Annotated in this window: 30 protein-coding genes; 17 read left to right on the top strand and 13 right to left on the bottom strand. The window is 41.8% G+C overall.

What is annotated here, in order from left to right; genetic code table 11:
- Positions 1-104: 104 nt before the first annotated feature.
- A complete protein-coding gene (locus GNF10_RS11605; protein ID WP_185607156.1) occupies positions 105-2,567 on the bottom strand; it encodes a hypothetical protein in 2,463 nt (820 codons plus the stop codon).
- Positions 2,568-3,533: 966 nt separating this feature from the next.
- Here GNF10_RS11605 and GNF10_RS11600 point away from each other — a divergent pair.
- The 6 genes from GNF10_RS11600 (at position 3,534) to GNF10_RS11575 (ending at position 16,243) form a co-directional block, all read left to right on the top strand.
- Positions 3,534-4,796, top strand: a complete 1,263-nt coding sequence (locus tag GNF10_RS11600) for an efflux RND transporter periplasmic adaptor subunit (protein ID WP_185580942.1) — start codon at positions 3,534-3,536, stop codon at positions 4,794-4,796.
- A 14-nt stretch (positions 4,797-4,810) separates the two neighbouring features.
- Positions 4,811-8,104 (top strand): efflux RND transporter permease subunit, encoded by a 3,294-nt coding sequence (locus GNF10_RS11595; RefSeq protein ID WP_185580941.1) that lies wholly within the window; start codon positions 4,811-4,813, stop codon positions 8,102-8,104.
- Between the two features lie 655 nt (positions 8,105-8,759).
- Positions 8,760-11,432, top strand: coding sequence for a calcium-binding protein (locus tag GNF10_RS11590; protein WP_185583013.1), 2,673 nt, complete (start codon positions 8,760-8,762; stop codon positions 11,430-11,432).
- Between the two features lie 692 nt (positions 11,433-12,124).
- A complete protein-coding gene (locus GNF10_RS11585; protein ID WP_185583011.1) occupies positions 12,125-12,931 on the top strand; it encodes a hypothetical protein in 807 nt (268 codons plus the stop codon).
- An 878-nt stretch (positions 12,932-13,809) separates the two neighbouring features.
- On the top strand, positions 13,810-15,030 hold the full coding sequence (locus tag GNF10_RS11580; protein ID WP_185583009.1) for an MFS transporter: 1,221 nt from the start codon (positions 13,810-13,812) through the stop codon (positions 15,028-15,030).
- A 151-nt stretch (positions 15,031-15,181) separates the two neighbouring features.
- A complete protein-coding gene (locus tag GNF10_RS11575; RefSeq protein ID WP_260445844.1) occupies positions 15,182-16,243 on the top strand; it encodes a hypothetical protein in 1,062 nt (353 codons plus the stop codon).
- Positions 16,244-16,490: 247 nt separating this feature from the next.
- Here the strand turns inward: GNF10_RS11575 and GNF10_RS11570 are convergent, their stop codons facing one another.
- Together GNF10_RS11570 and GNF10_RS11565 are read right to left on the bottom strand one after the other, a co-directional pair.
- Positions 16,491-18,539, bottom strand: a complete 2,049-nt coding sequence (locus tag GNF10_RS11570; protein ID WP_185583007.1) for a bluetail domain-containing putative surface protein — start codon at positions 18,537-18,539, stop codon at positions 16,491-16,493.
- A 384-nt stretch (positions 18,540-18,923) separates the two neighbouring features.
- A complete protein-coding gene (locus GNF10_RS11565; RefSeq protein WP_185583005.1) occupies positions 18,924-20,369 on the bottom strand; it encodes a deoxyribodipyrimidine photo-lyase, 8-HDF type in 1,446 nt (481 codons plus the stop codon).
- A 212-nt stretch (positions 20,370-20,581) separates the two neighbouring features.
- On the opposite strand from GNF10_RS11565, the gene GNF10_RS11560 reads away from it, so the two are divergent.
- Both GNF10_RS11560 and GNF10_RS11555 read left to right on the top strand, forming a co-directional pair.
- Positions 20,582-21,136, top strand: a complete 555-nt coding sequence (locus GNF10_RS11560) for an acireductone dioxygenase (protein WP_185583003.1) — start codon at positions 20,582-20,584, stop codon at positions 21,134-21,136.
- 124 nt (positions 21,137-21,260) lie between these two features.
- Positions 21,261-22,031: a DUF4351 domain-containing protein gene (locus GNF10_RS11555; protein WP_221643365.1), complete on the top strand. Its 771-nt coding sequence runs from the start codon at positions 21,261-21,263 to the stop codon at positions 22,029-22,031.
- An 11-nt stretch (positions 22,032-22,042) separates the two neighbouring features.
- Here GNF10_RS11555 and GNF10_RS11550 read toward each other — a convergent pair whose 3' ends face one another.
- Positions 22,043-22,840 (bottom strand): hypothetical protein, encoded by a 798-nt coding sequence (locus GNF10_RS11550; RefSeq protein WP_179071401.1) that lies wholly within the window; start codon positions 22,838-22,840, stop codon positions 22,043-22,045.
- 370 nt (positions 22,841-23,210) lie between these two features.
- Here GNF10_RS11550 and GNF10_RS11545 point away from each other — a divergent pair, with 370 nt between their 5' ends.
- Positions 23,211-23,657 (top strand): molybdopterin-binding protein, encoded by a 447-nt coding sequence (locus GNF10_RS11545; protein ID WP_185583001.1) that lies wholly within the window; start codon positions 23,211-23,213, stop codon positions 23,655-23,657.
- 234 nt (positions 23,658-23,891) lie between these two features.
- Positions 23,892-24,914 (top strand): tRNA-dihydrouridine synthase family protein, encoded by a 1,023-nt coding sequence (locus GNF10_RS11540; RefSeq protein ID WP_185582999.1) that lies wholly within the window; start codon positions 23,892-23,894, stop codon positions 24,912-24,914.
- A 123-nt stretch (positions 24,915-25,037) separates the two neighbouring features.
- Here GNF10_RS11540 and GNF10_RS11535 read toward each other — a convergent pair whose 3' ends face one another.
- A complete protein-coding gene (locus GNF10_RS11535; RefSeq protein ID WP_185582997.1) occupies positions 25,038-27,182 on the bottom strand; it encodes a calcium-binding protein in 2,145 nt (714 codons plus the stop codon).
- Positions 27,183-28,358: 1,176 nt separating this feature from the next.
- Here GNF10_RS11535 and GNF10_RS11530 point away from each other — a divergent pair.
- From GNF10_RS11530 to GNF10_RS11510, 5 genes are all read left to right on the top strand, one after another.
- Positions 28,359-28,529: a hypothetical protein gene (locus tag GNF10_RS11530; protein WP_185582995.1), complete on the top strand. Its 171-nt coding sequence runs from the start codon at positions 28,359-28,361 to the stop codon at positions 28,527-28,529.
- 197 nt (positions 28,530-28,726) lie between these two features.
- Positions 28,727-30,895 (top strand): type I DNA topoisomerase, encoded by a 2,169-nt coding sequence (gene topA / locus GNF10_RS11525; RefSeq protein ID WP_185582993.1) that lies wholly within the window; start codon positions 28,727-28,729, stop codon positions 30,893-30,895.
- Positions 30,896-30,984: 89 nt separating this feature from the next.
- Positions 30,985-31,218, top strand: coding sequence for a hypothetical protein (locus tag GNF10_RS11520; RefSeq protein WP_185582991.1), 234 nt, complete (start codon positions 30,985-30,987; stop codon positions 31,216-31,218).
- Between the two features lie 449 nt (positions 31,219-31,667).
- Entirely contained in the window at positions 31,668-31,982 is a 315-nt protein-coding gene (locus tag GNF10_RS11515; RefSeq protein ID WP_260445843.1) for a type II toxin-antitoxin system HigB family toxin, read from the top strand.
- A 95-nt stretch (positions 31,983-32,077) separates the two neighbouring features.
- A complete protein-coding gene (locus GNF10_RS11510; protein ID WP_185582988.1) occupies positions 32,078-32,515 on the top strand; it encodes a type II toxin-antitoxin system HigA family antitoxin in 438 nt (145 codons plus the stop codon).
- Positions 32,516-32,611: 96 nt separating this feature from the next.
- Here the strand turns inward: GNF10_RS11510 and GNF10_RS11505 are convergent, their stop codons facing one another.
- From GNF10_RS11505 to GNF10_RS11485, 5 genes are all read right to left on the bottom strand, one after another.
- On the bottom strand, positions 32,612-33,019 hold the full coding sequence (locus GNF10_RS11505; protein WP_185582986.1) for a response regulator: 408 nt from the start codon (positions 33,017-33,019) through the stop codon (positions 32,612-32,614).
- 6 nt (positions 33,020-33,025) lie between these two features.
- Positions 33,026-33,418: a response regulator gene (locus tag GNF10_RS11500; RefSeq protein WP_260445842.1), complete on the bottom strand. Its 393-nt coding sequence runs from the start codon at positions 33,416-33,418 to the stop codon at positions 33,026-33,028.
- Between the two features lie 159 nt (positions 33,419-33,577).
- Positions 33,578-35,698: an ATP-binding protein gene (locus GNF10_RS11495; protein WP_185582983.1), complete on the bottom strand. Its 2,121-nt coding sequence runs from the start codon at positions 35,696-35,698 to the stop codon at positions 33,578-33,580.
- Between the two features lie 32 nt (positions 35,699-35,730).
- Positions 35,731-37,518: an ATP-binding protein gene (locus GNF10_RS11490; RefSeq protein WP_185582981.1), complete on the bottom strand. Its 1,788-nt coding sequence runs from the start codon at positions 37,516-37,518 to the stop codon at positions 35,731-35,733.
- Positions 37,519-38,192: 674 nt separating this feature from the next.
- Positions 38,193-38,711, bottom strand: a complete 519-nt coding sequence (locus tag GNF10_RS11485) for a phosphoribosyltransferase (protein WP_185585173.1) — start codon at positions 38,709-38,711, stop codon at positions 38,193-38,195.
- Between the two features lie 99 nt (positions 38,712-38,810).
- On the opposite strand from GNF10_RS11485, the gene GNF10_RS11480 reads away from it, so the two are divergent.
- Positions 38,811-40,262: an MFS transporter gene (locus tag GNF10_RS11480; RefSeq protein WP_185585174.1), complete on the top strand. Its 1,452-nt coding sequence runs from the start codon at positions 38,811-38,813 to the stop codon at positions 40,260-40,262.
- A 196-nt stretch (positions 40,263-40,458) separates the two neighbouring features.
- On the opposite strand, the gene surE is transcribed toward GNF10_RS11480, so the two are convergent.
- The gene (gene surE / locus GNF10_RS11475) at positions 40,459-41,139 is read right to left on the bottom strand and encodes a 5'/3'-nucleotidase SurE (RefSeq protein WP_185585175.1); all 681 of its coding nucleotides are present in this window, start codon (positions 41,137-41,139) and stop codon (positions 40,459-40,461) included.
- A gap of 382 nt (positions 41,140-41,521) precedes the next feature.
- On the opposite strand from surE, the gene GNF10_RS11470 reads away from it, so the two are divergent.
- A complete protein-coding gene (locus tag GNF10_RS11470) occupies positions 41,522-42,253 on the top strand; it encodes a photosystem II repair protein Psb32 (RefSeq protein WP_185585176.1) in 732 nt (243 codons plus the stop codon).
- 81 nt (positions 42,254-42,334) lie between these two features.
- On the opposite strand, the gene GNF10_RS11465 is transcribed toward GNF10_RS11470, so the two are convergent.
- Both GNF10_RS11465 and GNF10_RS11460 read right to left on the bottom strand, forming a co-directional pair.
- Complete coding sequence (locus GNF10_RS11465; RefSeq protein ID WP_185585177.1) at positions 42,335-42,718, bottom strand: DUF4346 domain-containing protein; 384 nt, start codon at positions 42,716-42,718, stop codon at positions 42,335-42,337.
- A gap of 90 nt (positions 42,719-42,808) precedes the next feature.
- Positions 42,809-43,990, bottom strand: coding sequence for a GNAT family N-acetyltransferase (locus tag GNF10_RS11460; RefSeq protein WP_163936751.1), 1,182 nt, complete (start codon positions 43,988-43,990; stop codon positions 42,809-42,811).
- Positions 43,991-44,032: the final 42 nt, after the last annotated feature.

The following is a 44,032-nucleotide window of genomic DNA, read 5'->3' as shown; positions in this document are numbered from 1 at the left end:
GAATAATATTAATCTTATGTATAGAGAGCTTACAAAATTTATTCTGCTCATCTAGTTTATTGCCACTAAGACTAACTAAAACTTCAATTTAACTTGTTTTTACCTTATTTATGTATTCCTTTTGAATGGTTGGGCTTTCTGATAATGTGCATACCTAAAATTTTTAAAGCACTATTATTATGGCGGATAGTGAGTGATGTTAATTCTTGACCTAACAGATAAAAGCTACCCATAATACTAACCCAATTGTGCAGTCCGTTTTTTGCTCTGTTAAGCGTTATTGTCGCATTCCTTCGATTATTTGCTCCTTTAAGTATTAAAATACCACCAAAATTAAAACTACCCGATGCAATTAATTTACTGCTATTAAGGCTAGCCGTGATATTGGCAAAGGTGTAGCCTAAAAACTTGAGACTTCCGGCAATACTGGCAGAATTATTGATATTACCATTAGTTCCTTTGCTGAGAGTTACTGTAGCGCCGTTGAAAGCTAAAATGCCAAAATTGAAATTACTTGTGGCTTGAAATCCGCTCTCATTCAGGCTAATACCTAACGCGGTGAATTGCTTGCCTAAGAGAGTAACATCGCCTAAACCAAAAACCTTTTTATTAGTTAAATCAAGTTTAAAAATAGGAACATTGAGCTTTATAACATTGCCTAAATTAAGAGCTACATTATTGATTGAAACGTTTTGAGTGTTAAATGATAAAGTGCCGCTACCCAAAGATTGATTAAAAGCAATAATATTTGCTGTTCCTGTTGCGCTTTGATTCTTCAAATTAACTGTGAGGTTCGGAATAGCCAAAATCAAGAAACCTACTAAACTCAGCCGAATATCCCTAAGATTGACACTATTTTGAGTAACATCAAACATAATGCCTGCTAAGGTATTCCCAAAAACTGAAATTGTTCCTAAACCACTACCGTTACCAGATTTTATATTGATACTCAAAGCATCAACATCAATATTCAACAGATTGCCTAAACTTAGATCAAAGTTTTTAAAAGTAGTATTGGTACGGTTAATTTGAAATTCAACATTTGCAATTTCGTTGTCAAAAATTTCTAGATAACCATCTCCCTGAAGATACTGCTCACTAGGCGTTACCTTTAAAGATAAATCTAAACTATCGTCATCTGTTCCCTTAATTTTCAGAAATCCTAAATCAATTTCTAGAACTTTTAATGAACCAGAGATATTATTAAAAGTTTTATCTCCTTGAATAATTAATATTGCTTCATGCCCCCAAGCGTTAAGTTTGCCATTAATTTCTAAACCTTCTAATATAGCTTGAGCCGCAATTATTGTTGGAAAAGGAACATACTTAATTAAAGCATTAATTTTTCCGTCTCCATCCCCATCGATGTTTAAGTTGACTAAGCCTTCTAAAAGCCCTAGTGCTTTCTTAACTAAATCCGTTGAATAACCTACTTGTTTCCTAAGAAAGGAAGCGACTGGCCCCCTCCACAAATCTATTAAGCTAACTGCTTGCTTGGGATTTAAAATTAAAGCTAATCTTTCAGGATCATTAGTGTCGATTAGAAAAGCTACCTCAAGGTCTGTTTTTTCCCATTTCAAATCACCAATGAAGCCGAAGTTATCAAAGTAAGGAGGTAAATATGTTCCGCCTCCTTGAAACCTGATATTGCGAAGTTCAGTTCCTACCAATCCATAGGGATTACACCAAGATTTTTCACCTTGTTGACAAAAGTATGCTGTTAAAGATTCGGGTTCGAGAGAGAGACTACCAGAGAGAAATAACTTAGGTTCTTTTTCTTGGGTGGGATCGTAGCCTTGCAAAATCAAATTTCCAGTTAATCCAAAGTTTGGCTCTAAATCAGCCCCAATATTTAACCCTATGAGCAAGTTATTAAAAATAGCCTTAAATTGTTGCTGGGAAAATAGCTGAATATCGCCTGCAATATTACCTGTTAAGCTAACCTGTCCTGCCGGATTAAAATTAATTATCGCTCCTAAGCACCCAATTCCTAAGCTTCGATGAATAAAACTGCTGAAATTTGTCTGGAGATTATTTAAATCAATGTTTCCAATAAAGTTGAATCCTCTGTTTAAGTTAATGCAACCTAATTTTGAATGTATAAAAGAATGTTCAGCATCAGTGATAATTAGCTCTGGGTTGCTTAATTTTAAATCGTTGACAATAGGAAGTTTACTAGTTATATTGCTAAAAATAAAATATTCATTCAATTTAAATTTTAATGTGGTTTGCTTGCCAAAAAATAATTCAATATCTTGGTTATTTAGTAATCCTTTAAAGCCGAGTTCAAATTTTCGAGAAGTTTTATTAATTTTATATTTTGGTGCAGATATTCTAATTTCATGTTTGCCAAATACTTCAATAATGATTCTATCAATCGCCACATTTATGTATGTAACTGCACTATGAATGCTAAAAATTTTGTCTAAATTTAACTGCAAATCATGGTCGAAATCTAAATAAATTCCTGAACTTGAGGAGAATAAATTTACATCATCAGAAAATCCAAGTTTTAATTTGATAGCATTAGGTAAATTAATTTCTGTTAAATCAATTCTATTAGTCATAAGTTAATTGACGTAAATGTCTTTAACAGATTGTTTAGAGGTTATTTATTTGTCTATAAGAATCATATTTGATTTCTGAAAAAATCTCGGTAGTCTTGTGATGGACTATCTAGGCTAAAATGTTGCAAAAAAATTGTAGGTTGGGGAGCCACTGCGTTGCGCGGGTTTCCCGCGTTGTAGCAAGTGGCGTTGGAGGCTTTGCGTAACCCAATATCCTGATATATGTTGGGTTGCGCTCCGCTCCACCCAACCTACGTCTAATGCACTCTTTTGCGTAGACAGTCCACTACGTGCATTGCAAAAGTCAAATACTAGTCCTATACAATCTAACTGTATTATATACGCCTCCAGAAATCACCATTTTATTACTGTTAGGAATGAAGGCAACTCTCCATACTACTACCAAGTGTCTAACCAGGGTTATCAGCAACTTAGGAGCATAGATTAAATAACGTGTAATTCTGGTTTAGCTGTCTAGAACCATCGCCTCAACTCCGGTAATTGTTTGGTCTGTGAGCCTAAAATTCGTGACTTCATGGTTGAGTAATATCTTTCATCCGTATAATAAATCACTTTACTTAGCTAATTAATACATTGTTAAAATGCTTGGTCAGGTAAAATGCATCGGCTGGATAGCCCTTGAACAAAGCGACCCAGGCATAAAACGAGATTGATGATTTTCAAAAATCTTTTATATCTACCCTACAAAATTAATTATCTCTATCTTTAGTATTTTTTTTAATCCGTCTAACTCACGTAGTATTAATCCAGAGATTTTTTAAAGATAAGTTTACTTGAGCTAAATCCGCTATTCAGACGAAAAATACATCTAAAGGATTAACAAAGTATCTAGACAGATAGAAAATTTACTGCGGCAAAGAAGGAGTTATTAGACTTTCTCAATCCCTTAGCTTGAGATGGAAAACTTATGCAGTCTATAAATTTAGCCGATCAGCATTTTGTTTCATGCTAAAACCTGATTATCTACTTAAATACTTAAGCCTATTGCTCGCAAATCCAGTATTAGTTATCGTACTAATGCTCACAGCATTGACGAGTGGTTGTCAAAAAAACGATCCGGCAGCAAATGCTCAAAGCCCGCCACCATTGCCGGTAAAACTTCAGAGAATTGATGCAGGCACAATCGAAGAAAGTTCCGAGTTTGTTGGATCGTTGGAGGCGCAGCAAAAAGTCACGCTACAGCCCCAAACCCAGGGACGAATCGAATCAATTCTCGTGTCGAGTGGACAGAGGGTGCAGCAGGGTACACCGATCGCGTCTTTGAGTTTAGATCAGGCTCAGGCCAATGTCGCCAGTTCGATCGCGGCTGCTAATTCGGTGCAAGCAGCATTGGGTACTGCTCAAGCAGAGCAACAACAAGCCGAAGCCCAACGCACCAAAGCAGCTGCAAATGTTCAATTGCAACGGACACAATTCAATCGTACTCAACAGTTAGTCACCGAAGGAGCCGTAGCTAGACAAGAATCAGACATTGCTAGAAATAATTTACAAACTGCTCAAGCAGACCTGCAAGCAGCTGAAAAACAAGTAGCAGCATCTAGAGCAGCCGTCCGCCAAGCACAGGCAAATATCCGCCAAGCTCAAGCAAGCACGGCTGCGGCACAAGTTAACCTCGGTTTCAAGCAAGTGGTAGCGCCCATTACTGGCGTAGTCGGTGAATTTCCAGTCAAGGTTGGAGATTATGTCAACATCGGACAAACAATCACCACACTCACACAAAACGATTCACTGGATCTCAATCTTTCTATACCCTCAAATCGATTGCGTCAATTACGAACGAACTTACCTGTTCAGTTAATCGATCCCACAACCCAGCAATTGCTTGGTACTGGCGCAATTAGCTACATTTCCCCAAATGTCAGTTCTAACCAACAGTCAATACTGAGCAAAGCCCGCTTTCGGAATTCACAAGGGCGATTGCGCGATGGACAATACGTTCAAGCTCGCGTGATTTGGAATCGACAACCAGGGATCTTGATTCCCACGGTTGCAATTTCTCGCGTTGGTGGACAAAGTTTTGTGTTTGTTACCGAAAACAGAACCGTAAATGGACAACAGCAGCAAGTTGTGCATCAGCGTTTAGTGCGATTAGGCGACCTTCAAGGCACAAATTATCAAGTTATCGATGGGCTTAAATCTGGCGAAACGATTGTGACTTCTGGCATTCTCAAACTTAGAGAAGGCGCACCAATCCAACCTATATCATAAATCCAGGATAATTTATGATTTTTTCGATCGCAAATACCTTCATCAAACGCCCGGTATTAACTACCGTTTGCACCCTACTGATTCTGATTGTCGGCGGCGTGTGTATTCCGTTGCTGCCGCTTAATTACTTGCCAGATATTGCACCGATTCGCGTTCAAGTCTCAGCTTCCTATACTGGGGCGGATGTGGAAACTGTCGAAACTGCTGTGACAACTACGCTGGAGCGACAAATTAACGGTGTTGAGGGAATGCAGTACATGACCTCGAATAGTTCAGCAGGTAGTAGCCAAATTTCAGTATATTTTGGGGCGCAGACAGATAAAAATATTGCCCAAGTTAACGTCCAAAATCGTCTCGCCCGTGCTACACCTCGCCTACCGACAACGGTGCAACAATTCGGTGTGACAGCACAAACATCTTCTACAAGTATTTTGTTAGTCTATGCTCTTTATCCCGAAAATAATGAGTATGACGCGCTGTTTATTAGTAACTATATCGATCTGAATTTGCGAGATCAACTGCTGAGAACGCCTGGGGTTGGGGATTTAACAATTTTTGGCGAAAAACAATATGCAATGCGGTTGTGGCTCGACCCAAATGCGCTGGCAAGTCGAGGCTTAACTGTGACAGATGTTGCTACGGCATTGCGATCGCAAAATATTCTCGCCGGAGCCGGAACATTAGGTCAATCCCCTATCCCTCCAGGCCAAAGTTATGAAATTCCATTACGAGTCAATGGGCAATTTAAAGATGCGTCAGAGTTTGACAATCTAGTCATTCAAGCTGGAAGTAATGGCAGTTTAGTTAGACTCCAAGATGTGGGTCGTGCAGAACTCGGCTCCGAGACTTACAGCAGCAATGCTAGAAATAATGGTAAGCCGTCGATTGGCATCGCAATTTATCAGTTACCTGGTAGTAACGCCCTGGATGTCTCGAAAAACGTTCAGGCTCAGATGAATGAGTTAATGAAAGACTTTCCACCAGGCTTAAAAGCTGAGATTGTCTATGATACCGTTGGATTTGTGCAAGCGTCACTCGAAGAAGTATTGAAAACACTAGTTGAAGCGATCGCTCTTGTCGTACTAGTGATTTTTCTGTTTCTGCAAAACTGGCGAGCCACAATTATTCCCCTGGTTGCCATTCCCGTTTCACTGATTGGGGCGTTAGCATTCGCTTACGTGTTTAGATTCTCGTTGAATAATTTAACGTTATTTGGCTTAATTTTGGCGACAGGATTAGTTGTAGATGATGCCATTATCGTTGTTGAAGCGATCGCCCGCAAAGTTGAACAGGGAATGCGACCACTGCAAGCATCAGTTGAGGCAATGGATGAACTTACCGGAGCGGTAGTTTCAACGTCGCTGGTATTGATGGCTGTTTTTATCCCGGTGGCATTTTTCCCAGGTTCGACAGGAAAAATGTATCAACAGTTTGCGTTGATTATTGCTTTTTCAATCGCCATATCAACGTTTAATGCCCTTTCCTTTAGTCCGAGTATATCCGCAATTTTGCTCCGCCCACCTCGCCCTGCACGCGGCCCGCTTGGTTGGTTTTTTGGTCGTTTCAATCAAATTTTACAATGGATCATTGAAAAGTATTTAGCGATCGTGAATTTTCTGATTCGCGTTCGTTATGCGGTCATGGGATTATTTGTGGTTGGTTTAGCTGCAACTTATTTCATGTTTACCCATGTTCCCACCGGGTTTGTTCCGAGTGAAGACCAGGGTATTGTCTTAGGTATTATTCAAGGCCCAGATGGAGTTGCCCTCAATTATACCGATCAAGTAATTGAAAAACTCGAACAAATTCTCGAAAAAGAACCAGAGATTAATAACGTTTTTGCCACTTCGGGATTTGGTTTTGCCGGTAGTGGCTCAAATCGCGGTGTGTTCTTTGCAAAACTCAAGCCGTGGGAGGATCGTACTCAACCCGATCAAACGGCCTCTGCAATCTTAGCCCGAATAAATAGGGAATTTGCAACGATTCCAGAAGCTATTATCACCGCAGTCAGTCCCCCACCTATTCAAGGCTTTAGTACGTTAGGAGGATTTGAATTACAGCTAGAAGACCGTACCAACGGAAGACTGACAATTAATGATTTTTTTGCTAACGCTCAAGCGGTGATCGCCCAAGCCAATCAAAAACCGGCGCTCAAAGGCGGCGTTTTTACCCAGTTTACTGCTAGTACACCACAGTTTCAGATTGACTTCGATCGCACTCGTTTAGAAGCACTTAACATCGATTTTCAACAAGCTGTGAACACGCTCGGAGCTGCAATTGGCTCCCAGTATGTTAACGATTTTACTTTGGGACAGCGTAGTTATCGCGTATATGTTCAGGCGGATGCTAACTATCGGCGATCGCCTGATGATATTCGGCGGCTTTATGTGCGATCGGCAAATAACCAAATGGTGCGATTGAGTGAGGTTGCAAAGATTATACCTACTACAGGCCCATCTGTAATTTCCCATTACAACGGCTTCCGCGCGATCGATTTACAAGGTAGAGAAGCATCGGGCTACAGTAGTGGACAGGCAATTCAAGCAATGCAAGAAGCGGTAACTGAAGCAGCAACGCCAGGGGTTGGCAGTGATTGGATTGGTACTGCCCGCGAAGAATTAAGTGCAGGTAACTTGGGGATTTTGATTTTTGGCTTCGGAATCATTATGGTGTTTCTGACGCTAGCTGCTCAGTATGAAAGTTATATTGATCCGACGATTATTTTGTTGACTGTACCATTAGCGTTGTTGGGCGCGTTGAGTGCCTTAGCTTTGCGCGGTTTGGTGAATGATGTCTATGCAAACGTGGCATTGGTAATGCTGATTGGACTAGCATCGAAGAACGCGATTTTGATCGTCGAGTTTGCCAATCAAACCCTTGAAGAAGGTGCGACAATTCGACAAGCAGCCATAACCGCAGCGCAAGAACGGTTTCGACCGATTGTGATGACTTCAAGCGCTTCCTTGCTGGGATTTTTCCCCCTCGTAGTCGCAAGTGGAGCCGGTTCTGCCTCGCGCTGGTCGTTAGGAACAGCCTTATTTGGCGGGCTACTCGTAGCAACGATCTTGAGTTTGCTGATTGTTCCAGTGTTGTATGTAATCATCAAGACTTTGGAAGAACGCTTCTTGAAGAATAAACCTGCTAAACCCTCGCAACCACCATCTCCAGATGGAAACAACGATGGACAATCAAGAACGGTGCCAACTCCAGGCGGAGATGCTGCGCGAACGACGAACGCTCATCAACATTCATCTGTAATTATCAAGCAAAACGCTGATGATAACAGATCCAATGATTCTAGCAATTGAAAAATAAAATAGGGAGTTGGGAGTTAGGAGTTATTATCTTGATCTCCCTCATACTCCTCGTCTCCCCCACTCTGCTTTCTATTACAAGAGGTAATATCAAGTTCAAATAATCACTATATTATTAAAATCTAGAAAATTTATTACAATAGTTTTTTGATAATAACTAATAGCTATAGCAATCCTAAATCAATTTTAAAAAATAGATTAAGCACAATGCGGAATATATCTTGATTAAAAAAACGTATTTTAAGAATTACCCATTGGCAAGATATACCAAATATAGAGAAGTTGAAAAACGACATTTTTCATAGGGGCACAGCATTGTTTGCCACTAAAGAAGGCTTATTCGCTTTTATGAGGACATCTGGAACAGCCTATTTTCGTTATATATCATGATAATGTTGTACAGATAATAAGTTTTGTATCTAATTGGGTTTCAAAAATTGCAACACTTTTGTGTCGGCATGTTTGAGAGCCTTAAAGAGGTTTTAATAATTTCAGAGTGAGCAGTATTTTTATTTCGCCAGAGATATAAAACAGGATTAATTATATTTAGGTTTATTTCATCAGAAATTTATAATTGCAATCATTGTATTATGCGAGTATTACAACGATCAAACAAATTTGATCTGCAAAACTATAAAGGTTATACATTATGTCCATTATTGTTGGTACTCCTAACAATGACTTTTTGGTGGGTACTAGTGGTGACGATCAGATTTCTGGTCGTGCAGGCAATGACAATATCTCCGGTGGCCTTGGAAATGACATCATTGATGGTGGAGAAGGCAATGATACTTTGGCTGGTAATGGCGGTGATGATACATTCAAGGGCAGTCGAGGTAACGACAGCATTGATGGTGGTGATGGCTTTGATACCGCAGACTATAGCAACTTAGGCAAACAAATTACCCTCTCAGGTGTAGGAACAATTACCAAAGCTGGCGGTTTTGGAACAGATACAGTCTTTAAAGTAGATAGGGTAATTGCAGATGCAACTGTTGCCAACAACACTATAGATGCCTCTCAATCTTTGTCTGGAGTCTCTGCCGTTGCTGACTTAGAAGCCCAAACCATCTCTGCTCTCAACGTTCCTGGACTAGGAACATTGACATTTAATGTAGTCAACTTTGACAACGTTATCGGCACGATTAATGATGACACCCTTAAAGGCGACAGCCAAAATAACCAATTAACTGGTCTAGCTGGCAACGACCTGATTGATGGTAGAGGTGGCAACGACCTGATTGATGGTGGAGATGGCAATGATACATTGTTCGGTGGAAATGGCGATGACACCTTTAAGGGTGGTCAGGGTAACGACAACATTGATGGTGGCGCTGGCTTTGATACAGCAGACTACAGCAAATTAGGTAAGACGATTACCCTCTCAGGAGTAGGGACAGTTACTAAAGCTGGTGGATTGGGCCAAGACCAACTCTTGAAAGTAGATAAGGTTATTGCTGATGGCAGCGTTGCCAACAACACTATAGATGCTTCCGCATCTTTAGCTGGGGTAGCTGCTGTTGCTGACTTAGAAGCCCAAACCATCTCTGCTCTTAACGTTCCTGGTTTAGGAACATTGACATTTAATGTAGTCAACTTTGACAACGTTATCGGCACGATTAACGATGACACCCTTAAGGGCGATGGTCAAAATAACCAGTTATCTGGTCTTGCTGGTAATGACCTGATTGATGGTAAAGGTGGCAACGACATCATTGATGGTGGTGAAGGCAGTGATACGTTGTTTGGCGGTAACGGTAATGACACCTTTAAGGGTAGTCAGGGCAATGACTTGATTGATGGTGGAGTTGGTACAGATACCGCAGATTACAGCAAACTAGGTCAAACTATTATCCTCTCAGAAGTAGGGACAGTTACTAAAGGTGGTGGATTAGGACAAGACCAACTATTGAAAGTAGAAAAGATTATTGCTGATTCTACTGTTGCCAATAACACTATAGATGCTTCCGCATCTTTAGCTGGTGTATCAATCACAGTTAACCTACAAAGCCAAACGTTGACAGCTAATAACGTTCCTGGTTTAGGGACATTGCCATTTACTGTAGTTAACTTTGACGATGTAATCGGCACAAATGGAGATGACTTCATTGCTGGCGATAGTCAAAATAATAAATTAACAGGCAATGGCGGCAATGACACATTCAGGGCCAGTCGAGGTAACGACACCATTAATGGTGGTGATGGCTTTGATACCGCAGATTACAGCAGCTTAGGCAAGAAAATTACCCTCTCAGGTGTAGGGACAATTACTAAAGCTGGCGGTTTCGGAACAGATACAGTCTTTAAAGTAGATAGGGTAATCGCTGATGCCAGCATTGCCAACAACACTATAGATGCATCTCAATCTTTGTCTGGGGTAGCTGCCGTTGCTGACTTAGAAGCCGAAACTATCTCTGCACTTAACGTTCCTGGTTTGGGAAATTTAACATTTAATGTAGTTAACTTTGCCAATGTCATCGGCACAATTAACAATGACTCCCTAAAGGGCGACGGCCAAAATAACCAGTTATCTGGTCTGGCTGGGAATGACCTAATTGATGGTAGAGATGGCAATGACCTGATTGATGGTGGAGATGGCAATGACACATTGATAGGTGGTGCAGGCGATGATACTTTCAAGGGCAGTCGGGGTAACGACAGCATTAATGGTGGAGATGGTTTTGATACAGCAGACTACAGCAAACTAGGCAAAGCCATCACCCTATCAGGTGTAGGACAAATCACCAAAGGTGGCGGCTTCGGAACAGACACAGTTTTTAAAGTAGAAACAGTTATTGCTGATGCTAGCGTTGCCAATAACACCATAGATTCCTCTCAATCTGTTGCTGGTGTATCTGTCATCGCTAACTTACAGGATCAAACTATCTCTGCTCTTAACGTTCCTAGTCTGGGGACAATAACATTTAATGTACTCAACTTTGATAATCTCATCGGTACAAATGCAAATGACAGCATTACTGGCGATAGCCAAAATAACCGATTAGAAGGTAAAGATGGTGATGATACTATCTCCGGTGGCTTCGGTAATGACACCATCATCGGTGGAAAAGGTAACGATATTCTCACCGGTGGTTTTGGTGCAGATAAGTTTATCTTCAATAGCTTAAGTGATGGTATTGACATTATCAAAGATTACACCTTTGGTCAGAGTGACGTAATTCAAGTTTCTAAAGCAGGGTTTGGTACTACTAACAGTGGCGACTTTGTGTATGACAACTCTAGTGGTAACTTGTCTTTCTTAGGAAATCAATTCGCCTTCATTGAAAATCTCTCATCCAATGTGAGTATTCAGTTGGTATAAAGTTCTACGGGTTACATCTCCATAACAAGTTAAAGCTTTTTGCTCTTTGTTGTGGATTTGTTGTGGAAGCACTGACTATTAGTTTACACATAACAAATTGAGAGTGGTACAGACACGAGTAATTGTCTTTGTACCCCAGGATAAAAGTTATGTTGCAAAAATATAATGAGGTTGGGCTGGTAAAAGTATGAATTGTATCAACTCTCACCAGCTAGCCCTCAAAAAGTTTGGTTATTCAGTACTTTATATGCTAAATCAATCTGCTAGAAACCTGAAAATATTGCTGTACGCCAAAAGCAAGCGTTATCTTTTAAAATTTACGCTTTTCTAGTATTTAGGTATTCGAAGCTCGATTTTAAAGCCAAATTTTGATGCTTAACTAATAATTTGGTGCAAAAAATACTGGATAAACAAAAGTTTTTGCAGCATAACCATTGAATACGATTGAATACGGCAGTTGCTTTAACTCTCTTGACCCAATACACTAGGGCAAACGCATCTAAGGTATAATAATCCTTTAAGATTAAGGAGTTTAGCCTTTGATAATTTAGGCTATTCTCTCGTTAATAGCCTTACATACCAGGGTATTCATAAATGTGATACGTTTGCTATGAACAATATACTGTTTAATTTTTGGTGTTGAATTATTCTGTTTTAATGATATTATTCTACAAAATTAAGGAGTGAGCTTGGTGCAATTTACAATCAATCCATTATTCAACAAGTTGTCTGTAAAATATTTAACCGTAATTACAGCTATAGTCACAATTCTCCCATTACCAGTTAATGCAGCTACATTTTTAGTAACGGAACGCGCTAGTTTAGAAGGCAACGATCAAGTAAATTGGGGAAGTTTGGGTAAAGTATTCAATCCCTCTGCCCCTGACTTTTCTGCTTTTTTACCTAATTTTTTCTCAACAGCATCCCAAGGTGGTTTAGGGTTAGATATAAATATAGCTCCAACTAATAATCCTCAGGTTACTCCACCGTTTGTTTTTCAAACTTTACCTTCCCCTGGAATTCGGAGTAACTTCGCTTCAGGTGATTTTATTCTCTTTGGAGGTATAGATCCAACAGGTTTTATCCCTCTTCCTCCTGGTACTCCTGATCCTGGTACTAAGGGTAACGGTGAACCTTTAACAATTAGTTTTGCCCAGCCTGTTTTTGGCGCTGGGGCTCAGATAGCTATAGACAGTAGTAAATTGGAAATTGAAACTTTTCTCAACGCTTTTGATAGTACCAATAACCTATTGGCTAGTTTCTCAGTTCCAAATATTTCGTCCTTAGCATTAGATAATTCGGCAGTGTTCTTGGGAGTTCGTAGTGACACTCCAAACATCTCACGACTAGTTTTTAGTAGTTCTGCTCCCCAATTCGGCTTGGCTATCAATCAGGTAAGCATTCTTGCAGTTCCCGAATCGACTTATACCTTGGCGATATTAGCTTTTGGTGTTTCTGGTGCTGTTTTGAAGCTACGCCAACGTAACTTAGCCAAATAATTAATTCTAATTCGTAGTTTGGAAGAGGGTACAGTAGCCCACACCAAAATCTCTGATTAGGTGGCCTGCAACATCCTCTTTCCGAGGCACTTTGAGTAGTAAAATCCCCGTAGCAATGGGTACGTGGACTGGCTTTCTCGTGTCGCTATCAGTGATTAGTCTAGAGCTAAGAATATTTCTGAATCAGAAATTACCAGATCAGTTAAAACAGTCATTTTCCCATTAGGGAATCACAACTAACTTAATAGATCAGGGCGATCGCACGGGATTTCTGAAATTCCTGCTGTATAAGGATATTGATGAAAAATAGGCTAACTCAAAAAAAGCCAAAACTCTTGCTATTAAAGGATTCTTATACTTTAGATGCCTTTACCCTGCTTAGTAGGTCGATCGGGTAATTTATTTTACAGAAATCATCTAGCACTGATTGTAATTACGAATGATGTTAGCAATACTCGTTAACGTCACGATCAATATGACTTATTTTGATGCTCACACAGCATCGAAATAGCTCGTGATTAAAGAAGTTTGAAGTTCTAGACATACTCCAACTTCTATCAGACGTAAGTTCCGCAACATTTTGATCTTCAGCCAAATTAAAGTCAATGTCATACAAAGAAGTAGAACACATCATAGAAGCCAAGATACAAAAAGCTATACGGAAGCACGAGATCGTAGTTGCTTTTATTAGTAGTATTACTGGCTTAATTTTCATAATGGGTTTATTCCACGCTATTTCGCTCAACCACGCTCAAATACACGCATTTTGCTTGAACTGATTACTGATTGCATTCAATGGGTCTTTACGATTGAGCATTCCTTGTTGTGCATAAAACCAATCCAAGTTACATATATTTTTTAAAAAAGGGAATTGCACTATGGAGAGCAAAAATAATAGCAAGCCTATATTGGTTTTATTTTTGACTGTATTTATAGACCTGCTGGGCTTCGGAATTATTCTGCCGATACTGCCTTTGTATGCTGAACAATTCGGCGCAAAACCTAACGAAGCCACTCTACTTGTAGCTATTTATTCTTTAATGCAGTTCTTGTTTGCACCATTATGGGGCAGATTTAGCGATCGCTACGGTCGTCGTCCGGTTTTATTACTGACCTTATTCGGTTCTGTAATAGCATACACAGGCTTAGGCTTTGCTAACTCATTATGGATGTTGTTTCTTGCTCGTAGTCTTGCGGGGATTATGGCAGGGAATATTAGTACTGCTCAGGCATACATCGCAGATATTACCACGCCAGCTAATCGAGCCCGTGGTATGGGCATAATCGGAGCAGCTTTTGGTCTTGGCTTCATTCTCGGCCCAGCTATTGGAGGTCTTCTCATCGGGTCAGATCCAGATAACGCTAACTTTCATTTACCGTCGTTGTTCTCAGGTGGATTATCTTTATTTGCATTGCTTTGTGCTTTGACGTTACTTCCTGAATCTCTAAATTCTGAAACTAAAGCCAAAATGCAAGCTAATCGCCACCGCCGGCGACGGCTGAACTTATTACAACTGTCACAGCGTCCACAGTTTTGTGTGCTTGTAGGTATCTACTTTTTTGTTACCTTTGCAGTTGCAGCTATGGACTCTACATTAGCTTTATGGTCTAAGCAGCAATTAAACTGGGGCCCTCAACAAACTAGTTATCTTTTTGCTTTCATGGGGATTGTTAGCACAATCGTTCAAGGAGGACTAATCGGATTCCTCAAGAAAAACTTTGGTGAAATCAAATTACTTACCTTGGGGATATTAGGTTTAGGTTTAGGATTACTGCTAATTGGATTCTCACAAAGCTTAAGTTTATTGTTGGTCGCTACTACACTTGTGGCATGGGGAATTAGTGTTAGTCAACCAATATTGAATAGCCTAATTTCCCAAATGACAGCCCCAGAAGAGCAAGGACAAATATTAGGAATTGCCAGTTCTTGTTCTGCCTTAGCACGCATTGGTGGGCCAATTTGGGCAGGGATTAGTTTTATGAAATTTGGGAGTGATTCTCCTTTTTTGAGCGGATTTTTAGTAATGATTGTAGCTTTATTTCTTAGTTTACGAGTTACTAAAAGTGCATCTGAATCAAACAAAGAACGTATAGCCTGACAATCCAAGTCTTAAAGGATCTAAAGTTATTGCTGATGTATCTAAAACTTTAGATACTCCTAAATCCTCCTTAAAAAGGAGGACTTTGAGAAGGTTATTCTCCCCTTGTTATTAAACATTACGAATTACGTTAGCGCAGCGTTAGCGAGTCTTGCCTACGGCACGCCAAGGGCGAACGAGCGTCATTACGAATTACGAACTACGAATTACGAACTACGAACTACGAATTAATAATATGACAGGTCGCCGAGTATTATTTTTAGGCATCTTTGTAAGCATCCTCCTAACTTACGCAATTTGGATCGGTGGGAGCATTCCTGCAAGCATCATCAAACTTCCTGACCAAGGATTAAACTGGTACTACTGGAAGCTTCCCCAACCAACCTTTTGGAGTCGAGCAACGGCTTGGGGTATGTACATTGGGCATCAGTTTAGCATCTGGGCGTGTATCTTGTGGGCGCAGCGATCGCAGTTGAAATACAAATCAGCCCTGCACCCGATAAATTACCTCATGCTTGCCATCAATGGTATATTTATCGCTTTACACTTCCTCCAGACCTATATTTGGTACGATGCTCTCGCTCAAGACACTTCAATTTGGGCTTCTCAAGGTGCAGTTGTACTGTTACTAGTGTTCGTACTGATTTTAGAAACGCCTCGACGCGGTTTGTTTTTTGGCAATTCTGTTCCATTCCATCAACAGTTTTTGCAAATTATCAAGCTGTACCACGGCTATTTTTTCTCCTTTGCCGCAATCTACACCTTTTGGTATCATCCAATGGAAGCGACTATCGGGCATTTAATAGGTTTTCTCTATATGTTCTTGCTTCTGCTCCAATCGTCGTTGATATTTAACCGAACTCATATCAACCGTTGGTGGACATTCACTTTGGAAATTACAGTGGTTTTACATAGTGTAGTTGTATCATTAATGCTAGGACAAAGCAAGTGGCCCACATTCCTCTTTGGTTTTCTTGGCATTTTAATACTTACCCAACTCCACGGTTTACCTGTGGGTATTTTGACTAAACGTACTATATACGGAGCCTTTTTAGTTAGTGTACTCGCCGTTTATGGACTGACTGAACGCGGCTTGGGCAGAATTTACGAAGTAGCCTATATTCCTCTGATTGAGTTTGGGCTGGTTGGCGCAATTTACTTAATCTTCCTGCTCATCTTATGGACAATTTCTCGCGTACCTGTGAAGACGTAATTTAATGTCCGTCAAAATAATTTGAGATATCTCCCAAAATTAATTATGCGTTACCTAAAACCCTTGTAGACCCACATTTCTCACAAGCTTGAGGGGCAGAGGTGCAGAACTCACTACAACTTCTTTCTCCCCTGCTCCCCTGCACAAGGCTCTATCGAAATGTGGTGAGAAATCCGGGGTAGAGAGCTTGCAATGCAACGCCTCTACAAGGGTTTTTACTCCTATGTCTAATACCTTTGCCAAAACCTTAGACAACTGCTAAATTATTCAAGCTGCCTTTGTAGCCACTAATCTCAATCACAGCATCCGTGAGGGCAGAGAATCCATTAGTATTATCGTTGAGTGCCAGAAAAGTCTGCTGATTATTGCCTGTACCAAGGGTAAAAGTTGCCGCACCTTTAGCGACAAAATTAGTGACAGTCAATATCTGTTGTACATCTGAGAGATTTAGACTCGCAACTTTGCCAAGTTGAACTAAATTAGCAGCGCTAACTGCATACAGCCCATCAATTTTATCTTCAGAAATATTCAAATCAGTAATTTTATCAAAGGTAGACAGCAGTGAATCACTCAGGCTGTTAAACACAAATTTATCAGCGCCACAACCGCCTGTGAGAAGATCGCGCCCAGCGCCACCATTGAGAATGTCATTACCATTACCACCAACTAGCTTGTCATTTCCGGCTAATCCAAGGAGTTTATCGTTGCCGTTTTTGCCAGAAATTTGATCGTTACCAGCCCTACCACTGAGTTCATCTGCACCATTACCACCGTTTAAGGTAATGTTTGGCACGTTTCCGTTTGTGGTGGTTTTGCTGATTAATTGACCATTGGTATCATACAGATAAGTGGCAACTGCATCAGTAATACCATCACTATTTTTGTCAATATCTGCGGAAATTAGTTTGCCATTGCGATCGTAGTTGAAAGTGGTAATGTCGTCAGGGATGCGATCGCTATTTTTGTCAGCAATCTGTGCAGCGAGTTTGCCGTTAGCGTCGTAACTGTAAGCGGTGACTTCATCAAAGATGCCATCATTATTTTTGTCAATTTTTTGTGATGTCAGCTTGCCGCTAAAATCGTAGCTGTAGATGCCAACTGCATCAATTACACCATCATTGTTGAAGTCATAGCTAGCGGATGCGCGTCCATAAGTAGAAGTTGTGACAGAATCAACTTTGCCATCGCCGTTGAAGTCACTGCTTATAGATGTCTCGTTACCCTTGGCATCATAAGTATAGGTATAGACAAAATCAACTTTGCCGTCGCCGTTGTTGTCACTGCTAAAAGATGTCTGGTTGCCCTTGGCATCATAAGTATAGGTATCGACAGAATCAACTTTACCGTCGCCGTTGTCGTCACTGCTTATCGATGTCCGGTTGCCCTTGGCATCATAAGTAAAGGTTTGGGCATAATCAACTTTGCCGTCGCCGTTGTCGTCACTGCTTATAGATGTCTGGTTGCCCTTGGCATCATAAGTAAAGGTTTGGACAAAATCAACTTTGCCGTCGCCGTCGTCACTGCTCGTGGATGTCTGGTTGCCCTTGGCATCATAAGTAAAGGTTTGGACAGAATCAACTTTGCCGTCGCCGTTGAAGTCATAGATGATGGATGTCTGGTTGCCCTTGGCATTATAAGTATAGGTTTGAACAGAATCAACTTTGCCGTCGCCGTTGTAGTCAAAACTATAGGATGTCCGGTTGCCCTTGGCATCATAAGTATAGGTATCGACAGAATCAACTTTGCCGTCGCCGTTGTAGTCACTGCTTATAGATGTCTGGTTGCCCTTGGCATCATAAGTATAGGTTTGAACAGAATCAACTTTGCCGTCGCCGTTGCCGTCAATGCTTATAGATGTCAGGTTGCCCTTGGCATCATAAGTAAAGGTTTGGACATAATCAACTTTGCCGTCGCCGTTGCTGTCATAGCTAAAAGATGTCAGGTTGTCCTTGGCATCATAAGTAGAGGTTTGGACATAATCAACTTTGCCGTCGCCGTTGTTGTCAGTGCTTAAGGATGTCTCGTTGCCCTTGGCATCATAAGTATAGGTATAGAAAGAATCAACTTTGCCGTCGCCGTTGCCGTCACTGCTATAGGATGTCCGGTTGCCCTTGGCATCATAAGTATAGGTTTGGACATAATCAACTTTGCCGTCGCCGTTGGTGTCACTGCTTGTGTATGTCAGATCATAGCGGTAGGTAATAACTGAGTCTACTATCCCATCACTGTTGTTGTCTGTCCTCTCAGATATCACTTTGCGATCGGCATCGTAAGTGTAAGTTGTGGTTGAGGTCATAAATTAGTTTTCCTTATCTGTTTTATTAGAGTTATTTACTCTAGTGCTACTTAGTCTAGAGAAATACAAAATTTTAATTTAAAAATTATTGAGAGTTTATTTAAAATTCATATTTGCTGAACTTCAATAAAGTTACTGTAAATTCTAGACCTATAGCGATGCCTACGGCAACCTGCACTAACGCATTAAAGAGAGAATTATTAACGGGCAACAGAGTGTTTTAGGTGGGAGCTAAATCCGCACCCACAACAACCAATTACATAATGAATTAGACCATCATCAGAACTAAGAGTTATGAACCTTCTAGCCTCTGCCTTCTTCAATTATTGGAAATGCTTGACAATCCAATATCAACCTTAAATAAACATTAGAAAACTCACTATTTTACTCACCATTACTAATATTTTTTTGTTGTTGATAAAGCTGTTTAAATTGCTGTTGTTGGATTTTATGATCTACAATTGGGTCAGGATAGCCAACAGCATGACGTTCTAAAGGTGGAATTTTACCAGTAACTAAATATTCTGTATCTACAGACCGCAATTCTGACACCCATTGCCGAATATATTCCCCTTCTGGATCAAATTTTTGTGTTTGACTAGCTGGGTTGAAAATTCGCACAGGTTTAGGGTCCATACCACTAGAAGCACTCCATTGCCAACCGCCATTGTTAGCAGATAAATCACCATCAATCAGGTGCTTCATAAAGTATTTTTCTCCTAATTGCGGATTAATTAGCAAGTCTTTGGTGAGGAAACTAGCAACAATCATTCGACAACGGTTGTGCATCCAGCCACTTTCATTCATCTGGCGCATTGCTGCATCCACAATCGGGTAGCCAGTTCTTCCTTCACACCAAGCTTGGAAATGTTCTTCATTAGTTTCCCAAGGAAAGTTCTTAAAGATGTCGCGGAAAGCACCATCAGCTAATTCCGGGAAGTTATACATTGCGTGTTGATAAAACTCCCGCCAGGCTAATTCCTGTTGCCATGTGCGAATATTAACTGCTGTTTCCTCACTGCGACTATTTTCTAGTGCTTCGATGGTGGCTTGCCAAACGGTGCGAATGCCAATTACGCCAAATTTTAATGCTGCACTTAGTTGTGATGTTCCATCAACTGCGGGAAAATTTCTCTGTTCTTGGTATTCAGTAATAGCTTTATTAGTAAATTCTTCTAATCGTTCTTGTGCTGCCGCTTCTCCTGGTGAAATAATTAATTGTTCATCCCAAATAAATCCTAAATCTTTTGCTGAAGGTAGTACGATCGCTCCTGCAAGTTTGGCAATTTCCTGTTCGGCTTTCGTTAATCCCTCAATATTTTGTAGTGTTTCTACGGGTTGAGCCTTCGGTTTAGTAATCCAATTTTTCCAGAAGGGGGTATAAACTGTATAAGGACTGTTACTACCCGTGCGGATCTCATCTGGGGAATTGAGGATTTGATCCCAGTTTTGATTAAGAAACTCAATACCTTTTTCTTTGAGGGCATTTATAACGGTGCGATCGCGTTCTTGTGAATAAGGTTCTACATCCCAATTCCAAAAAACAGCTTTGGCATTTATTGCCTCTGCTAAAGCTGGTATAGCTTGTACAGGATCGGCGTGTAGTATTAACAATTGGCTACCAACTTGAGCATATCGCTCTTGGAGTTTCTGCAAACAGCCAATCATATAAGTTACTCTCACAGGAGCAACATCATCCCGTTCTAAAATATGCGGATCGAGACAAAACACGCCCACCACCTTCGGACTCCGCCGTTTTGCCGCAGCCAGCCCCGTATTGTCAGAAATGCGTAAATCGCGCCGATGCCAAAACAGAATTAAGTCAGACATTCTATGCTGTATATAGTTCACCCGTACTAGCTTAGATGCTAGTGGTACCAATGAACATCATTCTGACGATAAATTATATTCTGTAAATGGGCATTGGGCATTGGGAAGAATTTATTCCCCATTCCCCATTCCCCGGTTTGTCAGTCGGGAATAGTGGCTTTTAGCTCAAAGATAGAGTATACTTTTCTTAACAGTTAATTAGTCTTTTTGTCATGGCTAACCTACTACTTGACGACGGTACGATTGAGAGCGATTTAGGCGAAATAGCTCGTGAACTTGGGCCTTTTGGCATTCAACTCAGACACTACGATCCAGGAACATCGCTACTCTTCCCTAATCTGTTAAGCCAGGACGTTTTAACTGAGTCGGAGAAACGTTATTGTGTAGAACTCCATAACAGCGTTTTTGAATTTCTTCAGCAAGAAAATGGCGCTATCTGGTGTGACTTGTTAAATGTGCATCCAGGTTCCTTTAATCTTCACCATCTGATAGCAACCTACGGCCGTTACCATACTCATCCTGCACCTGAACCCCTCTACGTGTTGGCAGGAGAAATGATCTATGGCTTCGTGCGGCCTGATGGCAGTCAGGTACAGCTTTTAGTTCAAGCACAAGACTATCTTTACATCCCCGCCGACGTTGAGCATTGGTGCAGCCCAACTGCATCGTTGAATTTCAAAGCAATACGCTATTTTGCGATCGCCGAGGGTTGGGTTCCCAATTATACAGGTACTCAAGTTAGCGATTCACTCAACAAGCCAGGTTAAAGCTCAATTTTATGAACGGAAACTGTGATATTTCTTACTTAATGCTTTAACTATAAACTCAATATCCATCGATAACGTTTGCCGCTATCTTTCAGAACAGTATCCCGAAAACTTTGCCACCTGGTTGTTAGGTAGAACCCCAGCAGACGTTAAAGACCTCAAAACTGAGTTGAGTGTTGAGCCAGTTAGAGCAGACTGCATTATTTTGCTAAATCCCCAAGAAGAGATTCTCCACCTAGAGTTCCAAGTTGCACCTGTATCAATCCCGCCAATGCCGATTCGGATGTTAGACTACTACGCGAGGCTGCGTCGGCAATACAGTTTTTATCCTATTGAACAGGTTGTCATCTACCTCAAAGAAACCACTACAAACGCAGTTTTTATCGAACAATTTACTGATACTAATACAGTTCATCGCTTCCGAGCGATTCGGATTTGGGAGCAAGACCCCGCTCCTTTGCTAGCGTCTGTTGGTCTTTTACCTTTGGCGGTTTTAGCGCGAACAGATTCCCCTGAATCCTTGCTCTCTCAAGTTGCTGCTCAGGTAGATATGATTGAAGAACCCAGCCAACAACGAAATATCTCAGCCTGTACTCAGTTGCTTGCAGGGTTAAAATATAACAACAATGTCATCAAAAGCCTTTTGCGGGAGGAGCTTATGCAGGAATCTGTGGTCTATCAAAGAATTATTAGACAAGGAATTGAGCAGGGGAAACGAGAAGAGGCGTTGTCAGTAGTCATGCGCCTACTTCCTCGGCGAATTGGTATAGTTGCTCCAGAATTGCGTAGGCAGATTGAAGATTTGTCTCTGACTCAATTAGAAGATTTAAGTGAGGCGCTATTAGATTTCTCCACATCAGCCGACTTGACACAATGGTTAAATAATGTTGTATAAAGCTGACTACTTCACTCAACTTCCTCACAGAGAATTAACAGCGTTTCCATCGCCTCTGCTAGAGAAATCAACTCTGTCCAAGAGGAGCCACTAACTAGATTTTGGGCATGAGCTAATCGGTTTCGCAACTGTTCCGCAGACTTTAAAAAGCGTTCACCAAACCGTTTGGATTTTAATCCCAGTTGCTGGAGAAGTTCTGGCTGATTTAAAATCAACTCTCGCTTATCACAGAATTGCAGATAATCTAACAAATCCGTAGCTTCGTTTCTTTCCTGACTCTCTCGCCATAACCGTTGAGCAACTTCTAAACGTTCAGGTTTGAGGACTTTTTGCCAAGAATCTTGAGGATAGTAAATCCGCACCAGGCGCAGCAAATTCATTTCTAGGAGCGTTACCAAGCCAAACAGCAGCATTCGCGCGGGTGCTTTCTGCAAGTCGCCACAGGTAATAATACCACTTACCTGATTGCAGTCCAAGACAAACAATCGCGGAGTTTGTTGCAGGATGGGTAGCAACTTGATCAGTGGGGTGGAAATGGCTATTAGTTCTTTGGGATGAAACACCCGTTGATAGTCGCCACACTTACCTTCTTTGCCTTGAATCAAAGTAGAGCGTTCTACATAACCGCTGATAATATCTCCTGTCTCAACGCCGATAACATCAAAATTTTGTGCCTGCATCCAATGCAGCACTTCTGTCACCTCCGCATTAGCTGGCATAGCTTTGAGGGGTTCTGCCACATATTCAATGGTGATATTGTTCTCAAATAAACTCCGCAGGTCTTGAGAACGCGATTTTAGGTGTTTCATCCTCCGGTTGTGAACTCACGTTAGATAATCCTAGGGCACTCACGCGATGTCTGCGACGGTCTACGCCTACGCCAGTGGAATTTTCTGCCAGATTACCCCTGCAATCGCTATCTCGACAAATACCATAGATTAATATCATACTATCCTAGTTGGTATAAAGATAGTGATGCTTAGACATTTTCAAGTAACAAAATATTTTACAACTACAAAAAAATAAATATTTATGTAGTTATTTGGATCAAATTAGTTGATTAATTTTGCTAAAAATGCCAAAAATTATCGCAAAAAAATGTTATTACTAAAACGACATATCGAATTGATAGTTGGTAGAATTTTACCAAGATAACCAAAATTGATAAATAATATTATTATGCCAAGAAAAGAACAAGGATGGGTTACATTTCAAACCTCAGAGGACGAGCGGAAGATTCTAGAGGAGTTTTGCGAACAGTCTCAACGCACCAAGACTGAGATTTTGCGAGAACTTGTGCGTAGTCTCACTCAACACTCTTCAGCCGCCGTATTACCACCACCTCAGCAGGAAAAACGGGAAGATATCTACTATACTCAAAAGCCTGACATAGAAAGTACTATTCCCAAGAAATCACTAAAAGTTAGCTCTCGTAATATTCTTAAAGGTGTTGTTAAACGAGTTGTTTATGGAGCAGTTAATAGTGAGGTAACTCTGGAAATTATTCATAAAGTAGAATTAACCTCAATTATCACCAGAGCTTCGGCAGAAGAGTTAGAACTATCTGAGGGAAAAGAAGCTTATGCAGTGATTAAGTCGAACGATATTGTCATTGCTAGAGAGTGACATGACTCCGGGCTGAAGCCTCGGGGCATCTAAGAATCACTTCTTAGTTTTCCTAGTTTTTAAACCCATTTTTCTGATAAAAATACGGGATTTTAGGCGTTGGGTATTAAATGTCAGCGTAGGCGTAGCCCGTCGTAGATATCGCATCTACACCCACAGCAAAACTGACAAAGGTTACAACTTTTAGTAAGGATTTTTTGATAGAGTGATGCTTTGTCAAACGCTCTCATATTCATGTCGTCCCAGGTCTCACTCCCCCAATCGCTCCATCCATACCTACCCCTCACCGCTCTTGCGCCTATGCAGGATGTGACAAACCTCTGGTTTATGAAGGTCATTGCCCACTACGGCAGCCCTGACTACTTCTTCACCGAGTATTTCCGGGTCAATGATACCTCACGGCTCAATCGTAACATTCTGGCAGCAATCACCGAAAACGATACGGGTCGCCCCGTTTTTGCTCAAATGATTGGCGAAAGCATTCCAGACTTAGTAAGAACAGCAATTGATCTCTGTCGCTATAATATCGCTGGAGTTGATTTGAATATGGGCTGTCCAGCACCTAGAATCTATCGCAAAAATGTTGGGGGTGGATTGTTGCTCTCACCAGAAAAAGTAGATCGAATTTTAGCAGAATTGCGGCAGGCAGTGAACGATCGCCCTTTGACTGTGAAGATGCGCGTAGGCTTTGAAAATACAGATAACTTTTACAAAATTCTAGATATAATCAATCGCCACAACATTGATTTATTGAGTTTGCATGGTCGCACAGTGAAAGATATGTACCACGGGGCAGTGAGATATGATCTGATTGCTGAAGCAGTTAAACGAGTCGATTGTCCAGTACTTGCAAATGGCAATATCAACTCTGCAAAAACTGCTATTGAAGTGCTTTCTCAAACGGGTGCAGCTGGTGTGATGGTAGGGCGCTGGGCGATTGGCAATCCTTGGATTTTTAATCAAATTCGGCAAGCTTTGCGTTTTGAGCCGATCGCACCCGTTCCTTTAGTAGAAGTACGCAACTATATTGATCGTTTATGGCAGACCCCCACAGCAGCAACTATGCCAGAGCGATCGCGCGTCGGCTATCTGAAAATGTTCCTCAACTACATTGCTCTGAGTGTTGACACTGAAGGTCATTTCCTGCGGCTGATGCGACAGACGCAGACCGAGATAGAATTGTTTAACCTCTGCGATCGCGTTCTCCTTACGGATCTGACGAAAACTTTAGCCCTAGCACCTTCCTTGAGGGTATAAGTAACTATGGCAACTATTTGAAATAGGCATTTTTGACGCTTTATGAATACGAATGCGAGGTGCTGAAAATAGTACCTCGCAATCTATCTGTGCTATTTATTTATGGAAGAGTGTAAATCACCATTAAGCAACAATAATTTTTTCGTTGGTTAGTGACAATCCAGCAGATAAGTGGGCAAATTTTACCTGATTAAAGGCAGATGCACTGCCATCTTGGTCAAAGAACAGTCCACCTGTAGAAGAATCATAGATAAATCGTTGATTGCTTGTCGTTGCAGATGTTCCAACGATAAACTGACTTTGCTGAAGTGAACCTATTGATAACCCGCCACCAAAATCAGCAGCCGATACATGAATCCGGTCATTAGTTACGTTGAAGTCATAAAGACGATCGACACCTTGATTCAAGCCATTGAAAACAAAGGTATCATTACCATCATTTCCATAGAGGCTATCATTACCAAAACCACCTGTCAGGATATCATTTCCATTGCCACCTTTGAGGGTGTCATTTCCATTACCACCGCTAAGAGTATTATTCCCTAACGCGCCAAATGCAGAGATGTAGTCATTACCATCACCTCCCAAGAGTAAGTTATTGCCTGTTGAATAATCAACAATCAATTTATCCGTCCCAGCGCCACCGTTGAGAGTGTTATTGCCTGATGCCCTGCGATAAACTCCTTTTTCGTCGCCAGAATTGTCGTATTCGTAGCCAGAGGCTGAGAGATAATCATTGCCATTATCTCCATTGAGTAGATTATCGCCCGTTGAATAATCAACATTCAAATTATCGTCACCAGCACCACCGTTAAGGGTGTTATCTCCAGTAGTGTTATAAAAAGATCCGCCGAAGCCGCGGCCGTAGCTAGAACCGGAGAGAGAATCATTGCCATCTCCACCAGACAGCAGATTATTGCCTCGTGAATAATTAACATTCAAATTATCGTCACCAGCACCACCGTTAAGGGTGTTATCTCCAGTAGTGTTATCAAACCTGTAGCCCTCAAAATCGGAGGCAAAGAGAGAGTCATTGCCATCGCCACCAGACAGCAGATTATTGCCTGTTGAAATATTAGCACTCAAGTAATCGTCACCAGCACCACCGTTGAGGATGTTATTACCAGAGGAAAGATTGACAGAGAGAGAATCGTTATTATCACCACCATCCAGGAAGTTCTTACCTGTTGAAAGTAAGGCACTCAAGGTATCGTTACCAATGCCTCCGTTGAGGGTGTTATTGCCAGACACTCTAGGGTCGTAGTAGCCACTAGAGGCAGAGAGATAATCATTGCCACTGGAACCATCCAGTAAGTTATCGCCTGCGGAACCGTCAGCAATCAAGGTATCGTTACCAGCACCACCCTTGAGAGTGTTATTACCAGACACCACATTACCTTGGTAGTCCCCTAATGCCGAGAGACTATCATTGCCATCGCCACCAGACAAGAGATTATTGCCTGCTGAAGAGTCAACATTCAAGTTATCGTCACCAGCACCACCGTTGAGGATATTGTTCCCTGCACCACCCCGTAGCAAGTCATTACCAGCACCACCGTCGAGGGAATCATTGCCAGCATCACCAATAAGGGTGTCGTTCCCTATACCACCAATGAGAGTATCATTTCCCGTACCACCCCGCAGCAAGTCGTTGCCACTCTTGCCGTCGATACGGTCATTCCCGCCCTGACCATTGATGACATCATTTGAATTATCTAAACCTGTAACGTTGTTGTCGAGGTCATTAAGGAAAGTCACCGTGTTCTTGTTGAACACGCTAGTTGCAGTGGAGTTGGCATCAAAGACATCAAAACTATCGGTGATGCTAGTTTGCCCATCAAACAGGATATTACCAATAGCTGGTCTGTTTCCAGAAGCTTTCAGGTTATCGAGGTTTTCTAATTTGAAGTTTTTTAGAATCATTTTGGTATTAGCAACCCCATCAAAGGTAATTTCCAGATTGTTACCATTCTGGGTAAGCAACAGATTTTGGGCAGTCAAATCAGCACCCTGGAATTTGATCGTATCCACTTCGGCAATAACTGCTGCTGTCGGGTTTGTTCCTTTACCTATGCCACCAAAATCAGTGATAGTATCAGTCCCATCACCCAAGTTGTAAATAAATTTATCCTTGCCGCCACCACCAGTCAGAGTGTCATCGCCCTGTTGAGCTGTAATGGTATCGTTGCCTACTTTACTGTTAATTATGTCAGCGTCATTACTGCCCAGTAGAGTATCATTACTGTTAGTTCCAATGATATTTGTCATAACTTTTACCTTTCTTAATCGATATTCCCGTAAATTTAAATTTCTCAGCCCTGAATTAGTACTGTTTTAGAACACAAAAACCCGCCGATAGTTGACACTTTCGACATATTTTGATTTCCCTCTGGAGGGACAGTAATTTTTCTTGAAAATCCACACTGTTGAGCAGATTGCAACTAGCACCTATCTACATATCAAAATCTCATGCACTGTACAAATTAATGACTTTGTGCATGAACTCAAATAGTTCATTTCAGGCTTTTGACAAGCATCCTTGATTAAATACCGTAGGCGCAGCCCCAACTTAGGCATTCTTGAAAAAGCATCACAAAATCAAGCTTAAATGCCTGAAAATCCACTTCATACTTTAATTTTTCTCTCAATGCGTAAATCCTAGTGTCTTGAAAATAGGGAACAGTTAACTCTTGATACAGAAGGTTATTTTCATCCCCTCGTTGTGGGCTATTGCCTGTGGGTGTCTAGCTTAAAAAGAGAGAACATTTAAATAACCTGATACTAACTAAATACTGAAGTTTGCTTGTATGTCTATACTTCAAAAAGTATCTTTGCATACTCTTTACATTGTAGGAGAAATATGTAAGTAAATAGTCGTGAAAAAAGCAAACTATGTAAAGATAAATAAATCGCAATCGGTTTGAAGAAGAAATCAGAATGGGCTACGCTAACAAGGGCGGGGGCAAAGACGTTTCCGTTACTCCGGTCGTAATCAAGATGCTCTCTACGAAACGCTGCGCTATCCGCCAATCATACAGAATTCAGGATGAATCCTAACTCCTAAATTCTGTTTTGATAAACGGTAAAAGCTTGGTCTACAAAGACTTTGGTATAAACTTTCTTCGAGGATGAAAAGCAAAGTGCAAGGAGTCAGACATAGTTTTTTTGGAAGAATGCTTGAAACATGATTATAGCGGTTCCCGATCTGGTGAGGTACGTTTTCAAAGCTACTAACTTTGCTAACAAAGATTTGGGTGTACCTCAGTTGCTTAGGAAACGCTATAATTTGTTGTTACATACTTGTAAATTTTTCTGCCGACCTACTTATGTGCTAAAAAATCCTCTTAGTGTGTTCTTCACATTTTCAGAGTTTATAGTCAAGATTTTGCAGACAGCAGTCACAAAGAAGTTTGAGCCGAGGCTTTCAAAGCAGGAAACCTCAAGATGCTTGAAGGATTGATAAAATACATCTTTTTATTTTTGAGCGCTGCGATGCCTGCGGTTCTTGCTAGCCTACGCCTGGTAATAGATCATATCTGTGCAATAATCGCGATCGCTTACCAAAATTACAGACGCAGAGATGCTCAAACGAATTGCGATCGCAATTCACATTAGTTCATTATCGTCAGGTGACAGAAGCAACAGTTATACAAAGGTATAAATGGATAGTGTTGAGATGATTTACCTCAAAACTGAGTTGAGCAATTTCCAAAGCTTTTTGGTACAGTATTCTAGAAAATCCAGATGACGAAGATAGGCGAACGCTAATTGCAATTGCCAGTCTATTGCTCAAAATCTAGAATGCAGTTGCTATGATCAAACGCCTGCTTGTGGTCGAGTCTCCCGGAAAAGTCAAAAAACTCAGTCAAATTCTGGGTTCAGATTGGAAAGTTCTCGCCAGTTGTGGCCACATCCGAGAACTCAGCAATGAAGGGGACGATTCCTTGGGCTTTGTCATGGATGGCAGTAATGTTCGGTGCAATTACGTCCCACGTGACCAACGAGCGAAAGAAACAATCCAGAAGCTCAAGTCTGCGGTGAAGCAGGTTGATGAAGTTGTCTTAGCAACTGACCCAGACCGGGAAGGCGAGACAATTGCTTGGCATCTCAAAGAAACGCTGGGTTTAAGGGAACCGAAACGAGTAATTTATACTGAGATTACAGCATCAGCGGTACAGAGTGCGATCGCTAATCCCAGAAAGCTAGACCAAAATTTGATCGGTGCTGGGTTGTGCCGAGATTGCCTAGACAAGTTGGTAGGTTATAAGGGTAGCCCTTTAGTTTGGGCATTGAATAACGGCGCTAAGAGTGTTGGCAGAGTCCAAAGCGCGACGTTACACCTGATTTGTCAGCGAGAGAACGAAATTCTGGCTTTTGTTCCCCAAGATTACTGGAGTGTCTGGGTAGATTATGCGGAAGGATTTCGGGCTTTTTACAAGGGGACGGTTGATTCTGCAAAAGATGCAGCAGAGCAAGAAACTGAAACTAATGATGACGCAAAGGTAGGTAATACTCCAGAAACACCGGAGTCTAAGCGCGTTCTTTCCGAAGCAGAGGCTACACGTTTAGTTGAAGAAGCACAGAGGCATCCTCATCAAGTGATTCATTTTGAAGGAAAAATCGTTAACCGTCAGCCACCGCCACCATTTACAACTTCTAGCCTTCAGCAAGCAGCCGGTTCAAAGCTGAGGTTTGCTCCCGACAAAACTATGATTGTGGCCCAAAAGCTCTATGAGGCTGGGCTGATTACATATATGCGAACAGATTCAGTAATGCTGAGTCCAGAATTTTGTGCCAGCGCTCGTAAATGGTTAGAGCAAAATGATCCGGCGAATGTACCGCAGCAAGTCGCCAAGCATCGCAGTAGCAAATCGGCTCAAGAAGCACATGAAGCGATTCGTCCAACGGATGTATTTCGTCCCTCAGTTCAGTTGCGTTTAGAACTTCCTGATGATGAGTTTAATCTGTATGTGATGATCTGGAAACGCTCAATTGCTTCTCAATGTAAAGCTGCCCAATTGCGTAAAACTCTGGTGATTACTCAGTCTGGTTCTTTACTCTGGTCAGCAAGAGGGCAAGTAATTGAATTTTACGGTTATGCTCGGTACTGGAATAATCTCAGCAAGGATAGTGTTTTACCTTCATTACAACAGGGACAAGCATTGAAACTGGAGAATGCTGGACATGAGCAAAAGCAGACCCAGCCACCACCCCGTTATAGTGAACCAAAATTGGTGCAGTTGATGGAACGTAAAGGAATTGGTCGCCCAAGTACCTATGCTCCTACTGTTGCTACCTTAAAAAAACGAAATTATGTCGAGTTGAAAAAAGACCATCTGCAACCGACAGCGTTAGGGTTAGAAGTTGATGCGTTTTTGCTCAAAGCACTGCCGGATTTATTAGAGGCGGAATTCACAGCGAAAATGGAAGATGCCCTTGATGCAATTTCCGAAGGAAAGAACTCTTGGCAGCATTATTTAACTAGTTGGAATCAGAATTATTTTGTACCAGCGCTCTCCAAAGCTAAAACTATAGTTGCGAGTTCCCCAACAGGTAAAGCTCATGTGATAACTGAGCGGAAATATGAAACTTCCAAAACGCGATGCCCTGAATGCAAAAATTCTCTCTCTAAAATTCCGAGTAGCAAAGTTAAAAAGAAATATTTTCTCAAATGCACAAAAGGTTGTGAAAATGTCGTGTTGTTTTGGAGCGACTTTAACAAAACTTGGCAGCCACCACAAACTAAAACAGTCCAAGCTGAGAATCAACAAAAGCCTCCCGTGAAGATGACGACATATCCCTGTCCGGTATGTAAGAAACCTTTAGAGGAGTACAGTTACATCAAAGAAGGGCAGAGTAAGAAAATGTTGCGATGTTGTGACCCGCGATCGCGTAAGGATACCAAACATAAAGATGTAGCTTATTTCAGTACCCAAAAAGGGTGGTGGAGTCCTAAGTTTGGGGAGATATCAAAAACTTAACTAAAGTTATCTAACCCTAGCTGCTGTGGCTATAGTATTGTTAATTATTTACTTGTATTTTTGAACAAAAAAAATACTTAATTTTACTTATGACAAAATCAAAAGAAATTTGTACTGTGTTTTTGGGGAATTCAATGGTCGATGATGACTACACCCTGTATCAAGATGGGCAGGTTAAAAGATTTTATGATCGGAATGCGTGGTCGCTTAATAATGTGGATTGGCTTGACGCAAAAAAATTGAATAACTCTGTTAAGCAAAAACTACTTGATGAATGTCCTGAAGAGTTCAAAGAGGAAGCAAGAAAACTGCTTGGTCTGTAAAAGAGTTTTATACAGTTATTTTTTGGAAATAAAACTTCGTAAAATATTTTAAAAATTGTATGTAGGCTGTTAACAAATTTGCTGACAGTAGTACTCGTTACAATCTTTTAGAAAGTGTTTGCGCTGCACAGTAATCTATATACATCTAAGAAAATGAATTGAGCCGATTTGGTCAATTCACCCCGTATTAAGGCGATGACATCTGGATCGCCTCTTCCCTAGTAAGTATAAATACTTAACAAACAAGCGCTTGCAATCAGCTTCGCAATTTGCTAAGATTATTTTAAAGCCTCTACTTTACTTATTAGTTAAGTAAGGTTTTTCAATCAATTTAGAGAAGGATTATTTTGAACTCAGGTAAATCGCCGGAGTTATAAAATAGCCCTAATTCCTATTCCTATGAATTACAAGGAGAGATTTATGTTCTTTTTTCTGTCTAGAGGTAGTCCATGCCCATGCGTATTATTACTGAAACCAGACTCAAAAATGGCTGGGAAAAGCACCCTGATGCAGAACCTGGTTTACGAGCTTGGAAGAAGCTTGTAAAAGCACAAAACTGGAATAGTTTTGCTGAAATAAAAGCTACTTCTATTTTTGCGCCTGACCAAGTTAAAAACTTTATCGTTTTTGATATTGGAGGAAACAAATATAGATTAATAACCTATATTGACTATGAATCTAAAATGATATTTATCCGCGACTTTCTCACCCATTCAGAATATGACAAAAATAACTGGAAAAGTGATATATGGTTTAACGGCTAGCGCTAATTAAAAGCTTTACTAGCTAAGTAAAACTAAGATTGGTAAATACACCAATCTTAGTTTTCAAATAATTTAAGTAACATTCTAATGGCAAAATGTCATACAACAATACCAGCTACATGGAGTTGCTCACATCTTTTCCCCCTCGCCCCATAGTTTCTGAAGAAGACCTAGAAAAAACTCAAACGGTAGTTGACGCTCTAATTGATAAGGGAAAACTAACTGAGGACGAAAGAGCCTATTTGAATTTACTAGGTATGTTAATTCACGAATATGAAGAGAAACAAGATATTGTTCCAGATATTTTTGGGGTAGAGCTTCTCAAGGTTTTAATTGCAGAACTGAATTTGAAACAAAAAGATTTAATTGATATTTTCAAAACTGAATCGATTGTTTCTGATGTACTAAAAAGTAAGCGTAAATTAACAGTTGAACATATCCAAAAGCTTGCAGATTTTTTTCATGTTTCTCCTGCCGTATTTTTCCCAGTAAATCCATCAGAGAAAGACTTCTTAGAAGCAGTCTACAGGTAGCGTGACTTAGATTTATGCACTGTGATGCGATCGCTTCCAACCTCTCTTTAGCTCAATTTAGGGGAAGCGAAAGTCAGAGAATCCTAAGTACTCCCCCTAACTCTCCTCAGTTGTACCTGGTGGGAGCAGGCGCTTCATTTGGTGAGCCAATATTTCTAGACCAGCATCCTTGGCAAAAAATCCGTCTGCCTCTGGACACATTTGTTTGCCATACACCTCTAACTCATTCTTGCTCATGTAAGAGGTGACGAGGATAACCACAGGAGAACGGGGTAAGCGGCGCTTGAGAGCAGTAATAATTTCCATGCCATCTGTATTTAGCTCATACCGAGCCGTAGGCAGCACGAAATCGACCAGAAAAATATCGTACTGGTTTAGTTCGTCTAACTCCCACAAGAAACTGGACACTGACTTATAGGTTGCCACAGCATATTGTTGCTTCAGAAAGCGTTGGACGATCCGGCACCAGTGTTCGTCATCATCCAAAATCGCCAGCTTGTACATGGAGATTCAATTCCTTTTTTGACCGAGTAGAGTAATCATCTTCAAAAAGCCATCGTAGTCAGTGATGGGTTTGGTATAGCAACTGTCAGCCCCAGATTGGGACAACAAGAAATGTTGATCGGCCGGCATGGTGTAAGCTGTCACCAAGATTATTGGTATTTGTTTCCACTGTGTCTTCAAATGGCGCGACAGGATGGAGCCATCGACTTTTTTTCCTTCCCACCTAGCTCCCGGCAAATTGATATCCATAATCACTAGTTCTACTGCCCCCGCTTCGCATTGTTGGAATATCTCTTTTGGCTCGGCAGTAATAAACACCTGATGACCCCCCAAACGTTCGATTAGTTTGGCGGTTCCCTTAGCCAGGAGTTCGTTATCTTCAACCAGTAGGATGTTCAAGATTGTTACTAAAACCTCCATGCTGTGGAAGCGCTTACATTCATGTATGAGAGTAAGGTATAGGTGATTTTAATTGCCGTCCAAATATTAAAATCCATAAAAATACCCATCTTTTTGATAGCCAGGTGAAATATCTGCCAAGGGCCAAGCCCCTAGCTTTTAGCTAGGGGCTTGGCCCTCAATTAGAGAACCCTGACCTCCTATCTGACTTTGTTCGTTTAGAGGCAGGGTAAAAATCACGGTGTTTCCCTGCCCTAGTCCAGGGCTTTCAAGCCATATCTTACCACCCATCAGTTCCACTAATCGCTTGCAAATAGTCAGCCCTAAGCCGGTGCCCCCGTAGGAGCGCTGGGCAGAACCATCAGCTTGCACAAATGGAGAAAACAGTTGCTCTGAGTTTTCCATCTCAATACCGATACCTGTATCGTGTACCGAGATTTGAGCCATTGTCCCAGTACTATCGACGACAGCCCGGACATGGATTTGACCCTCATCTGTGAATTTGAAGGCGTTATCCAGCAGGTTTGTCATCACCTGGCGGACTTTGATCTTGTCGGCGAAAACAGTCTCGATTTCACAGTCGAGTGTCAGAGGAATTGCCTTGTAGCGGCTTTCGGCACCAGAAAGGAAACATTGCTCTTGTAAAAGCTGTTGCAGATAAACTGTCTCCAAATCTAAGGCTATGCGCCCGTCTTCAATCTTGGCAATGTCAAGCACATCGTTAATGATAGTAACCAGATTTTCCGTCGATTGGTAAGCGCCGTCTATATATTGGCGCAACTCCTCTTCGTCTTCATAAAGGCGTTCTTTGAGCAACTTTAAGTAGTTCAAGGTCGAGGCCAGAGGCGTTCGCAGTTCGTGGCTAGTAGAAGCCAAGAAGTTGCTCTTGAGGCGACTCACCTCTTCGGCGGCAGCTCTGGCATGAGAGAGAGCTTCGTTGTGCATCTCAACTACCAGGCGTTGCTGCCGTTCGCGCTGATAGAGGCGGTTTTGCAGCACAGCCAGCGATAGGTGAATGTTCAAAGACTGGATGAGTTCCATCTCTTCGATGCTCCAGGGGTGAGCTTTATCTTGTTTGAGCGCCTGCCATTGCGCCATTGACTGGCGGGGTCGCTGTTGGCGCTCATCGGCTTCCTCATCGCCAGCCCAAAGATTTTTTGTGCCGATTTGGTCACGAAAGAACGTTAGATACCCCAGGAATTCTTTACCATAATACAAGGGTTGAACAATCAAACCCCGAATCGGTGTGGTCTGGAAGGATTCAATCAGTTGGTGCAGACGCGGTTCTTGCTGAAGATTAATTACCACTCGCAGGGCAGGTTTACCTTCTTGGGTTAAGCCAGTGTCGATGGGAGGAGGAGTTTCCCCTACCTCTTGCCAAAGGGGATGATTTTCTAGTAAGTGTGGTTGCTCTTGCTCGGATGGGGTCGGCTGATTTCCGTAAGTATAAAGATGGGCTGGTAAAGCCTCATCCGGGGAAGTGAGATACAACCTTCCTCCAGAACTGCCAGAAGCTTTTACTGCTTGCTCGAGAACGTTATGCAAAATCTCTTCAGGCCCGAGAGGCGCGTGCAGCATAGTGGCAATCTGATTAACGATCGCATCACGCTGCTGCTGTTCCTGCACCTGACTCAGCAGATTCGCCTGGGTAATCGCCAGTGAAACCTGATCGGCAAGCAATTGGACGACCAGCAAATCTTCAGATGTAATTTCTCTGGGTTCGGCATGATGAGAGATTAATAGCCCCCAGAGTTCCTGTTGATAAATTATTGGCACTACCAGGGAAGATTGCACACCCATCTGGGTGAGATAGTCCACATGGCAGGGGTCTACGGGACGGCTTAAGATATCTTCGAGGGGTTGCTCTTGTATTTCTTCAACGGTCAAGTCGCCGGTTGCCGTCGTTTTGGGAGTCGGCAGCGAGTTGAGGATAATGCGCTGTTCGCTGACATTGACAATGGAGCGAGTACGTGCTTTAACAAACAAAGCCCGCGCTTGGGGCGGAATGTCATCAGCTGGATAGTGTAATCCCAGCAAAGAAGGCAGGCGGTTGGGGGCGCTGGCTTCGGCAACAACGTGTCCATGCCCGTCGCGATCGAAGCGGTAGACCTTAGTTCGGTCGGTTTGCAAAAATGCCCGCAACTCGACTACAGTTGCATCCAAAATCTCTTGCAGGTTCAGCGATTGCCGGATTCGGTTCGCCATGCGAGCCAGTAGAGCTTCTTTGCGTTCAGGAAGGAACTGATCTTTTAGGTTTCTAAAACCAGAATTTGTAGTCAACTGGTACTCCAATTTCTCAGAATAATTATTTATTATTTAACTAGGCTAGCAATTACCATAGCTAATTTTGCTGGTTCTATTGGCTTAGTCAAATGTTTTTGAAATCCTGCTTGGAGAATTTTTTGCTGGTTAGTCTCTCCAGCATAAGCTGTAAGTGCGATCGCTAGAATATCTCCCCCTTGCTCAGGCGGTAGCGATGTCTGACGACAAGCCGCTTCGCGTCTACGAATTTCCCGAATCAGCATATAGCCATCCATTTCTGGCATCCCAATATCACTTAAAAGAATATGTGGTTTCTCAAGTGTAAAAGCGTCTAGTGCAAGCGATGCTGAGGCGAAGGCACGCACAGAAGCACCATACTGTTGCAGGGTAAAAACTATTAGCTCGCGGGTATCAACTTCATCGTCCACGACTAGCACATTTACCCCCTGGAGATTAATGGAATCGTCAGGCAAACCCTTGTCTTCAATTGTTTGAGGCTCGACACTTTTGATCGGTAACAACACAGTAAAGGTTGCACCTTTATTATCTCCCTCACTTTCTGCTTGGACTGTTCCACCGTGCAGTTCAACGATTTGACGAGCGATCGCTAAACCAAGCCCCAAGCCGCCAAAGCTTCTTGTTGTGGTATTGTCAGCCTGGCGGAAGTAATCAAACACGTGAGGTAGAAATTCTGGGTTGATGCCTTTACCCGTATCACTGATTTGGATTTTTGCTTGTGTACCTACGGACTCAAGCCGTATTTCCACCTGGCCCTCGGATGGTGTAAACTTAACGGCGTTAGAAAGCAAATTCCAAACGACTTGCTGCAAGCGGCTGGGATCGCCCAAAACTTGCCCTACATCCGCTTCAAATACTGTTTTGACTTGAATTGACTTGGCTTGAGCCGCTAGACGCACGGTATCAAGGGCTACTTCAATAACGGCGGACAGATCAATAGAGGAGACTTTTAAGCTGAGTTTGCTTTGAAGAATCCGGGAAACATCTAGCAAATCTTCCATTAGCTGAGACTGCAACTTGGCATTGCGCTCAATGGTTTCTAGGGCATAAGCCGTCTTTGCTTCATCAAATTTGCGGGTTTGCAGGAGTTTTGCCCAGCCCAAAATTGGGTTGAGCGGGGAACGCAGTTCGTGAGATAGAACAGCGAGGAACTCATCTTTGAGGCGATTGGCTTGTTCAGCTGCATTTTGTGCCGCTTCGCTAACGGCACGGGCGGCTTGCTCACGCCGTGCCGATTCTTCGGCTGCTTGACGGGCATTGTTACTGTAAAGAACGGTGGCTGTAAAATTAGCGAAGCTTGTCATCAGCCGCAAGTCTTCTCGATCAAACTGCCGATGCTCATCGTGAGATACAATCCAAATTGTACCAAGTGGTTGATTGGCAATCAATAAAGGAACCACCAATATCTCAACGATTGTTGGCTTAAACTCTTGCAAGAAGGTGAAATACCGTTCTGGATAGGAATAGAGTAGGGGGGCTTGACGTTCTAGACAGATGCCGCAGCAACTAAAGCTGTAAAGAGTGGGAGTTTGTTCAGATGCTTCTAACATCCCGGCTATTGCGAACCAGCGACAAATATCTTCCCCGTTCGGAGTTACTTCAAGTAAGCTGACACCTGCTGATTCTGCTTGACACAGTTGAGCAATTATTTTTACAAGCTTTTTGAGCAGAATTTGAGGCTGCTCAACTATTTGCCCTATCAGGGTATGAAGTGCATCGTTTTCTTGCTTGAGGTCAGTGGTTCTAGGTATTCTAAGAGACAACTCTTCAGTGATGAGAATATCCTCTAAACATATTTGCTCCACTTCCTCATTTGTCATTACACTACTCCACTTCTAAGAAATATTGTCTCAGTAGCCTCTATCCAGATTCACCCAAGCTTCGTAACATTTCTTCAATTTTTATCAAGAAAAAATCAAAAATTAGAATGAATTCTGATTTTTAAATAAAAGGGTTTAATACACCCGCCTAATAAAAACGGTCTACAATTTGGTGGTAGTATTAAACCCTTTTATTCGTCACTCCTGGATTTTGGCCAAGTCCTTCGGGCGAGGCAGGAGGAAAGAAAAAGTTTTTTGGAAAGCCTTTTGCCAAGACCTAATTGGGCGCAGGCCGCCATACCGGAGGTATGGCGGCCTCCAATACACTTACGGACTCGCAACCCTACGCTATAAGTTGTGATTATAATCCCCCATTGATTATTTCTTTTAGCATAGATGCCCCCTGATTTCTTTTTTGGCTTTCTTTTATTTGCATAAAACAAAGACTACGACAAATGAGCTACCCTTAATACTTCCTGAGGGAAGATTCTGGAAGTTTTTTCTAATACCAGCATGGTTTTTTAGTTTGAAAGCCAATGGTAAACTACTCCCACCTGCCTAATGGCTGAGGTGGGAGCTTTCAGAAGCCCTAGAAATATCAAACAAGCTTAGAAATTATTTGCAGAAGTTGGTAAGCATAAGCGAGTGTGAAATTAATTTTGTGTAGGTATTTATCAACACAGTTGACTTACCTTAGCCGCGAGTTCTGCCGGGTTCATCTGCTCGTAGTGTTCAAAAGGTTGATGAATCCAGGGGTTGTCAGTTAAATAATCAACATAATAATTGGGTGCTATAAGTGAACAGGCTTTATACCAAAGAACGGCAGTGCGAATTTCCTCAATTGGGGAAACAGTATTTTCCTTGAGCCAAGGTATAGTCTGTTGCAGCGTTAACCCAGAATCTACTAAGTCATCTACTAGGAGAATGCGCGAACCTAATTTTTCGGCAGTCATTGTCAAGTGGCGCGAGAAAATTAAATTACTTCTTTCTTGCTTGCCGGGGCCACTGTAAGATGAGGTTGCTAAAATTGCCAGTGGTTGCTCATATATACGGGAAAGAATATCTCCAACTCGTAGTCCTCCTCTGGCAAGACAGATAATCTGGTTAAATTCCCAACCAGATTGATAAATCTGGATAGCCAGTTGTTCAATTTTTTGGTGATAATCTGACCAAGAAACATAAAGGTCTGGCATAAGTTTAACGGGAGTGGTAGATGGCTACTATTGAAGGCGATGTCAACGATGGGCTACGCAAACTGCAAACTTTTTATTTTAGTATGAGCGCAAGTTATTATGAAAGATTCTGCTGCTGATGGCGATGCCCAACGAGATATTCTTAGTGAAAAACTCGACTTAAAAACAAAGCTGGCTTACGGTGCAGGAGATTTAGGCCCGGCAATTACTGCAAATATCTCCGTATTTTTTCTGCTGGTTTTCTTTACCAATGTCGCTGGTATCCCTGCGGGTTTAGCTGGCAGTATTTTGATGATTGGCAAAATCTGGGATGGGATAAATGATCCGGTTGTCGGGTTTCTGACTGATAAAACGAAATCTCGTCGTTGGGGTCGTCGTCTTCCTTGGATGTTTTATGGGGCTATTCCTTTTGGAATTTTCTTCTTCTTGCAGTGGATTGTACCGCGATTTAGTGCAAATCAGAGTGAGAATATTTGGCCGCTGTTCTGGTACTACGTAGCGATTGGGGTGATATCTCAAGCGTTTTACACGGTTGTGAATTTGCCTTATACGGCAATGACTCCTGAATTAACTCAAGATTACGACGAACGCACCAGCCTTAACAGCTATCGGTTTACATTTTCTATTGGTGGCAGTATCCTGTCGTTGATTTTAACGCAAATTGTTTTTTCTCAAATTAGCGATCGCCAACAACAATTTCTCGTTTTAGCAGCAGTTTGTACGGTAATTTCGATTTTAGGATTATATTGGTGCGTTTTTGGAGTCCGCGATCGCATTTTAGCTTTTGAGGCCAAACGCAGCCAAACCGAAGAACCGGAATCTCTCCCCTTCTTTGAACAGTTAAAAATAGTCTTCAGCAATCGACCTTTTTTATTTGTTATTGGTATATATCTTTGTTCTTGGCTAGGTGTGCAGGTAACAGCCAGCATTATTCCTTATTTTGTAGTCAATTGTATGGGACTCAAAGAATCAGATGTCCCCACAGTCATGATTGCCGTGCAAGGAACTGCTTTGTTGATGCTATTTGTCTGGGGGGCGCTGAGTAAAAAAATCGGCAAAAAAGTTGTTTATTTTCTGGGAATGAGTTTGTGGATTATAGCAGCCGCCGGACTATTTTTCTTACAGCCTGGTCAAATAGTTTTGATGTATGTAATGGCTGTCATGGCAGGTATTGGTGTATCCACAGCTTATCTAATTCCCTGGTCAATGATTCCAGATGTGATTGAATTAGATGAACTGCAAACTGGACAACGCAGAGAAGGTATTTTTTATGGCTTCATGGTTTTGCTACAAAAATTTGGTTTAGCTTTCGGACTGTTTTTGGTGGGAAATGCTTTGCAAGTATCGGGTTTCAAAGAATCTGTAGTCGGAAGTCCACTACCCATCCAGCCAGAATCAGCACTGTTTGCTATTCGCGTTGCCGTTGGCCCTATACCGACAGTTTGTTTGATTTTTGGCTTAATTTTAACGTATTTTTACCCAATTACCCGCGAGATGCACGCAGAAATGATGCTAAAACTCAAAGAACGGCAAGACAAGAGGGGAAGTTAAAATAATTCGTAATGACGCTCGCGGACTCGCTACCGCTGCGCTAACGTAATTCGTAATTACGTTTTATAAGGGAGATTTTAATTAGTCATCAAAATGTACTGTCTGTAAAGGTAGGGGAAGTGAACCCCAAACTTGGTTAAGGCTGTTTGGAAAAACCAAGAATTTTAGCATCTTTAAACCTGAGAGTGTCAAAGTTTTAAACCCTTAACTGAGTTATAGCAATATTGCCGGAAAAACATACATCCACATCACTACCAGGGGTGCGATCGCGTTTGCCATATTCTCCTACATAATAAAAATCATCGCCTTCAATTCGATAGTTGACAGGCAAAGGTCTGCTACAGGCTTGGCAAAACACTATCTCAGGATGTGGTTCTCCTGGTAGCAGATTCGGCAAGTTCACATTCCAAAAGCTTCCCGGTTCTAGGGGACGCTTGAGTAAGTCAGCTAAAACTTCAGCTGTTAATTTGGCAGCCAGATTCCAATCAAAATTCTGCTTGGCTTTGCGATAGTGGGAAATAGCAATTCCGGGAATACCGTGCATTGCGGCTTCCCGCACAGCAGCCACTGTGCCAGAAATGTAGACATCGACTCCCAAGTTGCCCCCAGCGTTGATACCTGAAAGCACAAATTTGACATCTGCGTTAATTTGTGTAATGGCAATTCTCACACAATCGGCGGGAGTGCCTGCGATCGCATATTCAGTCTCAGAACGTCGCTGGAGGTTGATGGCGCGAGTGGTAGTAACTTGATGTCCACAGCCAGACTGATGATCGGCAGGAGCCGCGATGATAAAATCTTTACCGTTTACAGCTTTAATTAGAGCTTTTATACCGGGGGCATCAATGCCATCGTCGTTAGTTAAAATTATGGTCATGTATATATTATTCTATAATTTAGCCAAAACACCAGGAAAATTGCACATATAACCCATAAAAGGGTATAGCAGGATAAGCAACTTGTATATATGAAAACTTATACTTCTTTCTGCCAAAAATATTAATTATACGATATCATTTCTAGATGGTTTGCAAATTCCGCCCTAAGCATTTGGGTTAATTCCCAAAATGGGCGGTATTTCTTGTCAGCTTTAGTGCTTGCAACCGCGCTCATTACAAGTTTGTGCAATCAAAAAATCTCATAAAATATCTATCTGCTGGCAGTAGCAAAAACTTGATCCCGGAGAAAACCGCGAACGAGGTGATTTTTGCACTAGTTCTGTAGTATTTTTGGTGCAAGTCTGTCTTAGGGATCACACGATGAAACAGCTTTTCAAACAAATATTTACTAGTCAAAAACACCTCATCCGGCTGGTTTTAACATTGGTAACGGTTATTTTAACAGCCTCGCTGTTTGCCACACCTGCTTTAGCCACAGGTGTGTATCAATTACCCAGCCTCACCGCAGACACCTGGGTTTTGGATCAAGGTGAGGTTATCAGCCGTCTGAATGAAGGTAAAATTAGCAGTGCTTTCGAGGATTTGGCAAAACAAACAAATAAGGAAGTCAGAATTGTGACTGTTCGCCGCCTTGACTACGGTGAAACACCAGAAAGCTTTACCAAAGAGTTGTTTGAAAAATGGTTTCCGACAAAAGAAGCCCAAGCTAATCAAACTTTATTGGTTATTGACACAGTTACCAATGGTACTTCCATTATTACTGGGGATGAAGTCAAACCTTTACTCACTGACGCTATTGCCGAGAGTGTCGCTACTGAGACAGTAAGTGTGCCGTTACGCAATGGTAACAAATACAATCAGGCATTTCTAGATGCTAGCGATCGCCTTGTTGCCGTCCTCTCCGGTAAAGCCGATCCAGGGCCACCCCAAATTGCTGACAATGTACAGGTAGAAGGCACCTACAAGAAAGCAGAAGAAACTAACCAAGGTAACGCTACTGCTTGGGTAGTAGGGTTGTTAATTGCCGCCACCGTCATCCCAATGGCGACTTACTACATTTATCAGATAAATCAGCCATCATCTGATGGGTAATTGGATAATCAGGGTCATTCAATTTTAGATTTTAGATTTTAGATTTTTCCTTCAATCCAAAATTAAAAATCTAAAATTGGTTTAATCCTGAACATACTCTTGCCCTTTTACTAAAGCCACCTCAGCCCGAACAAATTCTCGACCCAAATAAGCCGCATGATTTAATTGAGTTACAGGAGGGGGCTGAGTTTCTTCAAAAATCTTCACGCAAAGTTCTTTCGCCGTCCTCGCACTAAAAACCGTTGTGTAAGTTCGTTCTACCTTTCCTCGTGCCGGAATTACCTTCCCCGTTTCGGGATCGACAGCTAAACCGCGATCGTCAATCACATTTGTGAAATGCTTGGCATAAATTAACCCTGCGTCTCGATCCAAGTAAATAATAAAATATCCACCGGGATCGAGATCGATATGACGCTGGGAAAGTTTATCATCAATTGCGGCTAAATCTTCAAGTATTAAATCCATAAGCATTAGCAAAAGAAATTTTCTTTTTTCAGGGTTTTTACACTATATATTAAGTGTAATTCGTCGTTCCCCCTCTGCCTTGGCAAACTTTTAAGAATCTCGGTTACTAAATGGCAACTCTGCATTAATCGCCTCAATCTCCTGCTGTTCGAGTTGATTTACTTCCTTAATATAGGGACGGATAATTTGCCCTAAACGATTGTTGTAAAAGCGGTGCAGACTATGATTAGGCATAGCAGGGAAACCGCGCCGTTTTTTGTGGCGGCCACCTGCACCAGGGTCAAAAATTTGGATTCCGTTAGCGATCGCCCACTCAATAGGTGCATAATAGCAAGCATCAAAATGTAAGCAATCTATTTCTTGGAAACTTCCCCAATAGCGTCCATAGAGTTTGTCACCTTTAAACAAACAAAAGGACATTCCTAAAGGATGAGAATTATCTTCTTCGCTATATGCGGCGACAAATAAGACTCGATGGCGATAATCATTGTGTAGCTGCTCAAAAAACCTCTGTGTGAGATACTTGCTACCCCACCAGCCAAATTTATCACAGGTGTCAGCATAAAACTGGTACATCGAAGGAAATAAAGAGTAGGGAATTTCATCACCACTCAGAGGTTGCAATCTTAAACCAGCTTTCTCTACAGCTTTACGTTCCCGCTTGATATTGCGGCGTTGATTGGCGTTAAACACTTTCAAGTAGTCATCAAAAGTTTTAAAGCCAGCATTTTCCCAGACGTAGCTGTGGTGTAGCCAAGTTGTAAAGCCATGCCGTTCCAGCATCGGCCGCCATTGGGGATCAACGTAGAGAAAATGACATCCAGAAATCCGATTTTTGGAGCAGAAAGTGTCAATTTCATGCACCATCATCGCAGTGATTTCGTCTTCGTCTTCTCCTGGGGCGATTAAAAAGCGATAACCTTCAGCTGGGGTAAATGGTGTCATGCCCAGCAATTTTGGGTAATATTGAACTCCGATGCGATCAGCTAACTCTGCCCATTGGTGATCGAAAACAAATTCACCAGAACTATGTCCTTTGAGATAAAGTGGCGCAGCCGCAATCAGCGTTCTATCCCGCCACAATGTCAAGTGATTTGGCAACCAACCAGTTTTAGCCGTAGCACTTTGGGAGGTTTCGAGATTATTTAGCCACTCCCATTCTAAAAATGGTGTTTTGAGTGGCATTGCTAAAGCATTCCAGGCATTTTGGGGTACTTCAGCGATTTTGTTCGTCCAAATGACAGAATAGCGAGGCTTAAGTTGTTCTACCATCTTAGGGGAGTAGGGATGAGTAGGGGGCAGGGAGCAGGGGGA

Origin of the sequence: Nostoc sp. UCD121, from assembly GCF_014222285.1 — a bacterium.
In the GTDB taxonomy this organism is placed as follows: Bacteria; Cyanobacteriota; Cyanobacteriia; order Cyanobacteriales; family Nostocaceae; genus Nostoc.
This window is presented reverse-complemented; position numbering and strand designations above follow the sequence as displayed.

Bases quoted from the DNA above. Each gene is read 5' to 3' on its own strand.
- GNF10_RS11590 (WP_185583013.1), top strand. From the start codon at position 8,760: ATGTCCATTATTGTTGGTACTCCTAACAATGACTTTTTGGTGGGTACT.
- GNF10_RS11480 (WP_185585174.1), top strand. From the start codon at position 38,811: ATGAAAGATTCTGCTGCTGATGGCGATGCCCAACGAGATATTCTTAGT.
- GNF10_RS11520 (WP_185582991.1), top strand. From the start codon at position 30,985: ATGACAAAATCAAAAGAAATTTGTACTGTGTTTTTGGGGAATTCAATG.
- GNF10_RS11595 (WP_185580941.1), top strand. From the start codon at position 4,811: ATGATTTTTTCGATCGCAAATACCTTCATCAAACGCCCGGTATTAACT.
- GNF10_RS11535 (WP_185582997.1), bottom strand. From the start codon at position 27,182: ATGACAAATATCATTGGAACTAACAGTAATGATACTCTACTGGGCAGT.
- GNF10_RS11570 (WP_185583007.1), bottom strand. From the start codon at position 18,539: ATGACCTCAACCACAACTTACACTTACGATGCCGATCGCAAAGTGATA.
- GNF10_RS11485 (WP_185585173.1), bottom strand. From the start codon at position 38,711: ATGCCAGACCTTTATGTTTCTTGGTCAGATTATCACCAAAAAATTGAA.
- GNF10_RS11460 (WP_163936751.1), bottom strand. From the start codon at position 43,990: ATGGTAGAACAACTTAAGCCTCGCTATTCTGTCATTTGGACGAACAAA.
- GNF10_RS11545 (WP_185583001.1), top strand. From the start codon at position 23,211: ATGCCAAGAAAAGAACAAGGATGGGTTACATTTCAAACCTCAGAGGAC.
- GNF10_RS11540 (WP_185582999.1), top strand. From the start codon at position 23,892: ATGTCGTCCCAGGTCTCACTCCCCCAATCGCTCCATCCATACCTACCC.
- GNF10_RS11490 (WP_185582981.1), bottom strand. From the start codon at position 37,518: ATGACAAATGAGGAAGTGGAGCAAATATGTTTAGAGGATATTCTCATC.
- GNF10_RS11550 (WP_179071401.1), bottom strand. From the start codon at position 22,840: ATGAAACACCTAAAATCGCGTTCTCAAGACCTGCGGAGTTTATTTGAG.
- GNF10_RS11465 (WP_185585177.1), bottom strand. From the start codon at position 42,718: ATGGATTTAATACTTGAAGATTTAGCCGCAATTGATGATAAACTTTCC.
- GNF10_RS11505 (WP_185582986.1), bottom strand. From the start codon at position 33,019: ATGTACAAGCTGGCGATTTTGGATGATGACGAACACTGGTGCCGGATC.
- GNF10_RS11560 (WP_185583003.1), top strand. From the start codon at position 20,582: ATGGCTAACCTACTACTTGACGACGGTACGATTGAGAGCGATTTAGGC.
- surE (WP_185585175.1), bottom strand. From the start codon at position 41,139: ATGACCATAATTTTAACTAACGACGATGGCATTGATGCCCCCGGTATA.
- GNF10_RS11515 (WP_260445843.1), top strand. From the start codon at position 31,668: ATGCCCATGCGTATTATTACTGAAACCAGACTCAAAAATGGCTGGGAA.
- GNF10_RS11605 (WP_185607156.1), bottom strand. From the start codon at position 2,567: ATGACTAATAGAATTGATTTAACAGAAATTAATTTACCTAATGCTATC.
- GNF10_RS11565 (WP_185583005.1), bottom strand. From the start codon at position 20,369: ATGTCTGACTTAATTCTGTTTTGGCATCGGCGCGATTTACGCATTTCT.
- GNF10_RS11470 (WP_185585176.1), top strand. From the start codon at position 41,522: ATGAAACAGCTTTTCAAACAAATATTTACTAGTCAAAAACACCTCATC.
- GNF10_RS11530 (WP_185582995.1), top strand. From the start codon at position 28,359: ATGCTTGAAGGATTGATAAAATACATCTTTTTATTTTTGAGCGCTGCG.
- GNF10_RS11580 (WP_185583009.1), top strand. From the start codon at position 13,810: ATGGAGAGCAAAAATAATAGCAAGCCTATATTGGTTTTATTTTTGACT.
- topA (WP_185582993.1), top strand. From the start codon at position 28,727: ATGATCAAACGCCTGCTTGTGGTCGAGTCTCCCGGAAAAGTCAAAAAA.
- GNF10_RS11510 (WP_185582988.1), top strand. From the start codon at position 32,078: ATGTCATACAACAATACCAGCTACATGGAGTTGCTCACATCTTTTCCC.
- GNF10_RS11600 (WP_185580942.1), top strand. From the start codon at position 3,534: ATGCTAAAACCTGATTATCTACTTAAATACTTAAGCCTATTGCTCGCA.